This window comes from Funiculus sociatus GB2-C1, from assembly GCF_039962115.1.
Lineage (GTDB): Bacteria > Cyanobacteriota > Cyanobacteriia > Cyanobacteriales > FACHB-T130 > Funiculus > Funiculus sociatus.
Genome location: NZ_JAMPKJ010000011.1, coordinates 1 through 57,671 on the forward strand (window position 1 = coordinate 1; position 57,671 = coordinate 57,671).

At 45.4% G+C, this 57,671-nt stretch carries 56 protein-coding genes, 1 tRNA gene, 1 pseudogene and 1 CRISPR repeat array (1 of these 59 running past the window's edge); of the genes and pseudogenes, 41 read left to right on the forward strand and 17 right to left on the reverse strand.

All coding sequences use genetic code 11. The annotated features are described in order from the left end of the window. Positions 1-269 precede the first annotated feature (269 nt). A tRNA-Val gene (locus NDI42_RS07700) sits at positions 270-341 on the forward strand. A gap of 274 nt (positions 342-615) precedes the next feature. Continuing rightward, positions 616-1,231: direct repeats of the CRISPR family, unit length 37 nt; unit sequence CTTTCAACCCACTCCTAGTGGGGATGGTCGTTGAAAC. Between the two features lie 456 nt (positions 1,232-1,687). Here NDI42_RS07700 and cas12k read toward each other — a convergent pair. Further along, positions 1,688-3,601 (reverse strand): type V CRISPR-associated protein Cas12k, encoded by a 1,914-nt coding sequence (gene cas12k, locus NDI42_RS07705; RefSeq protein ID WP_190456710.1) that lies wholly within the window; start codon positions 3,599-3,601, stop codon positions 1,688-1,690. 71 nt (positions 3,602-3,672) lie between these two features. On the opposite strand from cas12k, the gene NDI42_RS07710 reads away from it, so the two are divergent. From NDI42_RS07710 to NDI42_RS07730, 5 genes are all read left to right on the forward strand, one after another. Next, on the forward strand, positions 3,673-4,101 hold the full coding sequence (locus NDI42_RS07710; RefSeq protein ID WP_190456712.1) for a MerR family transcriptional regulator: 429 nt from the start codon (positions 3,673-3,675) through the stop codon (positions 4,099-4,101). A gap of 67 nt (positions 4,102-4,168) precedes the next feature. Continuing rightward, positions 4,169-5,710 (forward strand): N-6 DNA methylase, encoded by a 1,542-nt coding sequence (locus NDI42_RS07715; RefSeq protein ID WP_190456876.1) that lies wholly within the window; start codon positions 4,169-4,171, stop codon positions 5,708-5,710. A 137-nt stretch (positions 5,711-5,847) separates the two neighbouring features. Beyond that, positions 5,848-6,975, forward strand: coding sequence for a hypothetical protein (locus NDI42_RS07720; protein WP_190456714.1), 1,128 nt, complete (start codon positions 5,848-5,850; stop codon positions 6,973-6,975). A 4-nt stretch (positions 6,976-6,979) separates the two neighbouring features. Continuing rightward, positions 6,980-7,345, forward strand: coding sequence for a hypothetical protein (locus NDI42_RS07725; protein WP_190456716.1), 366 nt, complete (start codon positions 6,980-6,982; stop codon positions 7,343-7,345). 7 nt (positions 7,346-7,352) lie between these two features. Then, positions 7,353-8,123: a hypothetical protein gene (locus NDI42_RS07730; protein WP_190456718.1), complete on the forward strand. Its 771-nt coding sequence runs from the start codon at positions 7,353-7,355 to the stop codon at positions 8,121-8,123. A 26-nt stretch (positions 8,124-8,149) separates the two neighbouring features. Here NDI42_RS07730 and NDI42_RS07735 read toward each other — a convergent pair whose 3' ends face one another. Beyond that, positions 8,150-8,311, reverse strand: coding sequence for a hypothetical protein (locus NDI42_RS07735; protein ID WP_190456720.1), 162 nt, complete (start codon positions 8,309-8,311; stop codon positions 8,150-8,152). 21 nt (positions 8,312-8,332) lie between these two features. Here NDI42_RS07735 and NDI42_RS07740 point away from each other — a divergent pair, with 21 nt between their 5' ends. The 11 genes and pseudogenes from NDI42_RS07740 (at position 8,333) to NDI42_RS07790 (ending at position 19,237) form a co-directional block, all read left to right on the forward strand. Next, on the forward strand, positions 8,333-8,608 hold the full coding sequence (locus NDI42_RS07740; protein ID WP_190456721.1) for a YARHG domain-containing protein: 276 nt from the start codon (positions 8,333-8,335) through the stop codon (positions 8,606-8,608). Between the two features lie 81 nt (positions 8,609-8,689). Further along, on the forward strand, positions 8,690-9,766 hold the full coding sequence (locus NDI42_RS07745; protein WP_190456723.1) for a coiled-coil domain-containing protein: 1,077 nt from the start codon (positions 8,690-8,692) through the stop codon (positions 9,764-9,766). Continuing rightward, positions 9,759-11,114 carry a restriction endonuclease subunit S gene (locus NDI42_RS07750; protein WP_190456726.1) on the forward strand — a complete coding sequence of 452 codons (1,356 nt, stop codon included), beginning with the start codon at positions 9,759-9,761 and terminating at the stop codon, positions 11,112-11,114. The genes NDI42_RS07745 and NDI42_RS07750 overlap by 8 nt, the downstream gene beginning before the upstream one ends. Next, positions 11,107-11,595: pseudogene (darG, locus tag NDI42_RS07755) on the forward strand (type II toxin-antitoxin system antitoxin DNA ADP-ribosyl glycohydrolase DarG); the annotation flags it as partial. The gene NDI42_RS07750 and the pseudogene darG, both read left to right, overlap by 8 nt. Positions 11,596-11,798: 203 nt before the next feature. Then, positions 11,799-12,101: a FitA-like ribbon-helix-helix domain-containing protein gene (locus tag NDI42_RS07760; RefSeq protein ID WP_190456727.1), complete on the forward strand. Its 303-nt coding sequence runs from the start codon at positions 11,799-11,801 to the stop codon at positions 12,099-12,101. Further along, the gene (locus tag NDI42_RS07765; RefSeq protein ID WP_190456729.1) at positions 12,098-12,550 is read left to right on the forward strand and encodes a type II toxin-antitoxin system VapC family toxin; all 453 of its coding nucleotides are present in this window, start codon (positions 12,098-12,100) and stop codon (positions 12,548-12,550) included. Before NDI42_RS07760 ends, NDI42_RS07765 begins: the two co-directional genes overlap by 4 nt. Positions 12,551-12,553: 3 nt before the next feature. Further along, positions 12,554-15,721, forward strand: a complete 3,168-nt coding sequence (locus tag NDI42_RS07770; protein ID WP_190456731.1) for a type I restriction endonuclease subunit R — start codon at positions 12,554-12,556, stop codon at positions 15,719-15,721. After that, positions 15,718-16,416 carry a M48 family metallopeptidase gene (locus NDI42_RS07775; RefSeq protein WP_190456733.1) on the forward strand — a complete coding sequence of 233 codons (699 nt, stop codon included), beginning with the start codon at positions 15,718-15,720 and terminating at the stop codon, positions 16,414-16,416. The genes NDI42_RS07770 and NDI42_RS07775 overlap by 4 nt, the downstream gene beginning before the upstream one ends. A gap of 255 nt (positions 16,417-16,671) precedes the next feature. Then, entirely contained in the window at positions 16,672-18,468 is a 1,797-nt protein-coding gene (locus NDI42_RS07780; protein ID WP_190456735.1) for a hypothetical protein, read from the forward strand. Positions 18,469-18,630: 162 nt separating this feature from the next. Continuing rightward, a complete protein-coding gene (locus tag NDI42_RS07785) occupies positions 18,631-19,002 on the forward strand; it encodes a DUF1304 domain-containing protein (protein WP_190456737.1) in 372 nt (123 codons plus the stop codon). Positions 19,003-19,024: 22 nt separating this feature from the next. Continuing rightward, positions 19,025-19,237 (forward strand): hypothetical protein, encoded by a 213-nt coding sequence (locus tag NDI42_RS07790; protein WP_190456739.1) that lies wholly within the window; start codon positions 19,025-19,027, stop codon positions 19,235-19,237. Here NDI42_RS07790 and NDI42_RS07795 read toward each other — a convergent pair. The 3 genes from NDI42_RS07795 to NDI42_RS07805 form a co-directional block, all read right to left on the reverse strand. Then, positions 19,210-19,407 carry a hypothetical protein gene (locus NDI42_RS07795; protein WP_190456742.1) on the reverse strand — a complete coding sequence of 66 codons (198 nt, stop codon included), beginning with the start codon at positions 19,405-19,407 and terminating at the stop codon, positions 19,210-19,212. The genes NDI42_RS07790 and NDI42_RS07795 overlap by 28 nt on opposite strands. 99 nt (positions 19,408-19,506) lie before the next feature. Next, positions 19,507-19,647, reverse strand: a complete 141-nt coding sequence (locus tag NDI42_RS07800; protein ID WP_190456743.1) for a hypothetical protein — start codon at positions 19,645-19,647, stop codon at positions 19,507-19,509. A 37-nt stretch (positions 19,648-19,684) separates the two neighbouring features. After that, entirely contained in the window at positions 19,685-19,876 is a 192-nt protein-coding gene (locus NDI42_RS07805; RefSeq protein ID WP_199311239.1) for a ribbon-helix-helix domain-containing protein, read from the reverse strand. 170 nt (positions 19,877-20,046) lie between these two features. Between NDI42_RS07805 and NDI42_RS07810 the strand changes: the two genes are divergently transcribed. The 3 genes from NDI42_RS07810 to NDI42_RS07820 all read left to right on the forward strand — a co-directional run bounded on the left by NDI42_RS07810 (position 20,047) and on the right by NDI42_RS07820 (position 21,113). Beyond that, positions 20,047-20,592 (forward strand): hypothetical protein, encoded by a 546-nt coding sequence (locus NDI42_RS07810; protein WP_190456745.1) that lies wholly within the window; start codon positions 20,047-20,049, stop codon positions 20,590-20,592. After that, positions 20,589-20,891, forward strand: a complete 303-nt coding sequence (locus tag NDI42_RS07815) for a helix-turn-helix domain-containing protein (RefSeq protein WP_190456746.1) — start codon at positions 20,589-20,591, stop codon at positions 20,889-20,891. Before NDI42_RS07810 ends, NDI42_RS07815 begins: the two co-directional genes overlap by 4 nt. A 96-nt stretch (positions 20,892-20,987) precedes the next feature. After that, positions 20,988-21,113, forward strand: coding sequence for a hypothetical protein (locus NDI42_RS07820; protein WP_348231390.1), 126 nt, complete (start codon positions 20,988-20,990; stop codon positions 21,111-21,113). 91 nt (positions 21,114-21,204) lie between these two features. On the opposite strand, the gene NDI42_RS07825 is transcribed toward NDI42_RS07820, so the two are convergent. The 6 genes from NDI42_RS07825 to NDI42_RS07850 all read right to left on the reverse strand — a co-directional run bounded on the left by NDI42_RS07825 (position 21,205) and on the right by NDI42_RS07850 (position 28,274). Then, positions 21,205-21,714, reverse strand: coding sequence for a TniQ family protein (locus NDI42_RS07825; protein ID WP_190456748.1), 510 nt, complete (start codon positions 21,712-21,714; stop codon positions 21,205-21,207). Beyond that, complete coding sequence (locus tag NDI42_RS07830; protein WP_190456750.1) at positions 21,714-22,550, reverse strand: TniB family NTP-binding protein; 837 nt, start codon at positions 22,548-22,550, stop codon at positions 21,714-21,716. The genes NDI42_RS07825 and NDI42_RS07830 overlap by 1 nt, the downstream gene beginning before the upstream one ends. A 3-nt stretch (positions 22,551-22,553) precedes the next feature. Continuing rightward, on the reverse strand, positions 22,554-24,263 hold the full coding sequence (locus NDI42_RS07835) for a Mu transposase C-terminal domain-containing protein (protein ID WP_242017691.1): 1,710 nt from the start codon (positions 24,261-24,263) through the stop codon (positions 22,554-22,556). Between the two features lie 525 nt (positions 24,264-24,788). Continuing rightward, complete coding sequence (locus tag NDI42_RS07840) at positions 24,789-25,232, reverse strand: hypothetical protein (RefSeq protein ID WP_190421518.1); 444 nt, start codon at positions 25,230-25,232, stop codon at positions 24,789-24,791. 262 nt (positions 25,233-25,494) lie between these two features. Beyond that, positions 25,495-26,709 carry a DUF790 family protein gene (locus NDI42_RS07845; protein ID WP_190456752.1) on the reverse strand — a complete coding sequence of 405 codons (1,215 nt, stop codon included), beginning with the start codon at positions 26,707-26,709 and terminating at the stop codon, positions 25,495-25,497. A 29-nt stretch (positions 26,710-26,738) separates the two neighbouring features. Beyond that, positions 26,739-28,274, reverse strand: a complete 1,536-nt coding sequence (locus NDI42_RS07850) for a DEAD/DEAH box helicase family protein (RefSeq protein ID WP_190456754.1) — start codon at positions 28,272-28,274, stop codon at positions 26,739-26,741. 50 nt (positions 28,275-28,324) lie between these two features. On the opposite strand from NDI42_RS07850, the gene NDI42_RS07855 reads away from it, so the two are divergent. Beyond that, complete coding sequence (locus tag NDI42_RS07855; RefSeq protein ID WP_348231391.1) at positions 28,325-28,447, forward strand: hypothetical protein; 123 nt, start codon at positions 28,325-28,327, stop codon at positions 28,445-28,447. A gap of 6 nt (positions 28,448-28,453) precedes the next feature. Continuing rightward, positions 28,454-32,509: a hybrid sensor histidine kinase/response regulator gene (locus NDI42_RS07860; protein WP_190456756.1), complete on the forward strand. Its 4,056-nt coding sequence runs from the start codon at positions 28,454-28,456 to the stop codon at positions 32,507-32,509. A gap of 61 nt (positions 32,510-32,570) precedes the next feature. Here NDI42_RS07860 and NDI42_RS07865 read toward each other — a convergent pair whose 3' ends face one another. Then, the gene (locus NDI42_RS07865; protein WP_190456758.1) at positions 32,571-33,293 is read right to left on the reverse strand and encodes a Uma2 family endonuclease; all 723 of its coding nucleotides are present in this window, start codon (positions 33,291-33,293) and stop codon (positions 32,571-32,573) included. 152 nt (positions 33,294-33,445) lie between these two features. Between NDI42_RS07865 and NDI42_RS07870 the strand changes: the two genes are divergently transcribed. Beyond that, a complete protein-coding gene (locus NDI42_RS07870; protein WP_190456879.1) occupies positions 33,446-35,245 on the forward strand; it encodes a gamma-glutamyltransferase in 1,800 nt (599 codons plus the stop codon). A gap of 1,153 nt (positions 35,246-36,398) precedes the next feature. After that, on the forward strand, positions 36,399-40,019 hold the full coding sequence (locus NDI42_RS07875; RefSeq protein WP_190456760.1) for a PAS domain S-box protein: 3,621 nt from the start codon (positions 36,399-36,401) through the stop codon (positions 40,017-40,019). A gap of 91 nt (positions 40,020-40,110) precedes the next feature. Here NDI42_RS07875 and NDI42_RS07880 read toward each other — a convergent pair whose 3' ends face one another. Continuing rightward, entirely contained in the window at positions 40,111-40,707 is a 597-nt protein-coding gene (locus NDI42_RS07880) for a DUF1802 family protein (RefSeq protein ID WP_190456762.1), read from the reverse strand. An 81-nt stretch (positions 40,708-40,788) separates the two neighbouring features. On the opposite strand from NDI42_RS07880, the gene NDI42_RS07885 reads away from it, so the two are divergent. Next, positions 40,789-41,748: an aldo/keto reductase gene (locus NDI42_RS07885; protein ID WP_190456763.1), complete on the forward strand. Its 960-nt coding sequence runs from the start codon at positions 40,789-40,791 to the stop codon at positions 41,746-41,748. A 357-nt stretch (positions 41,749-42,105) separates the two neighbouring features. After that, positions 42,106-42,972, forward strand: coding sequence for an Rpn family recombination-promoting nuclease/putative transposase (locus NDI42_RS07890; protein ID WP_190456765.1), 867 nt, complete (start codon positions 42,106-42,108; stop codon positions 42,970-42,972). Between the two features lie 88 nt (positions 42,973-43,060). Here the strand turns inward: NDI42_RS07890 and NDI42_RS07895 are convergent, their stop codons facing one another. Together NDI42_RS07895 and NDI42_RS07900 are read right to left on the reverse strand one after the other, a co-directional pair. Then, positions 43,061-43,507, reverse strand: coding sequence for a hypothetical protein (locus NDI42_RS07895; protein WP_190456767.1), 447 nt, complete (start codon positions 43,505-43,507; stop codon positions 43,061-43,063). A 194-nt stretch (positions 43,508-43,701) separates the two neighbouring features. Further along, on the reverse strand, positions 43,702-43,860 hold the full coding sequence (locus NDI42_RS07900; protein ID WP_190456769.1) for a hypothetical protein: 159 nt from the start codon (positions 43,858-43,860) through the stop codon (positions 43,702-43,704). 70 nt (positions 43,861-43,930) lie between these two features. Between NDI42_RS07900 and NDI42_RS07905 the strand changes: the two genes are divergently transcribed. Continuing rightward, positions 43,931-44,548 carry a DUF8692 domain-containing protein gene (locus NDI42_RS07905; protein WP_190456771.1) on the forward strand — a complete coding sequence of 206 codons (618 nt, stop codon included), beginning with the start codon at positions 43,931-43,933 and terminating at the stop codon, positions 44,546-44,548. A gap of 58 nt (positions 44,549-44,606) precedes the next feature. Here the strand turns inward: NDI42_RS07905 and NDI42_RS07910 are convergent, their stop codons facing one another. Then, on the reverse strand, positions 44,607-45,533 hold the full coding sequence (locus tag NDI42_RS07910; RefSeq protein WP_190456772.1) for an ABC transporter ATP-binding protein: 927 nt from the start codon (positions 45,531-45,533) through the stop codon (positions 44,607-44,609). A gap of 191 nt (positions 45,534-45,724) precedes the next feature. Continuing rightward, a complete protein-coding gene (locus NDI42_RS07915; RefSeq protein ID WP_190456880.1) occupies positions 45,725-46,498 on the reverse strand; it encodes an ABC transporter permease in 774 nt (257 codons plus the stop codon). Positions 46,499-46,526: 28 nt separating this feature from the next. Between NDI42_RS07915 and NDI42_RS07920 the strand changes: the two genes are divergently transcribed. The 14 genes from NDI42_RS07920 to NDI42_RS07985 form a co-directional block, all read left to right on the forward strand. Beyond that, on the forward strand, positions 46,527-48,476 hold the full coding sequence (locus tag NDI42_RS07920; RefSeq protein WP_190456774.1) for an FAD-dependent oxidoreductase: 1,950 nt from the start codon (positions 46,527-46,529) through the stop codon (positions 48,474-48,476). Between the two features lie 108 nt (positions 48,477-48,584). Then, on the forward strand, positions 48,585-49,655 hold the full coding sequence (locus NDI42_RS07925) for an aromatic ring-hydroxylating dioxygenase subunit alpha (protein WP_190456776.1): 1,071 nt from the start codon (positions 48,585-48,587) through the stop codon (positions 49,653-49,655). 105 nt (positions 49,656-49,760) lie between these two features. Then, positions 49,761-50,105 carry a type II toxin-antitoxin system RelE/ParE family toxin gene (locus NDI42_RS07930; RefSeq protein ID WP_190456778.1) on the forward strand — a complete coding sequence of 115 codons (345 nt, stop codon included), beginning with the start codon at positions 49,761-49,763 and terminating at the stop codon, positions 50,103-50,105. Next, a complete protein-coding gene (locus NDI42_RS07935) occupies positions 50,077-50,394 on the forward strand; it encodes a helix-turn-helix domain-containing transcriptional regulator (protein WP_190456780.1) in 318 nt (105 codons plus the stop codon). Before NDI42_RS07930 ends, NDI42_RS07935 begins: the two co-directional genes overlap by 29 nt. Before the next feature lie 150 nt (positions 50,395-50,544). Then, positions 50,545-51,087 carry a photosystem II reaction center PsbP gene (gene psbP / locus NDI42_RS07940; protein WP_190456781.1) on the forward strand — a complete coding sequence of 181 codons (543 nt, stop codon included), beginning with the start codon at positions 50,545-50,547 and terminating at the stop codon, positions 51,085-51,087. Between the two features lie 72 nt (positions 51,088-51,159). Beyond that, the gene (locus tag NDI42_RS07945; protein WP_190456783.1) at positions 51,160-51,756 is read left to right on the forward strand and encodes a Maf family protein; all 597 of its coding nucleotides are present in this window, start codon (positions 51,160-51,162) and stop codon (positions 51,754-51,756) included. A 97-nt stretch (positions 51,757-51,853) separates the two neighbouring features. Next, entirely contained in the window at positions 51,854-52,285 is a 432-nt protein-coding gene (locus NDI42_RS07950; RefSeq protein WP_190456785.1) for a hypothetical protein, read from the forward strand. 102 nt (positions 52,286-52,387) lie between these two features. Continuing rightward, positions 52,388-53,710 (forward strand): hypothetical protein, encoded by a 1,323-nt coding sequence (locus NDI42_RS07955; RefSeq protein WP_190456786.1) that lies wholly within the window; start codon positions 52,388-52,390, stop codon positions 53,708-53,710. 21 nt (positions 53,711-53,731) lie between these two features. Continuing rightward, on the forward strand, positions 53,732-54,535 hold the full coding sequence (locus tag NDI42_RS07960; protein WP_190456788.1) for a hypothetical protein: 804 nt from the start codon (positions 53,732-53,734) through the stop codon (positions 54,533-54,535). Positions 54,536-54,764: 229 nt separating this feature from the next. Further along, a complete protein-coding gene (locus NDI42_RS07965) occupies positions 54,765-55,487 on the forward strand; it encodes a hypothetical protein (protein WP_190456790.1) in 723 nt (240 codons plus the stop codon). Next, the gene (locus tag NDI42_RS07970) at positions 55,472-55,612 is read left to right on the forward strand and encodes a hypothetical protein (RefSeq protein WP_190456793.1); all 141 of its coding nucleotides are present in this window, start codon (positions 55,472-55,474) and stop codon (positions 55,610-55,612) included. The genes NDI42_RS07965 and NDI42_RS07970 overlap by 16 nt, the downstream gene beginning before the upstream one ends. A gap of 41 nt (positions 55,613-55,653) precedes the next feature. Further along, positions 55,654-56,454: a type II CAAX endopeptidase family protein gene (locus tag NDI42_RS07975; RefSeq protein WP_190456795.1), complete on the forward strand. Its 801-nt coding sequence runs from the start codon at positions 55,654-55,656 to the stop codon at positions 56,452-56,454. A gap of 166 nt (positions 56,455-56,620) precedes the next feature. Beyond that, the gene (locus NDI42_RS07980; protein WP_190456796.1) at positions 56,621-57,487 is read left to right on the forward strand and encodes an RnfABCDGE type electron transport complex subunit D; all 867 of its coding nucleotides are present in this window, start codon (positions 56,621-56,623) and stop codon (positions 57,485-57,487) included. A 27-nt stretch (positions 57,488-57,514) separates the two neighbouring features. After that, positions 57,515-57,671: the 5' portion of a DUF2330 domain-containing protein gene (locus NDI42_RS07985; protein WP_190456798.1), read on the forward strand. The gene runs 1,199 nt beyond the window's last position; only the first 157 of its 1,356 coding nucleotides appear in the window; its start codon is at positions 57,515-57,517; the stop codon falls past the right edge of the window.

Consider the following 57,671-nt stretch of genomic DNA (forward strand, 5'->3'; position numbering starts at 1 on the left):
CCTGACTTAGCCAAAGCCATAGAGGAAGCATTTAATAAGCTCTCCTTGAAGGACATCCAAAATTGGTTTACACACTGCTGTTACTGTACCTCAGCAGACTAGGAAACGCTATATCACCACTATTAATATTTATTCCACTATTTTCAGGCATTGCTTCTCCTTGATGTTCATATACCCCATGAAAACTAGGTTAATTGAACATTGCTCAGAGACTTCAAAATTAATAATGGTTGTTGGCTGTGAATGCCTGTGATATACTTGGAAAGATCGGGCGATTAGCACAGTGGTAGCGCACATCCTTCACACGGATGGGGTCACTGGTTCAAATCCAGTATCGCCCATATATTTGTACATTAACAAATTATTTGTCACTGATAACAAATTAGTGTCACTGATAACAAATTAGTGTCACTGTTGTACGATGACTGATTAATTGCCATTGCTACCAGATTGCTGTCGTGGTGACGAATTATGTGTCGTTGAGACACATAAAGGTTCCTGAAGTAGCAGTGACAAATTAATGTCATTGTTGCAGGAACTATCTATCTAGATAGTGTGAGGGATGTGCGCCTTTCAATCCACCCTAAAATTTTGAGCCTCAGACATGGAAGGGAGCTTTCAACCCACCCCTAGTGGGGATGGTCGTTGAAACCCACCAGGGGCGGCGATTCGCGATTCATCATACTTTCAACCCACCCCTAGTGGGGATGGTCGTTGAAACGAAAACGAACTTCAATGTTGCTATCGCTCGTAACTGACCTTTCAACCCACCCCTAGTGGGGATGGTCGTTGAAACGATTCATGGGACTCTCCTTATTCAGGGGATGGCGCTTTCAACCCACCCCTAGCGGGGATGGTCGTTGAAACGCAAATAACTTCAGCATCTTGACTGGCTTAATATCTTTCAACCCACCCCTAGTGGGGATGGTCGTTGAACTTTCTGTTTGTTGCCATTGCGGTAGGAGACATACTTTCAACCCACCCCTAGTGGGGATGGTCGTTGAAACCCAAACCGGAGTCCCTGTCTCGGTCTGGCTAACCTTCCTTTCAACCCACTCCTAGTGGGGATGGTCGTTGAAACTTTAAAACCTTGGAAAACACCTTTGAGGAAATGCAGAACTTTCAACCCACTCCTAGTGGGGATGGTCGTTGAAACCGGCAACGCCAGAAGAATAAAGCCTGTTAAGGAAAATTCTTTCAACCCACTCCTAGTGGGGATGGTCGTTGAAACTCTTCCCACCTAGACTCCTTATCCGTGCTGCCTTTTGGGAGCATTTTTGACGGCTCCCGAAAATTCCTGCTCAATCTCCCTAAAAATAGAAAATTGTTGGTTGCCGAAATTCCTGAAGTCAATACTAGACAAGGTTTTTAAGCTTTTGACGGCTCACTGGGATTTTTGCACCCGCTTTGACCCGTCAAAAAAAGAATTAAAGTGGATTCCTCCTTGCTCGGAGGTGATTCGATAGCCACCACTGCGGTAAACCCACACCCTTATTACTGGGAGCGCACCTGATTCCTATCCTCAAGGGATAGCAGCTTCGGGGTGGGCAGCTACCAGGGTCAGAAAGCAAGACTATCTTTCAATAGTCAAACTAACCCAAATTTTTCACAACTCAGCGGCTAATGAAAGCATGAGCTGCGGCGCTATTGCTCTATTCTATTATCAAGGTTCGGGTGGGGTTGTCAATCAAACATTGCGGCGGGCATGATAGGCAGCGATCGCTAATTCTTTTGCCTTGTCCTGGGGACTGCCTCGAATTGGCTGTTGTGCTGACTCGATCGCAATTCCAATCTTTGCGGCTTGATTATGAATGCACTCAATTAATCTGCCATAGCTCCATTGATGGACGCTAGTGCGGTATTGTTTGGCATATTTTTGCTGACCTTCCAAATATTCTGGGCATTTTTGTTCGGCTTTGGCTTGAATTTCGCTTTGAACCATTTCCCGCGTATTGTCTAATTTAGGTAGAACAATACTGCCTGCGTGGTAAGTTTGCGCGATCGCCACAATTGCTTTAGCCAACAATCTGTCAATATACTGCCCCAACTCAGATTCTCCGAATTGATTGAAAGCAGCAATTCTTTGGGCATTGCGGCGTTGATGAGATAAGACTTGTTTTTGTTGCCGCTGTCGGTTGAGTAGTTGGTAATTTTCACCGAGTAGCTGGCGAATGCTTCGGTAGGTGATAGCTTTTCCTGCTAGAGCATCCACTACGGCTACGGTTGCAGGCTTTTCCAGACCCAAGCTGACACCAACCAGTAGGTGAGGTTGACCCTGATATAAAGGTTGACTGGGACGAGGGAAGGGGTTATTAATTCGGGCGAGTGTGGAATTCTTACGCTTGATAAAAGCTTCTTGTTGCTCGTTTAGGTCGCCTTTTTCTTTGGTTTTGGTAAGGACCTTGGTAATTTCAGCAGCTTTCTCTTGCCGCACCTGTTCTGTGCCTTCAGCCGTCCACAAACGGGTATCAACAGAACAATAGAGGATTAGGTGGTGAATGTTCCAGGGGTCGCCTTTGCCCTCTCCCTCTTGCCAAGCAAGTTTGCCACTACGGAGAGTAAATAAGCTACTGGAGTGCTGATTTTTGCTGTCGTGCTTGATTTTTTGGTCTTCTAGGAAACGTTGGAACCAGTGTAGTTGTTGTCGATCGCAATATATTTGAAAGGTATGCTCGCCCAAACCGTTGAATTTTATGCACAGACGACCTTGGGAGTTTTTGAGCCAAGTGATGTCCTCGCTGGTTTCGTAGGTTACAGGAAATGGCACAGCAGAAGATTTTTTCAGGAGATGGTTTTGCCAGGACTTCGCTTGTGCTTCATCTTCAGGGACAGTGCTGGTGGCGATCTCTAATGTTTCTAACCAATTAGCATCGGTCAAATCCCGACCTTTGGGGACTTTAGCGCTTAGCTGTGCCTCTAAACGTTCAATCCGAATTTCAACTTGGCGACGGCGTTTAGCAAATTTTTCTGGGTTTTCTTCTCGATTGCTGACTTTGCAGCCGTTTTTGAGGAGGTAGGCGATCGCACACCGACTTAAGATGTCTTCTGTATTGCGGTAAGCATCGAATAGGCTTTGAGAAAGGCTACGGCTTTGTGCGGTTTTAGTTTTTTTAGTTTTCTTGCCTTGCTTGCTTTTTGGTGATTCCGGGTCAACAGTGTCGGACTGAGGAGCGAATTGAGTCAGAATTTCGGCGGCTTTGCTGCGGAGAGTATCTAAAGTAACACCGCTAGTTTCTAACAGGCCGGTATCGCTCTTGAGCATTTCTAGCCAGCGAGTTTTTCCTTCCAGTTGGTATTGCGATCGCTTCATTAGCGCCAGCCAGGATCGGTAAATATAGTCCACTAATGCGATCGCACTGGTGTAAAACCGCCCCGGCTGACCGATAAATCGAGGGTCAGTTTTGAGCGGGTTGCACAGTTGCTTAACAATACCAGCTTGCAGCTTGCCTTTTTGTCGCCACGCCTCAAAGTCAGGATGATTGCTTACCTGTTCCAGCAATTGGTTAACCAGGGGCGTATTTTTCTGTGCCATCAACTCCCAGAGTTGGCGGCGAGTAGTTTCACTGGTAACTAAACGACACTGAATCGTTATCTGACTCATGAGGTCTTAAAACATCCGTGTTTTAATAATAACGCAAATGTCTAATAAAAAGCTGTGTATAGAATCATGGAATGCAGGAGGCGTTTTTTACCAGCAAACAAGCGGCTGAAATTACAGGTTGTACGCTTCGCCAGTTGCAGTATTGGCGAGAGAAGGGGGTAGTTGTACCTGCAATTAGCGCCACGGGTACGGGACGGAGTGTTTATTACTCGCGTTCGGATTTGGTGGAGTTGGCGGCGATGGAGTATTGTCTGTCCGTGGGGTTGAGTTTTGAGGCAGCAGCAACAACCCTAAAAAAACTTAAGGAGAACGAACCAGAGTTTACGAACCCGGAAAGGCAAAGCAGGTTTATGTTGTGCTGGAATGCTAATGAGCGATCACTTGAACTGGTGGAGTTCGAGCTTTATGTTGCGATCGCATTAATAAAAGAAGGTGAGCTTGTGATTCCTGTGTGGCTGGATCGGATTCATCAGCGGGTAGCGAAGAGGTTAGCTGAGTAGAGCGATCGCGTTTATGGTGATAAAGCATCGCGTCCCAGGAAATTTTGAGGAAAAGCATACATTATCTATGGGCAAACTGACATTACCACAACTTGAACGTCACCTTTTTGCTGCTGCTGATATCCTGCGGGGGAAGATGGACGCTTCGGATTTCAAAGAGTATATCTTTGGGATGCTGTTTCTCAAACGCGCTTCGGATGTGTTCGAGCAGCGCTACGAGCAGATTGTGCAGGATAATCTGAAACGGGGACGCACACCGGAAGAGGCGAAGCAGAGGGCAGAAAACCCCATTAGTTACCGAGAGGCGTTTTTTGTACCAGAGAAGGCGCGGTGGGCGTATATTCGCGATGAGCTGCATCAAAATGTTGCGGATGGGCTGAATAAGGCTTTGGGCACACTTGGAGATAGTAACCAAGCTCTGGCGGGTGTATTGACTCACATTGATTTCAATCGTCAGGCGGGAAGAAGTCGCATTCCTGATGTGAAGCTGCGGGAACTGATTAAGCACTTCAGCAGGTATCGGCTGCAAAATGAGGATTTTGTGTTTCCTGACTTGTTGGGTGCGGCTTATGAGTACCTGATTGCTGAATTTGCCGATTCTGCGGGGAAGAAGGGCGGCGAGTTTTATACGCCGCGTGAGGTGGTGCAGTTGATGGTGCGGCTGTTGAAACCTCAACAAGGGATGTCGGTTTATGACCCCTGTTGTGGTTCTGGGGGGATGCTGATTCAGTCGAAGCAGTATGTGGAAGAGTGCGGCGGGGATGCCAGAAATCTGGCGCTGTACGGTCAGGATAATAATGGCGGGGTGTGGGCAATTTGCAAAATTAATATGCTCTTGCATGGGATTCGGGATGCGGATATTCATAATGACGATACGCTGTTCAATCCCTTACACGTCGAAGGCGGGGAACTAATGCGCTTTGACCGGGTAATTAGTAATCCGCCTTTCTCCCAAAACTATACCCGTGAAGGAATGCAGTTTCCAGGGCGGTTTATGTATGGATGGTGTCCGGAGACGGGGAAGAAGGCAGATTTGATGTTTGCCCAGCATATGCTGTCTGTTCTCAAGACGGATGGGATGATGGCGACAGTGATGCCGCATGGGGTGTTGTTTCGTGGCGGTGAGGAGAAGAAGATTCGTGAGAGTTTTATTGAAAATGACATCCTGGAAGCGGTGATTGGGTTGCCGCCGAATTTGTTTTATGGGACGGGGATTCCTGCCTGTATTTTGGTGATGCGTTCCAAGGGGGCGAAACCTGTGGAACGTCGGGGGCAGGTGTTGTTTATTAATGCGGATGCAGAGTATTATGGGGGTCGCGCTCAGAATTATCTGCGTCCTGAGCATATTGAAAAGATAGCGTTTGTGTTTGAACGGTTTGAGTCTTTCAATGGTTATTCGGCGGTGGTGAGTAAGGAGGAATTGGCAGAGAATGATTACAACTGCAATATCCGTCGCTACGCCGATAATGCACCACCTCCGGAACCCCAGGATGTGAGGGCGCATTTGTTGGGGGGGATTCCGAAAGCTGAGGTAGAGGCGAAGAGTCCTTTGTTAGAGGCGCATGGGTTTAACCCAACTAGGATTTTAGTGGAACTGAAGGTGACTTGAGCCATTGAAGGCAATCATCCTTCTCAAGTTTTACGGCCTGTGGTTTTAGCTTTCTATGATTAATAGGGCGGGTACTACCTACCAAAACCTACATAGCCTTCAAATACCACCCCTGGGACAAACTAGCAAGAAATCTTATGAGTCCTAATGCCTTCGTGGATAATGGCTTTCCTTCAGGCATCGACTTCTGTATCCAATTCCTTTCCAGCCCAGAATTCAATGTTGTAACTCTACGAAAGCTGGCTCCGTCAGCATCAAGTAAGGAAAAGAAGCAAGACCTTGCCTTGCGTGTCGCTCATGCTCTTGAACAAGGTCAACTTACATCGAACCAAGTTCTGCTTGAGTATGTAAAACAACCAAGGATGTGGTTGAGCCTAAAGCAAGGACAATGTGAAAAAACACCCAATCTCAAATCTCCTGCTCAATTACTTAGGGAATTTGGGAAACAGGGTTGGTATGGCCCAATTACAGACTCTACTACTCCTCGGAAATGGTACATTCACATCTCTAAAATCCCTGACTACGTTCGTAGGGGAAGTGGTGAAGCTAGCGAAGTAGACAAACGCTATATTCGGTGGCCTGTCATCGCTGAAGTCCGTCATAATTACGTTGCTCTACATTGGGAGGGATTTACATTCACCGAAATAACCGAAGCTCACACAGATCAAGCAGTGCAGTTTCCCTTCTGGCGTGATATTCATATTCCCAAACTCTTTGATGAACTGACCGAGCACTTGCAAGGTTATTGGGTTCATCCCAATCTTCATCGATTAGTTCTACATGAGATGTGGAACAAATATCTAGAAGATTTCCATTACATATGGCAGCACTTGCTAATTAGGGCAGAAGCAGACGGAGTGGCTTTGAACGCTCGTAGTTCTGGAGTGACTGAAGTTAATGTAAAGGGATTAAAGGCACTAGCACGAAAATTAGCTGAGTCGGCCTCAGAAAGGCTGGGACTTTCAGATAATTGTGAGCAAATAACCCATGTCGAAAATGCTCTCTTGCGTACTCTCATAAAAGAGTGGGGTACTAAGTCATATGAATTTAGCCTGGACAGGAAACCCGATTCGAGCGAAGCTAGCTCTCAAGATGCAGACAATAAGGCTGAATTAGAGAATCTCTTCAAAGCACACTGTTACTTTGGACTTAAGCAGGATTCTACTCAAGATTCTCTTCAGCACCTAAAGTGCCATTCAAGATACTATGGAGGTAGTACGGGTGTACTCAAATTTCTCCTCAGGGAACTTGGACTCCCAGGCTAAGGCAATGCCCAGCTTCATTTGTAAAGGACGGTTAGACTTCCTGTCTAGCGAACAGAAGGCTGAACTTAGTAGGCACTTCAGGAAGCAGGGTACACAAGCCATGCCACATCAGCTTGCTGTTCTTTTGGGGTTGAAATACGCTGACGCGCTTGCAATCTTAACTGTTCTTGAAACAGAAGGGCTTTGCGAAAATAAACTTCTCATTTATCACAGATGCGATCCGGAAGTGCCAGCAGGGGCAATTCCATACGGCAAAGGCTTTCCTGATTTACCGTGGGTTTGTCCTTTGTGTGAAAAGATAATCGAAGATTACAATGAGTTGTCTTTTGATGTCATGGCACAGTCCACTCAGCCAATCGAATTTGTTTAGTTGAACCATGCCTAGTCAAGAGGAACTCGTTCAATCCGTTATCGATGCTCTAGCACTTCTTGACAAAAATGATCCGGCATCAGATAAGCTAGCAACTTATTTGTACATTGCAGACAGAAGACTTTCAGATTATCTCGATCAGCTCAGGGAGTTCACACAACTGGAAAGTCCTACACTTTCGGAAAGTAAAAAAGGCGGTGAGCTGCTAGAACAAGTTGCCTTTCTGGCCTTTCAGGGATTCAAGGGAGTCACAAGTTTAAAGAGCTTTCAGTCAGCAGGCCCTCAATATGATCTTCTAGTTAGTGGAGACCAACCAGCTTGGTTACATGTTTGTAATCTGCTCTATCTTAAAGAAAACCAGAGAGGTATAGTAGTCGAGGCAAAAGCCACAAAGCAACGATTGCCGGACAAACAGTTTGCGCGACTGTGCAGCATCATGGAGCTAAATCTCTCAAGCATAGTTGGCCTTGGAGTGTTCTTCACACTGAAGGGAGCAGCTGGATTCCCTGAAAGAGGAAGCTCTAGACAGCGAATCATCAGAGATTGTCGGCTTCGTCAAGTGCTTTTTCATGCTAAGACCCAGAAATTAATTGTTGTCCTAGATAAAGATGATATTTTTGAGCTAGGTAAAAATGGCACTTTAATTCAGATACTCGTTAGGAAGATTAGAGATTTATGCGAACTAAGTGGTCTTCCAACTCCTCCAGTTGATGAACCCAAAGAGATGATAGATTTACCCAATCACCTGAAGCAACTATACGAGGCTTCTGACACTTAGAAAGATGAGTGAGTGCAATTGCTGAATTATCTTCCACTCTGCAATATCGCTTTGCTAAATCGCCACGTCAGAACACCTGCTGCCACAGTAAGACTGATCGCCAATCCCCACCATAGCCCAACGCCGCCAAATCCTAATACAATCCCCAAGGTGTAGCCGCCGGGCAAGCCAATTCCCCGATATGCCACAATGCCAATCCATAGGGGAATTTGGGCTATGGCTGGCTTTCTCAAAGGCGAATCACAGAGGCGGAGTTAGATGGTCGTAACGCTTTGTCCCTCGATTTGTTACGCAACGCAGTTTTTGCTCGTCACGGACGGCGATTTGTAAATTCAACCTTGCAGGATTATTTCAACAGCCAACCCTGGTACACGCCACGTTATAACCCTGAGCAATTCCCAGCGCGTTTGCTGACACCCATCGAGCGGCACAACGTTGATACGATTCTCCGGTATCAGGAGCGGACTGGACAAAGGTACTTTTGATGGACGTTCAACAAGGGTGCAGCAGTAGCTTGAGCAAAGTCGGCTATTGTGTCATAACGGATGAAAGTTACTCAAGTGTGAATGACCGATTACTTGGATTTTGCTCCTAGTGTTACGGAGCGCTCTCAAATCAAAGCCTTTATCGAATCTGATGTCGGAGTTCAAGCGACTGAAGCGAAGCTCTACGGCGTCTTTTCGGCTTGGTGGCAGTTGCACGCGCCAGGTTTGGGGGAGTTGCCGAAGACGAAGAAGGTGATGGAACTGAGGGCGGAGTTTTTGACTTCGTTTGTTGATAGCCTCGAACCTGTCGGTTTACTTGACCGCTTCAAGGTGGCGGGAGTGGTGGCGAGTTGGTGGGATGAGGTGAAGTATGAACTCAGAACGCTCTCAGAATCGGATTTTGGCGGGTTGGTGGATAGTTGGGTGGATACGATTCGGGATGCTCTAGAGCAAGATGATGAGACGCAGAAGAATCAGACGAAGTTCGACCCGCTCAATCATAAGCTGGTGGTGCGGTTGATGCCGGACTATCTGGAGGAAATTGCTGATGCTGAGGCGAGAATTGCCCAGTTAGAGCAGCAAAAGGAAGCCTTTGAACGGGGGGAAGAGGCGGAGGCGGAAGAGGGAGAAGCCAGCGAGGAGGAGTCGGAGGCGGTTAATTTTGCTAAGGAGTTGGAGACAAGGCTCAAGACTCTGAAAGGTTCGATTAAGGAGCCGAAGAAGGATATTAAGGATTTAAGGAAGAATTCGCCGTTGTTGAATGCGGCTAAAATCGCAGAACTTGAGGCGAGGGTTGAGCCGATGGAAGCGGAAATTGCCGAGATTGAGAAACAACTGGAACCCTATAAGGAAATTAAAAAGCAACTGGCTCAAGCGAAGGGGATACTGAGGACGCTCAAGAATGAATTGGTGAAGCGTTTGGACGCTAAACGTGCGGCGTTAACGGATGAGGACTGTCAGGGGTTGGTGTTGGCGATTTTCAAGGATGGCTTAACGGCTGAATTGGAGCGATATGTCTCGGCTCACCGTCAGCAGGTAATTGTGGCGGTTGAGAATTGGTGGGATAAGTATCGGGTGACGTTGCAGGATATTGAAGCTCAACGGGATGCGGCGCGTCAGCAGTTGAGTGAGTTTTTAAGTGGGTTGGGGTATGCGTGAGACTCTGGTTAAGACTGAGGAGCTTAAGGATTCGCCAGTAGAGAAGATTCCAAAAGATTGGGAAATTGTTTCTCTAAAAAATGAGATTAATATACTTCATGGCTACGCTTTCGAGGGTGAATATTTTTCTGATGAACCTCCCGGAGACGTACTTTTAGTTCCTGGTAATTTCCACAGAGACGGGGGACTTTATTTTGATGATAATAATACCAAGTATTATCGAGGGTTAATTCCTGATGGTACTGTCTTAGAAAACGGACAACTCCTTATTGTAATGACTGACCTCTCGCCCAGAACACTTATTTTGGGGCGAGTTGTCCTGCTAGAATTACCGTTTCGAGTTTTACATAACCAACGAATTGGGAAAATTGTCCCAAAGCTACCCAATACGTGGGACAAGCGCTTTTTGTTGCTTGTGATGAATAGCGACATGGTGCGGCGCAACATCATCAGCAATGCAACAGGTACAACAGTGCGACATACTTCGCCAGATCGGATTCTCGCGAATGTAGTTCCCAAGCCACCTATTGAAGAACAAAGCAAAATTGCCGAGATTCTCAACACGATAGATGAGACGATCGCACATACCTCCTCCCTCATCGCCAAGTTCAAGCAGATGAAGGCTGGACTGCTGCACGACTTGCTGACACGGGGGTTAGATGAGAATGGGGAATTGAGGGATGCGATCGCGCACCCTGAACAGTTCAAAGATTCACCACTGGGACAAATTCCAAGTGATTGGAAGTGTGAGAAGTTGCAACATTTATGTAAAACTCCAATCCGTGATTTTGGGAGTTTTTCAATGACTAACTTAATTCAATTCCTAAATTCAGGTATCCCTTTTTTGAAGTCAGAGATGGTTGAAGAAGAAAATCTAAATACAGAAAACTTAACTTTCATTTCTCTTAAAGTTCACAACTTACTAAAAAAATCATGGGTATATCCAGGCAATATTTTATACAGCAAGATTGGTTCTGCTCTTGGAAAAGCAGTTTTGTATGATGGTCATTTAGGTATTTGTAACAGCAATGCTGCTATTGCAAAAATTGATATTAATGAAACGATTGCCCTACCTATGTATGTTGTCCATATTTTGAACTCAATTGAAGGAAAAGGAAGAATAATGAAAAGTATTGTTAGCCTTCTTCCTAGAATTAATTTAACTGATATCTATAATTTTGAGCTTGCTCTACCACCTATTTCAGAGCAGCATAGAATTATTGAAATTCTTGAGTCAAATGAAAAAAGAATCAATGCAGAAGAAGCCTACTGCGAAAAGCTCAAACTCCAGAAACAAGGACTGATGCACGACTTATTAACTGGAAAAGTGCGAGTCAAAGATGCTTGAACTTAAGCAAGGCAACCTATTGGAAGAAGATGCTGAAGCCCTAGTAAATGCCGTTAATTGCGTCGGCGTTATGGGTAAGGGTATCGCCTTGCAGTTTAAACAGGCATTTCCTGAAAACTTCCAGCAATATAAAAAGGCTTGCGATGCCAAGGAAGTGCAGCCTGGGCAAATGTTTACCGTTCCCACAGGGAAGTTATTCAATCCCAAATACATTATCAACTTTCCCACCAAACGCCACTGGAGAGAAAAGTCAAAAATCGAAGATATTCAGAGTGGACTCAAGGCACTTGTGGCAGAAGTTCAGCGGTTAGGTATTACTTCGATTGCTATCCCTGCTTTAGGATGCGGTAACGGTGGATTAGATTGGTTAGAAGTCAAACCCCTGATTGAATCAGCGTTTGCCGAACTGCCAGAGGTAAAGGCAATTGTTTTCGAGCCTTCTCAGTCACATCTAAACAGAAAAAGACCCTCTAACCCGAAAAATGCGAGTCAAACTACCATAGACTCATATCTTGCATAGTCCCTCAGACTAGAAGTCTGGGGCTATACAACCTAAGTCCGCCTGCGCGGACTCGCTGGAATTCCAAGGGTTAAACCCGCGCAGGCGGGTTTTGTTTGTGTAGCCGCGATTTCTAATCGCCAGACGATGTGAGATAGACCTAACGCAACGCAAAGAGGCATATTATGGCAACACTCACCATCGACAACCTACCCGATGACTTAATGGCACAACTTCAACAACTTGCCACCCAAAATAATCAACCCCTTAACGAACAAGTCATCAGCCTGCTAAAACAAGCCTTACAAAAACCTCAACCTCCCCTAAAATTCCTCATTTCCCCTGAAACTGACCCCACCTGGGAAGAACGCCGAAAAGCAACCCCACAAATTCTTGCTGATATCGAACGCCGTCGAAAAGAACTGCCTTCAGATATTGAATGGCTAGATAGCACCGCCCTGATTCGAGAAGATAGAGACAGCCGATGACAACCCCGATTAAATGCGTCGTTGACGCCAGTGTGTGCATCAAACAATTTGTTCCCGATCCGCTATCTACCAAAGCACAGCAACTGTTTGCCCATCTTGCCAATCCCCTTCAGGAAATTTACATACCCGATCTGTTCTATATCGAGTCTGCTAATACCCTCTGGAGATATGTTCGTGCAGGGCAGTTGACGGCTACCCAAGTTCAAGCGAATTTAGCGACACTCAAAGCCTTATCGCTGCGAGTTGTTTCCACGGCTGAGTTGATGGAAGAAGCGGTTAATATCGCGATCGCTTACGGAATTTCTGCCTACGATGCCTCTTATGTCGCCCTTTCCCACCGAGTCAGTTCTCCTTTGCTAACTTTAGACCAGAGGTTGGTGAATACTTTAGCAACCGCACCCTATGACGTGCGTTTGTTTACCGACTTCTCTGTTCCTCCCTTGCCCTAACCGATGCCCCAACCAACGCCAGAATATATCTACGTTGAAAAGCCGACCATTGACCAACTTGTAAGTATGGGTTGGCAGTACATCGAAGGCAGTTGGGACGACCCCCAAGTTACCGATCGCGAGAACTTCAAGCAAGTCCTAATTAGCGATCGCCTAAAAGCCGCCATCAAGCGCATCAACCTCGACGACAACGGCAACCCTTGGCTCGATGATACCCAAGTGAATGCCGCTGTGAGTCAGCTAGAACGTCTGACATCACAAAGACTGATGGAAGCCAATCAAGCGGCTACAGAATTACTCCTCAAAGGCACCACCGTTTTAGGGCAAGACGGCAAACAGCACACCGTCCACTTCATCGACTTCGAGCATCCTGAAAATAACGGCTTCCTCGCCATCAATCAATACCGAGTAGACCCCCCTTGGGCAACAGGCAACCGAGGGTTTATCGTCCCGGACATCGTGCTACTCGTCAACGGCATCCCCCTCGTCGTCATCGAGTGCAAAAGCCCTAAACTCGATAACCCCATCACAGAAGCCATCCGCGACTTGTTGCAATATTCCAACCAACGGGGAAGCAGCCAACCGGAAGGCGCAGAAAAGCTATTCCACTACAACCAGTTAATGATAGCCGCCTCTGCGGGACGGGCAGCAGCAGGAACCATCGGCGCAAACTACGAGCATTATGTCGAGTGGAAAGATACCACTCCCCGCCCCAAAGCCGAAATTGCCGCAGAACTCGGCGTTACCGAACTCAACTCCCGCCAAATGCTCATTGCCGGGATGCTACACCCCGCAAACCTCCTCGACATCCTGCGAAACTTCACCTTGTTCAAAACCAGCGGCGGACGCACGATTAAACTCGTCCCCCGTCACCAACAATATCGGGCAGTCCACGAAGCAATCGGGCGACTCCTGCACAACCCAACCCGCACCCAACACGGCACCGATGACCAACGCGGCGGTATCATCTGGCATACTCAAGGTTCCGGCAAAAGCCTGACAATGGTGTACCTGATACGGAAAATCCGCACTATCCCCGCCTTGCGCCGCTTTAAGATAGTCGTCGTTACCGATCGCACGGACTTAGAAAAGCAACTCTCCGATACAGCCGTCCTGACAGGCGAACCCTTACAAAGAGCGAAAAACGTCAAAAAGCTAGAAGAGTACCTCAAACAACCCGGTGCTGGCTTAGTCTTCGGGATGATTCAGAAATTCAAAGGCGGCGAAGATTCCGAGGAAGAAGAAGAAATTGAGCCAATCAAGAAAAACCTCAATCCTTCCGAAGATATCCTAGTCCTAATTGACGAAGCCCACCGTTCCCACGCCAGCACCCTCCATGCCAATCTCTTGGAAGCCTTACCCAACTGCGCCCGCATCGGCTTCACTGGCACTCCCATCGAAACGAGTGCCAAAACAAACACTAGGCGCATCTTTGGTTCCTTTATCGACCAGTACAACATCCGCCAATCCCAAGCAGACGGTGTTACCTTGCCTATCCTCTACGAAGGCTTAGAAGCCAGAGGTGCCGTTACTTCTGGCGATGACCTCGACCAACTGTTTGAAATCATCTTTCAGGATAAAACCCCAGAAGAACGGGCGCAAATTAAAGCCAAATACGCTACTAAAACCCAAGTCTCCGAAGCACGGGAACTGATTAAAGCCAAAGCCCGGAATATGCTGCGCCACTATATCGAGCGTATCCTACCCGGAGGCTTCAAAGCTCAAGTCGTTGCCTCTACCCGTCTCGCCGCCGTGCGCTACCAGGAGGCATTTGCCGAAGCGCAACAGGCACTGGTGCAACAACTCCAATCTCGCGCCGCCATCTTAGCAAGTCTAAACCCCGAAACCTTAGAATCCCTGGATGCAGAAACTGGCTTTCTCGCCTTAGCCTTCCCGCACCTAGACACCATCCGCCGCTTAGAATTTGCCACCGTCATCTCCTCGGACAAAAACGACGACCCAAGCTGGAAAAAGTGGACAGATAAGAGTCAACAAGAAACCCATATCGAGCGATTCAAAAAGCCGTTAGAGCAAGATAGTTTGGCGATTTTAACGGTGAAAAGTATGCTCCTGACAGGCTTTGATGCCCCACTGGAGCAAGTTTTATATTTAGACCGGGGCATGAAAGAATATGAATTGCTGCAAGCCATTGCCCGTGTCAACCGCGTCTATGACGATACCAAGAAATATGGGCTAGTCGTCGATTACTACGGTGTTGATATCGCGGCTGCCCTCTCTGTTTACGAGAATGTGGATATCGAAAATGCTTGGTTTGATATTCGCCAAGAATTGCCCAAACTGCGCGACAAACACCAGCGAGTGATTGCCTTATTCACCCAAAACGGCTGCATGATTGATGACGTAGAAAGCTGTGTAGACTTACTCCGAGACGAACGCCTGCGCGTCGAATTCAACGACACATTCAAAGATTTCCTCGACACCCTCGACACCATCCTCCCCCGCCCGGAAGCCTTGCCCTATGTCAAAGATGCCAAGAAACTCGGTTTAATTAAAAAATCCGTTGCTGACCTTTACCGGGATGAAAAACTCAACCTTGTCAGCGCCAAAGAGAAAGTTCGGGCATTAATTGACCAATACATTGAATCCCAAGGAATTGACCCGAAAGTACCGCCGATTGATATCCTGTCCTTGGACTTCAAAACCCACGTCCAGCGCCATCGCTCAATTAAAGCACAAGCGGCAGAAATGGAATTCGCTGCCCGTCACCACATCAGCATCCACTATGATGAAGACCCGGTTTATTACAAAAACCTGAGCGAAAAACTGACAGAAATTCTTGACTCTCTTGCCGACAACTGGGACGAAAAAGTTGAAGCGTTACGCCAGTATATCGAACAAATCCAAGCAGGTCGCCCCACCAATGAAACGGGACTCGACCCGAAAACTCAGCTTCCCTTCCTCAACATCTTGGGCGAACATTCACAGATAGAACTGCCCAAACTCGCCCAAGCTACTGTAGAAATTGTCGATCGCATCCGCCAAGAAGTGCGGCGGGTAAATTGGGCAAGTCCCATTGTCCAAGAAGACTTGAGACGCTGGATAGCCGACTACTTGGATACTAACGATTTAGTGGACTACGACCAACTCGAAGAAGTGGCGGATAAACTGGTGCAACTTGCCCGCAAGAATCGTGATAGTTTGATGGCATGACCACCATCACCTTTGGCGACCTCAGTTTTGAACTGCGCCACAGTGCCAAACGTCGCACCATCGGCATCACCGTCGAACGGGACGGTCAATTAATCCTGGCATCTCCTCCAGAAGTGCCGATGGAAACGCTGGAGAAAGTGGTTCGGGACAAACGCCTCTGGATTTACAGCAAACTCCTCAAAAAAGAATCCCTCAATCCCCCCACTACTGTCAAAGAATACGTTTCAGGAGAAGGGTTTTATTACCTGGGACGCAGCTATCGCCTCAAGTTGGTGGATGGTGTGAAGCAACAGCCACCCCTGAGACTCTACCAAAGCCGCTTTGAATTGCAGCGCGACGCACAGGCACGGGGGAGAGAAGAGTTTATTCGATGGTATTGCGATCGCCTACGCCTGATTTTAGATGCACAGATTGCCGCTTTTGTCAATCGTGTTGGGGCTTCTCCCCGTTCGGTGCAGGTACGCGAGTTAGGCTACCGTTGGGGTTCATGCGGACATAAAGGAGATTTATATTTTCACTGGCGAGTGGCGATGCTGCCGCGAACCATGATTGAGTATGTGGTGGTTCACGAGTTGGTGCATCTGATTGAACCGCACCATACTACTGGGTTCTGGGATAGGGTGGAGCGGGTTGTGAGTGATTGGTGCGATCGTAAACAGTGGTTAGCCCAAAATGGGGCAAGTTATGACCTTTAGGGATGGGTGAAAAGCCCTGAGTCAGTTTGTAGACACACTGATTGGTTCTGGCTGATCTAAGGATCTGACTTTCTTACGACTTTTCTGTGACTTTTTCCGACTGCCAAGGCGTATGCCGAAAAGTTAGGTTATGCTGGATTCTGTTTTGAAACAATTTCTGGATGCGTCTAGATGTGGAGCAGCTTTATGTGTATGCTCCTTTAACTACAGTTCCTAACTGTTGTTAGAACAAATCTAATTGAAGAGGAAATAAATATGAGTGGTTTCTCAATTGCTACAGAGGTTTTTGCATTTATCCCTAATTACGAAAACAGAAAAATTGACATCTACAAAGATGCAAAAGCATCAGGTGATATTTCAGGGCAAATGTTCTACTACACTCCTCTGTTTTCCTTGGTGGCTAATGAAGAGGGGAAGCCAACAGTAACAGTTGACGAAAAAAATGTCGAAATCCTTTTTCAATGCTTCACAGAAGAACTACACGATGTCGTTTTGACTGAGGTAAGGGCACGACTTGGAAGTAATGAGCTTAAAAGTACGCAAATTGGCTTAATTCCTCTAACTCAAATTGAAATAGAGCCTGAATCTTTTGGTGTGGCTTCTTCTGTTGATCCTAAGACTGCTGGGTTGAGCGCAATTTCAGTAAGCGAAAAGTATACAGCTAGCTTTCAGTTTTCTGATGAAGAGTTAGCAGGGAAATTTGCAAAACGGGTAGAGGAAAAACGTGAAGACTTCAATGTGAAGTTAACTGTTCCATCCGCAGGCACAATTGTTGACATGATTGAAATTAGTGCTAGTGACTTCAAAAAAGTCGATTGGAAAAATTTTGTTAATGACAAAAATGCCGAAAAAAATATTGATAATGAAAATCAATATTTTACTATCGATGAGCTTTCAAATAGCTTCTCAAGCATTTTAAGACGGATTAACATTACAGTTGTTACTGAGAAACCAGATGCTAGACAGTTAACTCTTGATGACAAAAACAAGCTTCTTGAATTGTTTATTCAAAATCTAACAAAGTCTGTAGTACAAGATTTTGATAGTTTTCCGCCTCCTGGTGTCACTGACATTTTTATCAACAATGGATCATTTAAACCTAATGTAATCACAAAGGCAAGGGAATCTACATCTAAGGCAATGACTAGCGCATTTGAAAGCTTGATAGATGCAGCTGAAGAAGATATGAAAGGTGGGACCGAGTGGAGCGAGCGCAAATCACTACTAGAGCAATTGGATAAAGCGTACAGAAACAAAAAAGGTGATGGTAGCTTTGCAGCAGGCGTTAATGTACTTAAGGTCGTTGGTGTTTCCAGCAAAGGCACAGCAAGCTTTGACTTTACTGATGATACTCTCAAGGCGATGCGACAAGAGTCAGAGGCAACTGATTTCAATCAGTTTAGCTCTGAGACAAGAAATAAAATGAAATCTGAACTCAAAAACTTATTACAGGAACACTCAAATTTTGAATGGGAAAAAGAAGGCGAAGAAATTATTCCTAAAAAGGTTAAATTAAGTCGGATTATTAGTGGTGAGTTTAAAGCCGAGACTAAGCTTCTACAAACGACTCGAACAATTGAGCGTTCAGTCACTAGAATCGGATTCGCAATCAACAGCAACATCAACCTGATTAACTTAGAGAACAAAATGCAGAAAGAACTTGAGGCGTTAAAAGCAGAAATTGAATCTTTGAAAGGGCAGCTATCTGGCAAGGCTGATAATTCAGCGCTCCAAACTGTAGAAACTAATCTCTCCAACACAATTGGAACTGTTCAGGCTATAGCTAATAATGCTCAAGCTACTGCTAATGATGCAGTTAACAGAGCCAATACCGCCCAGAGTATTGCTAACAATGCCCAGAGTATTGCTGATCAAGAAAAGGTGGTGATTAAAACGGATTTTGTACCTGGGACGGGCGAAGATACTAAAAAGAACTGGTTTGATTCGCAGACCGCTGCTCATCGTTATTGTAAAGACAATGGCTTTCAGACTGGATTTTTGATAGGGGAATCACCTGATGGCAAAACTTACTATGTTGCCTGTCTCAAGTAATTATCTTGCGGCTGAATAGCAGCCTAACAATTTGCTTAGAACAGACTGTTGAAAGATCCGGATGCCAAGTTCACGGTTGTTCGCAGCCGCTCCGTTAGCTAATCAAAAACTGAAGCTTTTCCACAAGAAAAGTAATCAATCTCTAAACAACGAGGAGTACAGATGCCAGTATTGATCGCTCAAGTGTCTGTGATTATAGTCGCTTTGATTCATGCACTAATCAGCATTAGTGAGATATTTCTATGGAAAAATCCTCTGGTGCATGAACGAATTGGTTTTAATCAAGTTGACGCAGACAAAGCCGCGCCAATTGTTGCTAATGCTGGTTTGTATAACGGGTTTATTGCAGTAGGTCTAATTTGGGGACTTTTAACAAGCACTAATGCCGTAACTATTCAGTTATTTTTTCTAAGCTGCGTCTTTGTCGCTGGAGTATTTGGTGCTGTGACGTTAAGGTGGACAACCCTCATCCTACAAATGCTACCTAGTCTAGTTGCTCTCGTTGCTGTTTGGTATGTGAACTATTTGATGTGACGTTGATATCAAGGAGAAGTTGATGATAACCGTTAAACTTCAGGTTGCCTACGGCAATCCTAAAATAATAGCTATGGTAAACGGTCTAGCTGCGTATCACGCTAAAGCCGAAGAAGATAGCTATGATCAAGTGCTACTGTCTTTTGAATTTGATTCAGAAGAAAAAGCTAACAACTTTCTTGGTGATCTTAAGCAGTATTTGAAAGGCTATGTTAAGCCTTCAAACGATTCATGATCTAACAGTTTGCCGCAGACTGCAAGCATTGTAGAATCGTGCAGTAAGTTATTGCCAATGGTTTTAAAAGCATTAGGGTTGTCAGCGTAGCATCGCAGTATTTGCTTAAACTGCCACTCCATCCGATGATAAGGTGACTTGGCATTAGGAAAAGTGGATCGCTTATTCATTCCCTGCCAACTTTTCCAGCAACGCTTGCCACGTCTCAATCTGCTGCTGTAATTGCTGTTTGGGCGATCGCGCTTGGCAAGATGAGGAAAAGCGATCGCTCATTCATTCGCTCCCAACTTCTCCAGCAACGCTTGCCACGCCTCAATCTGCTGCTGCAATTGCTGGATGCGATCGCCTTTTGCCTGATGAGTGCGATCGCTCATTCCTTCCCTTCCAACTTTTCCAGCAATGCTTGCCACACTCAATCTGCTGCTGTAACTGCTGGATGCGATCGCCTCATTTATCTCGCTTACTCTGACTCGGCAGAATTTTCCCTTCCTCCTGAGCTTGCCTAATTGCTCTTTTAAGAATTAACACCGCCATTTGAGATAAAGAGCGCTCCTCCGCGTCTGCCAATTGTTGCAGCGCTTCCTTGTCTTCTTCATCCATATAGAGGGTCACAGTCACTTTCGCCATGTCATAAATCATAGGCGTTCCTGTGTGTTTTCCTCTCCAATAAATAGAAACACACAGAAACACATAATGATTGTGTTATTCTGTGTGTCATTCATCCTGTCCTACAAAGTCAAAAGCCAGCGCTCAAACCTTCCACAGTCCAGCGCTGGCTTTTAGCTCCCCAATAAAAGGAGACTCTAACAATGGTAAAACCAAGCTATCGAAGTGACAGCCTCTGTCTGTATCAGCAAGCCTTAGACGATTTTGCGATCGCGCCTCTTCTTACCCGCCTAAAAACCTACTCCGACGCTGACTTCGATGCAGCGTGGATGAACCTAACCCAACTCGAACTCGAAAGCCTAACCGCCATCCTCATCCAAGACTTTACCGCGAACCTAAAAGGAAAAGCGATCGCCGGATACTTAAACGCCATCCGTCACGGCAGCACCAACATACCCCCCAGCTTAATTCAGCGAGCATTCACGCCCCCATCCATTGACCTGCCTGCAAACTTCCCCAATGTTCAGACCCCTCGCTACTTGTACGGCGACAAACTGCGTTGGATTCCTGACAGAGACAAGACAGACTGGGGTGTTGCAACTGGAAGATTTTACAGCTTTGCTCCCCACCACTGCGCTTGGGCGTGGTGCTACCTGATCTGGCTCGATAAACTTTCCCCCAGCGCCGCTATTACAGTTGCCGATATCGCCTGGGAAAACGACCTCAAACCCTTGGAGGACGCTGCATGAAACCCCGTCCTCTCACCGAACAAGAGCAAACCCTAATCGACCTCTACGGATACTGCCAGCTGGGAATGACACCGCAGCAATTCTACGCCAAATGGCAAGTGAATCACGAAGCGATCGCCTTCATCTGCTCTCGTTCCATGTCTACCGTTCAGCGTTGGTTTAGAAGGGGTAAAAACTACCGCCGTCCGCAACCTGCCGATTTACGCCATCTCGCTTTGATGGATTTCCTATTGGAGCATTATCAGGACATTCCCGAACAACTCTTCAAGGCGCTGTGCTGTCCTAAGCACAACCCTTAACAATCCCATCACCTAATGTAAATACCCATTTGAAATTATCTCGCTAGCCATCCTATGAGTAGGGTAGCTTTAGTTGTTTAGAGCGATCTACAAAGCTTGAGAACAATCAAAGCGAACCAGAGCAAAGTCAACAACCGCAGGGCTTCAGGACGGCGTATCGCCCAAGAAATTGAAGTTATCCACGCTGCACTCAAACGACGCGGCTACCGCAATCATTTTTGAACTAGGACTGGAACAGCAAGACTTATGTACACCAAGGAATAGTTTTAATCCTTCTCAAAGACGCGATCGCTTTTCCGAGAAATGATGGAATTTACTGTAAAACAGGCTTCTGATACTTTGCCATCTCAGCAAACGTCATAAAACACCGCTGACAATGGCCGCCCACCCACAAAGCTGGAACTTTAAACCTTGCTTTGCAATTTGGGCATTCAGATAGCAAGCGTAACTGGTGCCTCCCACACCTATTTGCCGTCTTAAACTGCCATTCAATCCGGTGACAAGCAAATTCAGCATAACAAGCCCCACACAACCGAATTGGCTCGTGCTTCATTCCTACTCCAGCAGGAGGCAACATATTTGCCAATTTATCTGCTTCAATTCCAACTACTGTAGTTAGAGCTTCTAACTGTTGCCGAGCAGGAAAGGGGTTGTGATAAAACTTTTCCCAACGAGCGATCGCACCTCCAAGTCCCGCCACCTTCCCTAAACCAGTTGGCGTTAGATTGTTTGCCCGTCGAAACCGTCCCAAGAAGTGGCTCAGACTTTCCCCCTCAAAGAGTTCCACTCGAAATAGCCAAGGCTGAATATCCGAAGCTTCCATTATCTGTACTGAGCAGCTACTTCCTTTAACGTCTCCAAATCAATCTTTTGCAAGCCTTTCTTTAAAGACTCAATAGCTGCTTCCCTGAGAATCATATCCATCAAACCGATATAACCCGCCGTCGCTTCCCCCAATGTTTTCAACATCGTCTTACTAGACAAATTAGAAGCCACAGGCAACTGCAAAACTTTCTTTTCCCAAACCTCTACCGTCTGCTTAAACTCTCCTCCTGACAACTTGCCGAAGCGATGACAAGCACGAAAGCGGTTGTAAACTTGTTCATCTCGCTTAATTACCGTATCCAAGCGGTCAGTACCTACCAAAATGACGGAAATCTCCAACTTGTCAAAGATATCCCGCACCTCAGCAAATGTTTTAGGCTTCAGGCGGTCAGCTTCATCAATAATCAGCATTTCCACACTACAGCCCTTGAGGACTCGTAAAGTGCGATCGCGAATTTCTGCTACCGTCCCCTTGACCATTTGGTATTTCAAATGTTCAAGAATCACCCCAAACAATTCCTTAGCACCACACTCTTGAGGAATTTGAATATAAACAACAGGTACAGTTGGTGGTTTACCAACTTCTTGAATCGGTTTATGACGCAATCTATAAGCATCACAGGCGATTGTTTTACCCGTTCTTGACTCTCCCACAACCCTGCCGGACTGTCGCGATTGGCGCTTTCCTTCCAACCAATCATTAAGAACTTTCACTTGTTCTAGATCCACAAAAGGCTTACGGTTCAATCGTTGAATTTCCGCCTGTACTTTCTCGCTATTAAGTGGGATCTCACCTAATTCTTGGGCAACCGCTTTAGCTTCATTTTTAGTCATCGCTTACCAGCCATAATCCTCACGCATTTGTTCGTAATCAAATACTTCTGGCATCTCTGGTTCTGCTTCACTTTGAATAGATGTCACTTCTATTTCTTCAGGTTCAACAGATAAGGGTTGTTTCGCTCTTTTGACTTCAACCTGTTCTGCTTTTTGACGTTCCTTTTTGGTTTTCTTTTGAGTTAAGAAAGTATCGCGATCGCGCACTTCTGTCAAAATCGAGCGGTTACTGACAGTTTTCCCTTCTTCCCGAATCTTCCGACTGCTGGCTTTCGCCTCATCTAAAGATAATTGCTCTGTCTCTAAATCCTGAGCATAAGCACGCGCTAGAAAAACCTCTTTGTTGCCTTCTTGGTGATAGACCAAAACAGTTGTGATATCTCTGGGGTCATATCGCAGCACCACGCTTTCTCCGGCATAGCCTGCCAAATGCTCACCTCGGTACATCAGGTTTTCAAATTGCAGGTAGCCCCCTCTTTGGATACTGCGTCTTGCTTGCTTCATTAAGCAGATATCTAACTCCCTTTCCGAAAAGACATCAGGAGCAGAAACCCTTAATCCAGCATCCCATCGTTGAAACCGCGTTTGATCTCCCATCCGGGCATCAATCCGCTGGTTGTAGTTATCAACGATGTATCGCACCAATCTTTGCTCTAATTGCCTGAGTGTAAGGCTTGCATCTTTTTCAGCCTCTTTAGGTCGCTCTTGTACGTTCGACCCCGTATACCCTGGCAACGTTGAGAAAAGTTCACTGTTGAGAGTCTTGAAAGGACGCTCAACGATACCACCTTCACTGGGGCGATCGCGTAAATGACAAACAAACCCTAACTGCACTGCAATCTGCTGCAAGTGGTTAGAACGAAAATCCTTACCCCCATCTGTATAGAAGTGTTCGGGTTTGCCATAAGTCCCCCACTCGCAATGCAGTTTGTATTCAGAACCATACTGCTTGGGCAAAATCCCATGACGTAAAGCTAACGCTACCACCTGAGAACTTGGAGCATCGTAGCCCAAATTAATGCCCATAATGCAGCGAGAATAGGTATCAATAACTGTTGTCAGCCAAGGACGGCTGAGAAGTTGACCATGTTGATCTACCAGCAATACATCTACGCGGGTGTGGTCGCATTGCCAGACGTGGTTGCTATACTCTACTGATAAGTCCTTACTATCGCGGGTTTTGACTGATAAACGGGATCCTCGCCAACCAGGGGTACGAATACTTTTAGCTTTCTCCTGCTTCTCAATTACTGGTTCTAGAATGCGGTATACCGTCATGTGACTAGGAGATTTGAGGCCTAGCTGCAAAGCTCTTACCTGTACTCGCAGGAAAACCTGCTTAGGAGTCATTCTTTTACTCCCTTTATTTCCCTCGCGATAAGTTTTAAGAATAAACTCCTGCCAGTCTTCCTCAATCCGGTGCTTACCTTTATCTGCGCGTTCTGTCTTATTTACTCCAAGCAGTCCTTCCTGTTCCCATTTGTCAAGCAGCCGTCTTACTGTACGCACTGACTTCCCCAATTTGGCGGCTGCTTCCTGAATCCTTTCACCAACGGGGCGATCGCTTGGTTCCAAAAGACTTTGAATTACTTCCATCTTCAGAAGAGCTTCATCCGAAAGTTCACTCACTATTACGGAAGCTTCCGTGAGATTAGCTCCCTCGTCTGCGATATTTGCCGAGACCCTTGTTTCAGAAAAGCCTGCGTCTGGCATAAACAAAATTGTTTTATAGCAACATATTTGTATTTTAGGAACATATTAAGTGACAGTCAATATGTTAATTCTGCCAAAAGTCAGAAAATAACCATTTCTGACAAGTGACACTTAAATTGTTAATTTTCTGGGATTTGACACTTAAATTGTTAATCTGGTTTTATTAAAGTAAAAGGGCATCACATAAATAAAACCCCTCTATAACTATTGGTACAGAAGGGCTTCAGACACTTTGAAGCTGTGTGACACTATTTTGTTAATGTGACAAATAATTTGTTAATGTACATTAGTTGTAGAGTGACTAATTGTTTGTCTAGACAGATTATTGTCAATTAAGACGAATTATAATATGTCTTCGTGCCAAATTGATGTCGTTGAACTATTAGTGACCCCTCACGTTTGGAAAAAACAGCTTTCCTTACCGTTAGTTAGCAGAAAGCGAAAGCCCCCAAATATAGGGGCTTCTTGGTTATGTCAATGGCGTGCGATCGCTACCTTCCCACGCCATACACGCAAAGAGTTTAACTATCTTCTGGGATTCATACAGACTGGATTTGGATTATGTAAACAATCCCAACTTCCTGGCCGAAGATTGCTATCTCCAGTAGTGCTTTGTGGTGTATTAGTGGTGGGTGTGCGTGCAGGCGTAGTGCCGGGGGGTATTGTGGCGGGTGTGGCGTCGTTGTTGGTGCCAGCGCCAGGTGCGGGTGCGCTGTCGTTGGTGGTGCCAGCTCCAGGTGCGGGTGCGCTGTCGTCGGTGCTGCCAGCGCCAGGTGCGGTGCCGGGTGTTTGGGTTTGAGCGAATAATTGTTGGCTGCTTGCGGAGGAGTCAATACGAGCATTGCCATTAATAGAATTAACGCTATTAACTTGTGCTAATGCTGGAAAAGCCAGAAAAATTCCAGCAGTTGTAACCACCGACATCATACCAACGCCTTTTTTAATTTGAGTTTTCAGAGATGTATTCATCAGTTTCTATTTGGCTCTTACCAGTATCAGGTCGCACTTGATTAAATCTCATCCTCAACATCATAGTCGTCATACTATAGATAGAAGTAGTGCTTCCTAAGTGATGGAATGATGGGTAATGTCACAAATTTAGGCGCGACTGCACCTGACAAAATTATTCTTTTATCCTGCTATAGCGCCGTATCTAAGCTGGAAAGACGAAAGCCAAGTACGAGTGCGAAAAATATTTAAAAGTAGATTAATCGGATTCATATAGCGATGCTTAATCAAGCGCAGCTAATACCGCCTTGGGTATTAATTTATCTTTAAACCAAATAATTCTTGCTGGCACATCCTTCAAGTTTACCCCTGCTTTTTCTAGATTCAGCCGTTCCGAAATCGCTAAAATTAAGTTGTCGCATTCAGCACGACGTACCTGAGAAAATTTCTTTTGCAAATATTCCGGTCGCCAGTAGCCGACAATTTCTAGTAAGAAGGTGCGACCATCAGGATGTACTAAGCGAAAGTCGGGAATCATCACACTACCAGGAATTGGAATCAGGTCTACTTCTCGTTCTAATACCCAATCTGATTTCAACGAGTCCCAGCGGTCAGCAAAAGATGCTTCCAGCATACTATCGTAAGGCTTACCAGGGGGATAGTGGGAAACTAAGCCACAGTCAGAATTGAGGGTAAAGCGTCCCGTTTTCCAGGTTCCGGTGTAGGTGTCGCGGTTTTGGAGGATGGCGGATAGACTCCATTTTGTAACGTGGAGTAAAGCGGGGAGGAGTTTAGCGATCGCTAACCCATACCTTGTACTAGGCTTAAATAAACTCGTCGGGCCATCAACTGTAATCGTAAACCCATGATCCGCATCGCCCTCAATATACGCCATCAATTGAAACAGTTTTAGATAGCGAAATAACAGTTTATACTCTCCTGGGACGTTGCGGTGAGCATTCAAAGTAATTTGACTAGCGCGATAGAAAACGCCTTGTACTTGAGATAAATTGTAGCGGTGTAGCAAATCTTCTGGGGTAATCCCATCAAACTGAGTTAAGATGCGATTCTCAGCTAAATCTGCGTAAAGTCCAGCCTGAATTTGACTTGGTAAAACTTCTCTTTCTAGTTCCTGACTGAGTTTGTCAGCTAATATATTAAGTGTTGCACCAGAAGCTTGCGGACTCGGAATTGATTGTGCAGAAAGGGCAAAAACTCGCTCTCGTAATTCTGGCGGTTCCAGAGGACTAACTACTTCAAAAGTAGACAAGCTGCTTTTGAGAATATGAGCTAATCCTCGCTTTAAGCGATAATCTGGACTATCACCTTCTAATTCTGATAATTGACGGTCTAGTTCTCCTTGAGTGTTGCCTAATGCCTCTTGGAAGCAAATAATCAACTCATTGGCAACGGCTAAATTTTTGGCATCAATATTTAGGCGTTTTGGGACTATCGTTTCGCCATTTTGTCGGTGGATTAAAAGGTCAGTTGGTAGCATGATGAATGAACCGCAAAAAAGAGAAATAACTAAGAATCAGGAAGATTTTCATCATCATCTACCCACTTTGCTGATGATTCCGCTGCTTTCTTCGTAACACTAGAATTTGCCCCATAAAAAATCTCCAACTGCCCTTTCCTCTCTCCTCCTTCGCGTCCTTCGCTTCGCTTCACCTTCGGCTGACGCGGTTCATTCCTCTTCTCTCCCCTTCTCCTATTAGAAGTACCTTCTTCACTCGTATCTTCCGCCACAACCTCATAAAGCATAGCGCGTTTATTAGCATCATTTCCCTTACGCAAAACTCGCCCTAATCGCTGAATAAACTCGCGCTGCGAACCCGTACCAGATAATATTATTGCTACACTTGCAGCAGGAACATCAACCCCTTCATTCAGAACGTGAGAAGCAATCAAATTTTTGTATTCTCCCTCCCGAAATTTAGTTAATATCTCGTGCCGTTCTTTGATAGGCGTTTGATGGGTAATTGCTGGAATTAAAAACTCGTGAGAAATGCGGTAAACTGTAGCATTATCGGTAGTAAAAATCAACGTGCGTTCCGGATAATGTTGGGCTAAAATATTAGATAATATTCGCAGTTTACCATCAGTACCAAGAGCAATATCTTTAGCTTCGCGGTGAGCTAACATGGCACGTCGTCCAGCTTGCGATCGCGCACTTACCATGACAAACTGCTGCCACCCTTGAATACTGCCTAAAGAAATATTTGATTCTCGCAAAAAATTGTTGCGTAGTTGAATCAGCTCGTTGTAGCGATCGCGTTCTAGTTGCGACAACTTTACCTTAATCTGCACCACTTCATGATTGGCTAAAGCCGCACCTGCTAATTCCTCAGCAGTTTTGCGATAAACTTCCGCACCGATTAACATATTAAGATCAGTGTGCTTGCCATCAGAACGCTCAGGAGTAGCGCTGAGTCCGAGACGATAAGGCGCGATCGCATACTCAGCAATTACCCGACTAAAATCTGTAGGTAAGTGGTGACACTCATCAAACACTAACAAAGCATACCTGTTTCCCAAAGTCTCCGCGTGAATAGCCGCACTGTCGTAAGTAGCAACCAGTATCGGCGTTTTATCTCGCGAACCGCCACCCAACAACCCCACCTCCGCATCCGGAAAAGCCGCCGTTAAGTGAGCATACCACTGGTGCATCAAATCCAGAGTCGGCACCACAATCAACGTACTGCGCGGTGTCGATTGTATCGCCATTTGCGCTAGATAAGTCTTTCCCGCCGCCGTTGGCAACACCACAACCCCTTGCCTACCGGCTTGCTTCCAAGCCAACAGAGCCTCCCTCTGATGCGGATAAGGTTCCATCTCCATACTCGCCACCAGGGAGAGAGACTCAAAACCCTTCGCCTCATCGATAAAATTAGTCCCTTCCGCTTGCAGCACTTCCACCAATTGGCGATAATATATCGCCTGGATGCGGAACTTTTCCACTCTGTCATCCCAAGTAGCGTATTCTACCCAAGATTTCCCCCTTGGCGGTGGATGCAAAATTAAAGTTCCTCGATCAAAAGATAATGTAGGGGTACGAGCCATTGGTTTTTTGAATTCTCTGTCCCCGATAATTTTAGAAGAGTCAAGGCATAATGCAGAATGGTAGTTCGCCTGACATCTTGCACTTGATGATTTTTAATCGCCAGCTAGATTTTTTTAATGGGAATGCTTCCTTAACAAACAGCGTGTTTACGGTAGCGACAGAGGAGAACTGAACAAAGATGTGGAGAGTAACGCATCCCCGACTGCGGCGCTACGGTGTTGCTGTAATTAGTACAGGTATGGCGCTACAACTGACATTACTGCTAAAGCCACTAATCGCGCCTACCATTTTGCCACTGTTTTATGCCGCCGTGACGGTTAGTGCTTGGTATGGCGGGATGAAACCGGGGTTGCTGGCTACAATTTTGTCTACTTTAGTCATCAACTACTTCTTTGTAGCTCCAGTTTACTCGCTGGCGATCGCTAGTTTGAACGATATCTTGCGGCTAGGCGTGTTCGTGCTGGTAACGCTACTGATTAGCACACTCAACTCGGAACTTTGCACTGCTAAACAGCGGCTGGAGACGAGTATGCTAAAACTGCAAGCCAGTGAAGAGCAATATCGTCGCATTGTCGATACCGCTTACGAAGGTATTTGGACAACTAATGCTGAGTTTAAAACCGAGTATGTCAACCAGCGGATGGCGCACCTTCTTGGCTACAGCGTAGAGGAAATGCTGGGACACTCGATTTTTGACTTTATGGATGACGAAGCTCAAATCGAAGCTCAAGCGAGGATTAAGCGACGCAAGCAGCCAAATAAAGATCAGTTTGACTTTCGTTACCGTCGCAAAGATGGTTCAACGCTTTGGACGATTGTCTCCACTAGCCAAATTTTAGACGAACGCGGTCAATTTATGGGCGCGATCGCTATGATTACCGATATTACCCTCCGCAAGCAAGCTGAAGAAGAACGCATTCAACTACTCAATAAAGAACAAGCGGCTAAAGAACAAATTACTAACACTTTAGAAAGCATTTCCGATGCTTTTGTTGCCTTAGACAGCGAATGGCGGTACACCTACGTAAACACTCACGCAGAGCATTTTTTCCAGAAACCCCGCGAAGAGTTAATCGGCAAAATCGTGTGGGAAGTATTTCCCCCACTCCCTAACTCGCAATTTTATATTCATGCTCATCATGCACTCTCCGAGCAGGTAACTGTCGAGTATGAAGAGTTTAATCAGCGCTTTCAAAAATGGATATTAGCCCGCATTTATCCATCCAAATATGGTTTAGCTGTTTACTTTCGTGACATCACTCTCCGCAAGCAAACTCAACAGTCCCTACAGGATAGTGAAGAACAAATTAGTCTGATAATAGACTCGGTGCCGATATACATTTCTTACGTTGATTCAGAACAGCGTTATCGCTTTAATAATCGGGCATACGAAGAATGGTTTGGATATTCGCGCACCCAAATTACCGGAAAGCACCTGAAGGAAGTTATGGGTGAGTCGATTTATCAGTCAGTTGAAAAGTTTATAGAAGCGGTATTGTCTGGACAAAAAGTAAGTTATGAAAGCGCCTTTACACGCAGCAATGGAGAGCAGCGTTATGTTCAGGGTACTTACGTTCCCCATTTTGGAGAAGGGGGAGAAGTTAAAGGATTTTTTGTTCTCGTCAATGACATTACTGAACGCAAGCAAGCAGAAGAAGCATTACGGCAAAGCGAGGAACGCTACCGAGCTTTTGTAGAACAAAGTTCAGAAGGAATTTGGCGGTTTGAACTTGAGCAGCCAATTTATATAGAGTCTCCAGAAGATGAGCAAATCGAGCAGCTTTATCAATATGGATACTTGGGGGAATGTAACAATGTTATGGCACAAATGTATGGCTATGACAGTGCCGAAGAAATTGTAGGAGCAAGACTAGGAAACTTTCTTGTTCGTGAAGATATAAATAATATTGAATATTTACAAGCATTTATTCGTTCTGGCTACCGACTACACCAAGCAGAATCTTATGAAATTGATAAGCAAGGTAATTTCAAATACTTTGTGAATAACTTGGTGGGAATTGTGGAAAATGGTCTATTAGTAAGAGCATGGGGAACTCAAAACGACATCACTCTGGACAAGCAAGCAGAAGCCACATTGATCGAGAGCGAAAAACGGTTTAAAATAGCGGCACAATGCGCTACAGATGTGATTTATGAATGGGATATCAAGAGCGATCGCATGGAGTGGTTCGGTAAAATAGACGAACACCTGGGATACGAACCGGGAGAGTTTCCCCGGACGCTACAAGCTTGGGAAAATATGCTGCATCCGGACGATCGCGATCGCGTCATAGCGGCGGTAGACCAACATCTGCAAACAGGCGAACCATTTTTCCAAGAATACCGCGTCCAGCGAAAAGATGGCACCTACCTGTATTGGACAGATAGCGCCACAGCTATCAAAAACGAAAATGGTAAACCGATAAAATGGATCGGCGTAAATACTAATATTACAGAACGCAAGCGGGCAGAAAAGCAAATCCTTCGCTATGCCAATCGCTTACAAGTTCTAGCCGAGGCTTCACGAACTTTTGCTGAAGCAATCCTAGATTATCAAACTGCCTTGGATACAATCTGTCAGCGCACAGTCGAGTTAGTTGGCGATACTTGCACTATTCGCCTAGTGTCGGACGATGGACAGTGGTTGAATACAGTTGCCGTTTATCACCCTAACCCAGAAGCGATCGCCTTTGTCCGCGAGTTGTCAGCTGCTGCACCCCAGCGCATCGATGAAGGATTAACGGCTCGCGTGTTTGAAACAGGAGAGTCGCTGCTCATCCCAGTTGTATCACAAGAGCAGCTACGCGCCTCAATCAAAGCAGAGTATTTACCGTGTTTGGAACGCTTTAGTGTATACAGCCTTCTGGTCGCACCACTGCGGGTGCGGGGTCGGATCATTGGCACAATCGCTCTTTCCCGCGACAAGAGCGACAACTCGTATACTATTAATGACCAGGTATTTCTGCAAGATTTGGCAGATCGAGCCGCCTTAGCAATTGACAACGCCCGCCTCTACAACGAGTCTGTGCAGGCGAACCGGATGAAAGACGAGTTCCTAGCCACACTGTCCCACGAACTGCGAACGCCGCTTAACGCCATGCTTGGTTGGACTCAGCTACTCCGTAACCGCCAGTTCGACCCCACTACCACCGCCAAAGCGCTAGAGACAATTGACCGGAACACGCGATCGCTTTCTCAACTCATCGAGGATGTTCTAGATGTCTCCCGCATCATTACAGGTAAACTGCGTCTGAATGTTTATCCAGTAGAACTTCTACCAGTTATTGAGGCAGCAATTGATATTGTCCTACCAGCAGCTAACGCCAAGGAAATTTACATTGAATCCATATTAGACCGCTCAGTGGTATCAGTCTTGGGAGATTCCACTCGTTTACAGCAAATTGTCTGGAACTTACTTTCTAACGCCGTCAAGTTCACACCCAGCAAAGGTCGGGTGACAATTAAACTGTCAGTAGTCAGGGAACAATTGTCAAGTCGTCAAATTGAAACGTTGTCAACAGACAACTATGCTCAAATTCAGATAAGCGACACAGGCGCGGGAATTAGTCCCGATTTTCTCCCCTACGTTTTTGAACGCTTCCGACAAGCTGATGGAACAACAACGCGATCGCATGGTGGACTCGGACTCGGTTTAGCCATTGTCCGCCATCTAGTAGAACTGCAAGGCGGCACAGTCCACGCCGAAAGCCTAGGAGAAGGACAAGGAGCAACATTTACAGTCCGGTTGCCACTCATCGATAAGGGACAGGCGACTAGGGACAAGGGACTAGGGACACAGAAAGATTCACACCCTACCCCCATTCCCGATCCCCAATCCCCCATCCCTCTAAATGGTTTGCGCGTGCTAATCGTAGATGATGAGGCAGATGCACGCGATTTACTCTCTACAATGCTTGCAGAGTATGGAGCCGAAGTCACCGCTGTTCCGTCTGTGAGCGTTGCACTTGAAACACTACAACGTTTAAAGCCTGATGTACTCGTCAGCGATATTGGGATGCCGGAAGAAAATGGCTACAGCCTGATTCGCAAAATTAGAGCGCTCGATACCGCGTCGAAAAATATTCCCGCTGTGGCGCTGACAGCTTATGCTAGAGCAGAAGACCGGACGCAGGCTCTTTTGTCAGGCTTCCAGCTACACGTCCCCAAGCCAGTCGATCCAGCCGAGTTAGCTGCCGTAATTGCCAACCTCGCCGGACGCACTGGACAAGTTTGAATAATTTTAGAGCGCGATGGCTTCGCCTCGGACTCCGTCCTACGCATCTTCTCCCCCTGCATCACAATTGATCTGGGTCAACCCCCATCTGACGCAGCCTTTCTGCTAATCTTTCAGCGCGAAGACGTTCTTGTTCAGCCCGTTCTTCTGACCACAGCAACAACTCCCCTTGGGCATTCCACCACCGCAGCCAATAGCCGTTTCTACCTTCATGGCTTCCTTGCCAAACTCCCAGAAATAAATCTAATCCGGGAATCCAATAACGTCCCGCCTCATCGGGTGTTTGCAGTTGGTAACGCTGCGACTCTAGCCCATAAACTTCGACGCGCCCCGTATCTGGTCGAAAGATAACATAGCGAGGCACTTGAACTACTCTTTCATAAAAAAACCACTTACCCACACCTTCGGTAAATTCCACCGAATATTCTTCGCCATAAGTAGCAGAAAGAAACTCCATCACCACTTGGGGTATTGTTCCCTCAGTATGTGGCGTGTAGCTGCGACGCGGATAAGGACGAGTCCAAGGTTGCACCGGACGCACATACATCCAGTCTGGTGCTTTGCAGATGATTCGCCCCTCAATGGCGGCACACAAGGCAAAGTTAGACACGATGAGGGCATCTTGTATTAAGTTCGGAAAAGCGGTCAAAGGCTGGCGCAAAGCAGCAGCTAATGGTGGTTGATCTGTATTCTCCACAGGATCGTCTGGTAGGGTAAAATCTTCTGGCAGCAGAGGCCAGGTAATTGATAGTTGCGGTAGGGGGGTTTGAGTGATGGGAGACACTTTTCTTTTGGTGAAGATAAAGTAGACTTTTGCTTCTATTGTGGTCTAATTACAAGATTTATCAACGACTGGCACGCCCACAAGCGATCGCGTTTATTTACGTGGTAATTTGGTGGCCAGGAGTGCGATCGCTCTCACCTCCAAAACACACCATGCCAAGTTTTCTCCCCTCTAAACAAATTGCCTTTATCACAATTGCTGTCTCTGTAACTGTTTCTTGGTGCCATACAGCACCAGCCGCATTTATCGAACCCCTCAGAAGCAAGCAGGGTATGGTTGTCTCCGCCCATCCATTAGGTAGTGAAGCGGGAGTTTCCATGCTACGCAAAGGCGGTAACGCGGTTGATGCAGCAGTGGCTACAGCTTTCGCTATCTCTGTGGTAGAACCTTTTTCCGCAGGTATCGGTGGCGGTGGGTTTTTGTTGCTGCGCTTGGAGAAAACTGGCGAAATCAAAGCCCTCGACTTTCGGGAACGCGCACCCTTGAAAGCTACCCGCGATATGTACCTGGATGCGGCGGGAAAAGTGCGTCCCAATGTCAGTGTAGATGGACATCTGTCGGTGGCGGTGCCGGGAACCGTAGCAGGACTGTATGAAATTCATCGCCAGTACGGTAAGTTATCTTGGCAGGAAGTTGTGGCACCGTCAGTTAAGTTGGCGCAAGATGGTTTTATTGTTAGCCGCCGCTTTGTCGCCGCTGCTGAACGGAGAAAGGAACCGTTATTAAAAAATCCGGCGGCGCGTCAAGTTTTTACGCGCAATGGGGCAATGTATCAGCCGGGAGAAAGACTGATACAAACAGATTTAGCCAAAACATTACAAGCGATCGCGCAAAATCCCCAAAGCTTCTACACTGGCAACATTGCCAGGGCTATAGCCAACGACATGGCAAAAAACGGTGGTTTAATTACACTCGAAGACCTCAGAACCTACAAAACCACTTGGCGTACCCCAGTCTGCGGCAATTTCCGCCAATCTCGTATTTGTTCAATGCCGCCACCTTCCTCCGGAGGCGTTCACCTACTAGAAATATTAAATATTATTGGGGGAACCCCATCTCCCAACCCCCGGTTAATTGAGGGGTCTGGCGACGTGAAGGCTAGGTTAGTTGACGGGGAGGCTAACGACCTGAAATCTAAAGGATGGCATCATCCCGACACGCTACATCTAATGATCGAAGCGATGCGAATTGCCTATGCAGATCGTGCCGAACATCTAGGCGATCCTGATTTTGTGAAAGTCCCAGTCTCATCACTAATTAATCCTGCCTATGCCGCTGAAAGACGACAGGAAATTAGTATGAATAGGGCTAGATTATCCAGCGAGGTGAAACCAGCAGATAAGGAAACTCTACAACGCCTTGCTCGCGAATCAAACGATACCACCCATCTAACGGTGGTAGATGAGAATCGCAACACAGTCAGCCTTACCTTTACAGTTAACTACGGCTTTGGTTCCGGGGTAGTTGTACCCGGTACCGGGATTCTCTTAAACGACGAGATGGACGACTTTGCTGCTGCGCCTGGAGTGCCTAACGCCTATGGTTTGGTGGGCGGTGAGGCGAATGCGATCGCACCTCGCAAAATTCCCCTCTCCAGCATGACACCCACCATTGTCACCGAAAATGGTAAACTCCGCATGGCTGTTGGTGCGCCCGGAGGCAGCACCATTATTACCACCGTCCTGCAAGTCGTTCTCAACGTCTTAGAATACGGCATGGATGCCGGACAAGCTGTGTCCGCCCCTCGCATCCATCATCAATGGCTTCCCGACCAGGTGAATGTAGAACCTTTTGGTTTAGATGTCGCTACCATAGCAGAACTGCGTCGTCGCGGTCACAAAATCGAAGAGCGATCGCCTTGGGGTAATGCTAACGCGATCGTAGTAACACCGGACGGATTTTTAGAAGGTGCAGCAGATCCTCGCGGTGAAGGTGCGCCTAGCGGTTATTAGATAAATTAAAAATGTAGAATTTAAAATAAATCTTTTTAAAATTTTAAATTCTTTGCGATCGCTTGTCCTATTAATTATCAAATTCCCACACGATTGCATTAGCTTCCCGTAATTTGTCCCAGCCATTTATTTAATCAATAGTGCTGAACCCTTAATAAACCTTTGTTTTAAATAAATGGTTAAAATAAGCAACTTTGGATTAACAACTATCTATCCAAACCAGTCAAAAGTTACTGATCTTTCTCAAGTTTATAAGTTTAATTTGGTCTACAAAAGCTCTTAAATTAAACTTTTACAGTATTTATTTTTTTTTACTTGTTGCCATAAATTAAAATAAATTAGTGCATCAATCTGGTTGTCCAAATTGGGAATTTTACAATCAGTTATTTTGTAGATTTGAATCCTAATTCCCTATACGAGTAAGCATCGACCCGTTAGAACCGAGTGAAACTAATTCTTCACTCCCACAACTAAATGCCTTTCACCTCTAGATATAATTGTTCACAATCTAAGGTTGTTAGCAGTCGCTTGTGGTAAAACATGATTTCGGTCGGTAGGGAAGTGGAGTTTCACCTAGTCGGGTAAGCCTCCCTACACTTCACCGGGCGTACAATCTCTCGCCTCCAAGGCACGTAAATCAGTAATAATACTGCCTAATCCACATTAATTCAGTATAAATCCCCAGAAAGTGTGATGCTTTTGATAAAATTTAAGTTGTAAGATTACTGGAAAAAGATGTCGCACAGTAAGATGAGAATTACGCAAAGCGAGAAGGTGTAAGTATACCAAAGCTTTAGAGGAGCTAATAAATTGATGATGCACAAAGCTGAATCTACCAAATAGTGCGGAATTATCCAGCTACCTAGAGTATCCCAGAGGACTCATAACGATATCAATATTAAGTAGGTGTATCTGTTGCCAAGTGCAATCCGAGTAGCGCTTCTCAGCGAAAAGACAGCCTAGTAGCGTCTACAGCAAGCCTTTGGCATCGCAGCCCCCACAAACCGTCCGAGGAAGCTAGAAAAGATTAATTATCAAAAGTTTCCCGACAATCCCTTACATTTAAAGAAATTGAAATCGATGGGTTCGCGTACCACACAAAACTAATAGTTCACTAATCGCGGCACTCTAGTTGGCAACGCGGCTAGTCAAAATGAGCAGATTTAAGCGCAAAAAGTTAGAATTACACCTTAATCGGCGCACTGTCCAGCTTCTCAAAGCTCGTAAGGCGTTGCCGACGGAAGCGACATTGCCAATGACTTATGAAGAATTAGAAAGACTGGTGAGGGAGCGGACAGCCGAACTAGCGCTAGCTAATGAAGAACTGAATCAAGAAATCAATAAGCGCCAGCAAGCAGAAGCAGCGCTGCGGGAAAGAGAACAGCTTTATCTTCGCCTACTAGACACTACCAGCGAAAGCATTTGGCTAGTCGATGCCGAAGGGCGGACGACTTACGTTAACCAGCAAACAGCCGATATACTTGGCTACACTACAGCCGAGATGATTGGTCGTTCTGCCTTTGATTTTCTTTTTGAAGAAGATTTGCCAGAAGCTCAGTGGTATTACCCGCGGATGCTACAGGGAATCAAAGAGCAGTACGAATGGCGTTGGCGTTGCCGAAATGGTCAAGAAGCGTGGGTACTCGCTAGCACTAATCCAATTTTCGATGAGAACGGTCAATTTCAGGGCGTTCTCGGTATGTTTACAGATATTACTAGCCGCAAGCAGGCACAAGAGGCTCTAAAAGAGAGCGACAGGCTATTCCAAGGTCTATTCCAAGCAACATTTGAGCAGGTGGCTGTTGGCATCGCGCACGTAGGAATAAACGGACAGTGGCTACTGGTTAACCAAAAACTCTGCGACATTGTGGGTTATACGCAAGAGGAATTGCTAACGCGAACTTTTCAGGATATTACCCACCCCGATGACCTAAATACAGATATTGAATATGTCCGCCGAGTGTTGGCATCAGAGCTTCAGACATATTCAATGGAGAAACGCTACATTCGCAAAGATGGTTCCCACATCTGGATTAATTTAACCGTTTCTTTGGTACGAGAACCTGACGGTAAGCCTAAATATTTCTTTTCTGTTGTTGAAGACATTAATGAACGCAAGCAAGCTGAGAGTGCATTACAAAAATCCCTTAAGGAATTGTCAGACATCAAGTTGGCGATAGATCGAGCCGCGATTGTCGTCGTGACAGACGAGAAAGGAATTATTAACTATGTAAACGATAAGTTTTGTCAAATCTCTCAATATTCCAGAGAAGAACTGATAGGACAAAACCATCGCCTGATTAATTCCGGTTTTCATACAAAAGAATTCTTTCAAAACCTGTGGCAGACAATTTCTAACGGAAGAACTTGGCAAGGAGAGATTAAAAACCAAGCCAAAGATGGCACTTATTACTGGGTAAATACCACGATTGTTCCTTTTCTAAATAGCCAAGGAAGACCGTTTCAATATTTAGCAATTCGATTCGACATCACTGAACGCAAGCAGACAGAACAAGCATTGCAGCAGAGTGAACAAAAGCTGAAAATAGCTCTAAAAGCTGCCGAAATGGGTACTTGGGACTGGAATATTCTAACTAATGAAGTTACCTGGTCGGATAAGAACGAGCAGCTATTTGGTCTGGCTCCGGGTACTTTCCGGGGAACCTATGAAGCCTTCCAAGAATGCGTTCATCCTGAAGACCGCGAAGCTACACATCAAGCTGTAAGTCGTGCCGTTGAGGAAAAGAAGGACTACGAGAAGGAATATCGTATTATCAGACCGGATGGTAGTATCCGCTGGATGATCGGAAAAAGCCAGTTGTTTTGTGATGAAACTGGTTTGGTGGCAGTGCGGATGATTGGCACAACCAGGGATATCACCGAACAGAAGCTCTCTGAAGCAGCGCTAAGGCAACAAACTGAGCGGGAGCGGTTGATAGGAGCGATCGCGCAACGCATCCGCCAATCTTTAAATCTGGACGAAATTCTCAATATTACAGTTACTGAAGTACGGAATTTTCTCGCCTGTGACCGAGTGGTAATTTACCGATTTTCCCCAGATGGAAATGGTCTGGTAGTTGTAGAATCCGTCTCTCCTGGTTGGATATCTATGCAGGGAGTAGTAATCCAAAGTACCCTGGTAGAAACCTATTTTGAACGCTATAAACAAGGAAACATTATCGCAATAGAAGATATTTATACAGCAGGTTTAGATCAAGATTACATCGATATAATGGCTCAGTTCCAAATCAGGGCTAACTTAAAAGTACCAATTTTGCAAGGGGAACAGGAGAGCAGACAAGCAGACAAGCAGACAAGCAGAAAAACAGACTTGGGAGAAAAAGCTTTGTCCCCAATCCCCAATCCCCAATCCCCGATCCAAAATCGATTCTGGGGACTGTTGATTGCCCATAATTGTTCGGAACCCCGACAATGGCAGCAGTGGGAAATTGATTTGCTCTCTTCATTGGCAACACAGGTAGCGATCGCTATTGAACAATCTGCACTATTCAAACAGGTGCAGGAACTTAACGTTAACCTGGAACGCCAAGTCCAAAAACGTACCACCCAACTACAACAATCTCTCGGCTTTGAAGCAGTGCTGAAACGCATCACTGACAAAGTTCGCGATAGTCTTGACGAAAGCCAGATTTGCCTTGCTGCTGTAAGAGAATTAGCTCTCTCATTCTACGTCGGCAGCTGCCATGCCTCTTTATACAACTTGGAGCAAGAGACCGCTACTATCTGCTATGAATACACCATTTCAATGCCTTCCTCTAAAGGTCGCGTGTTGTCGATGGCTTCCTTCCCGGAAATTTACCAACCCCTCCGCCAAGGTAAGTGTTTCCAATTTTGTTCGCTCAATGCGAACTCTAATGATGGTCAAGCGGCTATGCTGGCGTGTCCGATTTTTGATAATCAAGGAGTGTTGGGGGATTTGTGGTTACTCCATCGCCCAGATTACACTTTCAACAATTTAGAGATTCGGCTGGTGCAGCAGGTGGCAAATCAATGCGCGATCGCTATTCGTCAAGCCCGACTTTATCAAACTTCACAAGCGCAAGTTCAGGAACTCGAAAAACTAAATCAACTCAAAGATGACTTTTTGAGTACAGTTTCTCACGAGTTGCGGACTCCGATTTCTAATATGAAAATGGCGATCCAAATGCTCAAAATTGCTCCTACGGCCGAACGAAGTCAGCGCTATTTGCAGATATTGCAAGCTGAGTGTAATCGAGAAACTGAGCTTATCAACGATCTCCTAGATTTGCAGCGCCTAGCCGCTGCGTCTTATCCCAGCTTTCTTGCCACTGCAATAAATATACCCGAATGGCTGCCTAGCATCCTTGAACCATTTCGTTCGCGCGTTCAGGAACGTCAGCAAATCTTACAGCTTCACATCCCGCCAGAATTGCCTCCCCTCGTCTCCGATTTAACGAGTGTGGAGAGGATCGTGAGCGAGTTGGTTAATAATGCCTGCAAGTACACCCCACCGGAAGAACAAATTACTGTGACTGTGTATGCAAAGGAGAAAACGCTGCAATTGAGCGTCAGCAATTCTGGTGTTGAGATTCCCCAGAAGGAGCTAAGCCGCATTTTTGAAAAGTTCTACCGCATTCCCAGTAGCGATCGCTGGAAGCAGGGCGGAACTGGTTTAGGATTGGCACTGGTGCAGAAACTCACAGAGCATTTGGGAGGTACTTTGCGAGTGGAAAGTGCTAATAATCAAACAACTTTTATCGTCGAGTTACCTTTAATATTTCGTGAACAGTAGGGATTGGGGATTGGGGATTGGGGATTGGGGATTGGGGAAAAAGTCTTACCTAGTCCCTAGTCCCTAGTCCCCAGCCCCTAGTCCCCAGCCCCTAGTCCCCAGCCTCCCTATTCACAATCTGGCGGATTTGGGCTGTTTTTTCGGCATACTCCGCATCATCCAAGACTGGTTTTGCGCCTTCAATTGTTAGCGGTTGGGCAAGATCGATCCATGACTTGCAGCCGCCGTATTCCGGACTATAGGTAATTATCTCTGGTTGGGGAAGTTTGTAAGTGCGTAGCAGCAGCACATAAAGGGGAGTTCGCGGCTTCCATTTCAGGCGATCGCTTACAAATTGCTCGTTCCAGATATGGTAAGGTAGCAGCGCCTTAACAGCCGCTTCGTCACTTACCTGGAAAATATCGGTAATTTTAGCCCAAGCGCCAATTCTGATAGTCTCAGGATGCCAGCCTGACGGCACTGTTTTCACCAGGTGGGAATATTCAGCTTTTAGCAAATTCGGCTGTTGATGTTCAAATGTTGGGTAAAGCAAAACTTCTTTTTGGGCAACTTGAAAGCGGTTTCCCTCCTCGCGGATGCCGCCTTTGCGTAGCAGCATAATCGTTTTGCCTTGTTCTAAAGCATCAACAGCAGTTGCCCATTCTTTGAAGGCGTGAGTAGTATTTGTAGTGGTTGTAGTGGATTGCATAAGTTATCGGGTAGAGTCCTGATTCAAGACTAGCGCCAACATTTAGGATGAAGGCATAACCCTATTAGTCAGGACTAACAAATGCAAACGCGATCGCTTGGCACTTCCGAAATCCAAATCACGCCTATCATCATGGGTACATGGCAAGCTGGCAAAAAGATGTGGGTGGGAATTGAAGATGCCGACACTATAAAAGCAATACGGGCGGCGTTTGATGCTGGTATTACAACAGTTGATACCGCTGAAGTCTACGGAGAAGGACACTCTGAACAGATTGTCGCCCAAGCCCTCTCAGATGTGCGCGACAAAGCAGTGTATGCCACAAAGGTGTTTGCCAACCATCTCAAGTATGACCAAGTGATAGAGGCGTGCGATCGCTCTCTCAAAAACCTAAACACCGATTACATCGATTTATACCAAATTCACTGGCCTGCTGGCACATTTAAAAGTGAAATTGTCCCCATTGAGGAGACAATGAACGCTTTAAACCATCTGAAAGAACAAGGTAAAATTCGCGCAATCGGCGTTTCTAATTTCAACCGCGCTCAATTAGAAGAAGCCGCCCAATATGGACGCATTGATAGTTTGCAACCGCCTTATTCTCTATTTTGGCGTTGGGTAGAAAAAGATTTAACTCCTTACTGCGTCGAAAACAATATTTCCATCGTTGCCTATTCTCCTCTTGCTCAAGGATTATTAACTGGTAAATTTGAACCAGGACATAAATTCGACCCCCAAGATAACCGCGCTAAAAATAAACTCTTTCAAGGAGAGAATTACGATCGCGCTCAGTCAGCTTTAGACAAACTGCGTCCGATTGCTGAACGCCATGAGTGTAGCCTAGCTCAGTTAGCGTTAGCTTGGTTAATTGCCCAACCACAGGCGAATGCGATCGCAGGCGCAAGAAACGAGCAACAAGCCGTAGACAACGCCAAAGCCGGTGATATTAATTTATCTGCTGATGAGGCGCAACAAATTGACGCAATTGGGCGAATTGTCACCGACCATTTGGATGATAATCCTGTCATGTGGAATTGGTAAGTAGGACACCAAATAAACGTAAAATACTCTGTGTATATAGCGTTTCTTAGTTAGGTAGAATATATTGCGGTTCTAAGAGGGTGTCTGAGAAGTGTCACAAGTTTCGATCCCCCCAGCCCCCCTTAAAAAGGGGGGAGAATCAAGTCTTAGTCCCCCTTTTTAAGGGGGATGCAAGGGGGATCTCCACCCTTTTAGCGTCTCGATTATGACTATTTCAGGCATCCTCTAACATTGGTAGTGGCTTTTTGATTGCCATGCCCCTACAGATGTATCGCGCCCAACCCTTGAGTTGCTATAGAAACACGGTTGTTATATACAGAGTATTTTACGTCTACCTAGTTAATTAAATTGCAATCTATGGCAAAAGCCGCAGATATTGGCAGCAAACGTTTAATCAGTTTGGCAAAGACTGGCTGGGTGCAATGGGTGACACAAAACCCCGATATCGTAGCTGGAGAATTTCTTGATTCACAATTCCAGTGGCTCAGCCGTGAAAGTGATGTCTTAGTAAAAGCCAACAGCCCGGAACACGGCGATTTTTTAGTGCTTAACGAGATACAATTAAACTATCAAGTTCGGATGCCGAAGCGGATGCGGGCTTATGCAGCACTAGCAGAAGAAAAGTACAACTTGCCAGTTTATCCGGTGCTGATTAACATTAGGCAACCCTCAGAAACAATTGTAGTGGCACGCTACGACTCTGAATTTATGGGGTTGCGATCGCGTCAAGATTATCGAGTAATTAATCTCTGGGAAGTAGACGCTGAAATTGCTTTTCAACCATCACTACCATCTTTACTACCTTTTGTGCCAATGTTGAGGGGCGGAGGTGAGGAGTATGTAGTCAGACGCGCCGTACAGCGTCTAAGAGAAGATGAACAGTTAAACGAGCTAGAACCCCTGTTAGCGTTCTTTGCTGGTTTCGTCTTAGAAACTCGTTTAGTACAACAGATTATGAGGTGGGATATGGCTGTGTTAAGGGAATCTCCTTGGTATCAAGAGATTTTAAGAGAAGGACAACAACTAGGGATGCAGCAGGGAATGCAGCAAGGGCTGCTGTCAGGTATTGAACTGGCTTTAGAGTTAAAATTCGGCACTGAGGGCTTACAGCTAATGCCGGAAATCTCTAATATTCAGGATGTGGAACGATTGAAAGCGATCGCGCAAGCAATCAAAACGGTAAATTCTTTGGATGAACTGCGATCGCGTATAACGGCAAGCTAATTGTTCAATGTACATTGCTTCTTCAGGTACAAGTAAATGCGATGAATGAAACAATGTACATTAACCTTTTTTTCCTATTATCTATTCTCTAGTCGCTAAAAGCATCCTTGATGCTATCAATGGTGCGTTCCACAACATTCTTTGCGTCGTCTACTGCTTTCTCAGTCCGAGCCGCATCTTCATCTGCTCTTTTCTCAATTCGATTCCTATCTCTTTTTGCTTTGCCCTCAACGGCGCTATCATCCGTTGATTGCTCAACTCGGCTGGCATTTTTATTTGCAGCTTCCTTAACCTTATCTTTCGTATCTTCGATGAAATTCTTGGATGGTTCAGCCACGTCGTCACGGTATTTCTCTTTAACTTGATCGCCCACGTCTGCTGCGGCGATCAAGTTTACAGCAGGAGAAGCCATTGCTGCGGTGTTCGAGAAAAACGCACCCTGCCAAACGAAGGCGATCGCTGACACGCAAAACAGAGTTGTAGCCAGCCAGCGTCCTACAGTCGAAAGCCGTTTTGTAAAATAATTCAGTTTCATAGAATACCATGAGGTTTAGCATCCTATATTTACTTCATTTAGCGCATCAGCCAAACCGCTCTGTAGATAGATGTTCTCCCGTTAAAAGTTGTTAGACAAATTCACTCTTTCGATAGATTGAGTGAACGAACGTCATGTAAGCTGCACAGTTTAAGTTTGATGTGGAAATATCTTATATCGACGATGTGGAGCAATTAAGAGCGATCGCGCAAGCAATCAAAACAGATCGCACTACCAGCCTGCTTAGGAACGTGGATTAAATAATTTACAAAATTTGCGATCTGTAGTGGCATGGCAATGCCATGCCCTGGAGCAGGAAATTTGGGGTTAATAAATTCATGTTCCTTATCCATCTGGTAATAATTCGTAACTGCTAACTCGAATGGTGTATCCCTATTGAGGCGATGGCGTTTCTGGTTAGTTATGAAAAATTACCGCTCTGCTTTTTGGGTCAATAGTTTATCCCTACTGGTAGTTGTTGCTTTAATTGTCTATACCAAAGTGTTTGGTGCCTCAGCAGGAATATTATTTGAGCCGCCAGTGACCCCACAAAATCCAAGTGCGGGTTTGTTAACTCATACATTTCAATTATTATGCACTGTGCCGCCCATTATTTGTACTTTTACTTTTGCATTGCTCCGAGCCATTCAATCACCCAAAAAAATAAATTTATTTATTCTATATTCGGCGCTGATAACTGGAGGTTTTCTGATTAATGAAATTTTTCGGATTCACATTATTCTGTTAAGGGCGGGTATTCCCAAGCTGGTGACTATAGTGGTCTATGCCGCAGTTGCCTTAGGATACGGATTAGCCTTCCGACGGAAACTAAAATCAACGCCCTACATTCTGCTACTCAGTGGCATCGGTCTATTATTCAGCGCGATCGCGGTGGACTCGCTGAGGTTGAGCGGTGATGGATTTCCCAGCTTGCTAGAGGGGGTTCCGAAGTTGTTCAGCGAAATCAATATTGCCCTTTATTTTTGCTATGTCTGCTATGGGGAGATATTGCGATCGCTCAATTCTTCCCCTGTTGAATGATTATGTGGTAATCGTTGGCAGCGATCGCGGTTATTTCTCTTCAACCCAGCCGCGATCGCTACTCTTCCCCTCCTCTCTCTGCGTCTTCTGGGCCTGGGCGGTTCGTCACCTCAACATAAATATGCTCTAGCCGTACAGCTTGACGCGAAATTGAATCCAGAGGAATACCATCAAAACGCGCAATAATCTCCTTCAATTCTAAAGGCTCCGGCAACCAGAAAGCCAAATCATCACCATAACGCCGGACAGCGAAATTATATTCTTTAGCACGCGCGATCGCTCTCTCTTCCTCCGACGTTTGCACCACCACAACCTCCACCGCTGGAATTAATTGCCGAAGTTGTGATAAACTCCCCTCAGCCAAAATAGAACCATTTTTTAGAATACCAACTCTTTGACAAAGACGCTCAGCCTCATCTAACAAATGCGTCGTCAACAAAACCGTAATTCCCTTATCTTTGAGACTCCGAATTAACTCCCAAACTTCATAACGCGACTCAACATCTAAACCCGTCGTCGGTTCATCCAAAATTACCAACTTTGGCAGATGAACCAACGCCACAGCAATATTCAACCGCCGCTGCATCCCACCGCTAAGAGTTTCCACCGGACTTTTAGCGCGACTTGCTAAATTGACAGCCTCCAAACAAGCTTTTACCTGTTGACGACGCTGCTCACTATTTAAACCGTAAATTCGCGCAAAGAAATTAAGATTTTCCTCACAGCTTAGAGTTTTATAAAGCAAATTTTCTTGCGGCGCTACACCAACTAACCTCTTTGTTGCTTCCGAGACAGGCTGGTTATTAATCCTAATCTCACCACTATCAGCCTTACTCAAATTACAAACTATATTAATAGTCGTCGTTTTCCCTGCGCCATTTGGCCCCAGTAACCCGTAAATTTCTCCAGGTGAGATATGTAGCGATAAATCTTGTAAAACCGGGCGCTTTCCGTAAGACTTACTTAGCTTATTGATGTGGAGCATCGAGACAATTGCTAAGGGATTAAAAAAGTTAGAGGGTAGGCATCATGCCTACCCTGTCAATCCTCTTATATTAAACTATAAATTCCACAACTTGTCAAGGTTTTTTTAACGTAAAATACCGCAAAAATAAGGGGATTAGGCAGGATATTATCTTTTACTTTGCGTACCTTTGCACCCTTTGCGTTGAAAATTCAAAGTCTTCTTTCAACGCTCAACATTCGACGATAAGACAGCCATCCACCTGCAACCATGAAAACAGCAAACACGCATAAAAACCAAAAATGCGGGGCAATTTTATCCAGGCTATAGCCGTTAGCAGATACACCGACTAACGCTACATTCATATGATAAATTGGGTTATATTTAGCTATGTCTAGGAGCGTCTGGGGAAATAGCGAAGTAGGCAAAAACGCACCTCCCAAAATTAATAAAGGCACTCCAAACGCAGCTACCAAAGCATTGACATCCTCAGTGCGACGGGCGAACTGCGTACCGAGAATAAATCCTACACCTACATAGGAAATAATACTTAGTAAGATAATCAGACTTCCCAACAGCAAAGAACCTTGAAACCTGGCATTCCAAAAGGCAGCGATAGTATAAACTAAAAGCGCTTGACCGATGCCGATGCAGCTATGGGCGAGGAAAATTCCTAAAAAATAGGACGTACCGCTCAAAGGCGAGATGAAAAGGCGTTTGAGCGTTTGCTGTTCTCTTTCTGACACCACGGTTGCCACACTACCGCCTAAACAACTGAAAAACAGCGCCGCACCTACTAAAGTAGAAGGAGCGGCGAACTCAAAAGCTTGAGCTATTGACAGCTTGGCACGTTCTGCCAGAATAAAGCCACTGAGGAATAAGACCGAAAATGGGAAAATACACCAAAAAATCAGGCTGCGCCGCCGCCGCAACAGTTCAATCAAGATGCGTTGGCAAACTGCCAGCGTTTCGCGCCCGTATTTCATAGTGTGAGGATAAAAGCTGAGTAGCATAATGAGTCAATTATCCACTTCCCCACAATTGCCGTCCATCTCCCGCCGCACGCTGATCAAAATGTTCGGTGTCGGTGCTGCTGCTGGATTACTGGGATATTCTCGCTTCTCCAAACCCCAGCCAACTGTTTTTCGGCAAGATAACATTTTGTTGCCACCAATGCTGAACCAGCCAAAGAGCGTTGTGGTAGTGGGGGCTGGCTTGGCTGGGTTAGCCTGTGCCTATGAACTGAGCCAGCGTGGTTTTACTGTAACGCTTTTAGAGCGATCGCCTCAACTTGGAGGCAAAATCGCCAGCTGGCCAATCCAGGTGGGGAACGAAACTTTTATGATGGAGCATGGCTTCCACGGGTTTTTTCCTCAGTATTACAACCTCAAGAGCATAGTAGAAGAACTCGACATCGCTGAGAATTTCATCGATTTAAAGTTCTACTCGGTTGTTTATCGGGATGGCAATTACAAGCCAGAAGTCTTCCGCCCCAGCAATTCAGCTTTTCCCTGGAATATTGTAGATTTAGCTGTAGCATCCCCCAACCGACTGCGCTGGGGGATTAATTTAACCAAAGTTGGACATTGGGAAGTTTTCCGGGCAATTACGGGATTTCAAACTCAAAAAAGTTTCCAACGTTTAGATCATTTATCTGTTGCCCAATGGGTGCAAAAAGATTTCCCAGATGGGTTGTATGACTTATATTTTCTCCCCTTTGCGAAATCAAGCTTAAATGCACCAGATAAAATGAGTGTGGGAGAATTAATGCAGTTTTTCCACTTCTACTTTTTTGGCAATCCAGAAGGTTTAGCTTTCAACGGCACCAAACAGGATATGGGAACTTCGCTAGTACAACCAATTGCTAAGGCAATTGAACGCAACGGTAGCAAGATTATTAAAGGTGCAACAGTTAGCGAAATTCAGGCACAAGAAGGCAAAATAAATTCCCTCAGCTATCAACAGGGAGATGCTGGAAATGAGGTGCCATTTTGGGTAAAGCGAAATTCTACTATTGCCAACGAGCAACTAGAATATTTTGGTGCAGGAGATACTGTTTTTGCGGCGACACCACAGGGGAATGAAGCAATTTCCCTTAGTTGTACTCACCAAGGCTGTACAGTAGGACTGGCAGATGATGGTAAATTTCACTGCCCTTGTCACGGCGCAGTTTTTGACAGTGAAGGTAGAGTAATAAAAGGGCCTGCAACTAGAGATTTATCACGCTTTAAAGTAGTGCAACGTCAGGAAGATCAGCTGCAACTCGTAGGAGCAAATAATAACTCGCCCCTACAGGAATCAGTGGAGACAGTAAAGGCGGATTACTACGTATTTGCTACCGATGTACCGGGCGTGCAACAATTGTTTAATAGAATGAATGGGGATGTCGAGGAAAGAGTGCGATCGCAAGTTGAAAAATTAGCGGTAGCAGATCCCTTTGCCGTTTGTCGCTTCTGGTTTGACCGCGATTTTGAATGGGAACACAGCAACTTTGCTTCTCTCTCCGGCTATCAACTAACTGACAGCATTTGCCTTTACCACCGGATTCAGGATCAATTTATTGAGTGGACAAAAGAAACTGGCGGTAGTGTTGTTGAATTACACGCTTACGCCTACAAAGAAAAAGATTTTCCTACTCAACAAGTGTTACTTACGACTTTTGAACAGGAACTCTATGAAATTGTCCCAGAACTCAAAGCGGCCAATATGTTACACCGGGAACTGGTGAACCAAAAGAACTTCTCAGGGTACCCACCCAATAGTTACGCAGATAGACCAGAGACTAGCACAGCTATTCCTAACTTATTATTTGCTGGTGACTGGGTGAAAATGCCGTTCCCGTCTGGCTTAATGGAACGGGCAATTAGTAGCGGTTTGTTGGCAGCAAATGAAATTTTACACCGCGAAGGATTGCAAAGGCGACCATTGCTGACGGTGAATCCAGAAGGCGTGTTGCAGATATGAACCTTACCCAGAACCGCGCTGAATTTAGGACAATTAAAGTCGGCTTGATCCGATAGCTATTAGCCTGCGAATTAAATTCGCAGGCGATATTTGTTGATTGGTGAAACTATGCAATCTTCTTCTATAACTACCCAACATCAGAACATTCGCCAGATAGGAATCAACCTTAATTACTGGTATGTAGTTGCACGCAGCACCGAAGTAAAAAACCAGCCGCTGAGTGTCGTTCTCTGGAATCAACCAACCGTAATTTATAGAGATAGCACAGGCAAAATTCACGCCTTAGAAGACCGCTGCCCTCATCGTCAAGTTAAACTTAGTCATGGTAAAGTTATTGGCGACGAATTGGAATGTGCTTATCACGGCTGGCGTTTTAATGAGGCGGGTGAATGTGCAGCAGTTCCCTATTTAGCAGCTAATCAAAAATTACCAAGTTGCCAAATTCGCCGCTATCCTGTGCAAGAATTGGACGGTTTTATCTGGCTTTTTCCTGGGGATCGCACCGATGTAGAAACGCAAAGTTTCACGTCTATAAAACCTCTTTGCGTTCCTGAATGGGATCATCTCAACTATATTGCTACTGTTTCAGTTATTAAGTGTAATGCCCATTACTCGTATTTAATTGAAAACCTGATGGATATGTACCACGGACATTTACATCAGGATTGGCAAGCTTGGACTGATGCAGTGCTTGAAGATATTAACGAAGAAGTTAATCGTGTAGATGCTCATTATCAAGCTCAGAGTTATTACAAAATAGACAAGATTTGGTCTATTTCTCAGTTGTTTTTCCCAGCATTGCGTCGCTTACACCCAGAACCGTTGGATGTAAGTTATATCTATCCGCACTGGGTTTCAACATTAGGCAAGGATTTCAAAATTTACTGTCTACTTTGCCCGGTGAATGAAACGACAACTCGTGCTTATCTCATTCATTTTACATCATTAAATGCCTTTTGGCGGTTGCATAAATTGCCAGTAGCATTTCGCCGTTTTGTGAAAAATAGTTTGTTTGGTTCTGCTCAAAAATTACTCGATGGATTAGTCCTTGAAGATGTACAAATGATTGAGGAAGAACAACAGGCGTATTTAAATAATCCAGAACGACGGGGTTATGAATTAAATCGAGCATTGGTAAGCGTACAACGACTAATGAAAAATCAAGCAGAACAAGAGTAAGCGATCGCTTACTCTTGTTCTGTGTACCTTGATTGTTAAAAGCCCTTCAAGGTAAAATGCTCGATCGCGCCTGCATAAAGAGCCGCGCTCAGCTACGATAAAATCATGGAAGTCACACCAAGAGAAATTCGACTTTACATTACCTCAGACGGCAGAATTCCTTTCAAGGAGTGGTTTGATTCCCTACGAGATAGGAAAGCCAGAGTTAGGATTAAGTTGAGGCTTGATAGAGTTGAGCAAGGCAATCTGGGAGACTGTCGGTCAGTTGGAGCAGGAATCTTTGAACTCAGGATTGACTATGGGCCAGGCTACCGAGTCTACTTTGGACAAATCGGGTCAACAATTGTGCTTCTCTTCTATGGCGGAGATAAAAGCACTCAAGAGCAAGATATAAGCAAGGCTAGGGACTATTGGAGAGAATATGAAGAACGTGAAAACGCCGACCAGTGATAGCTATCACGATTATCTAATTTCATCACTAAAAGACCCCGAAGAATCTGCTGCCTATATTGAAGCGATATTGGAAGAAAAAGACCCTGAACCTGAATTGTTCAGGCGGGTACTTAGTAATGTAGCCGAGGCTCTTGGTGAACTAAATATGTCACCAGAAGAAGCAAAGCTGCACCAAGAGAAATTAGAAGAATTGATCGCAAAACCAGGAATTTACGCAATTTATAGCTTGGGAGATTGGCTTCAGGCTTTGGGATTAAAGCTAAGTGTTACTGTTAAAGCAGATTAATCCTTGATAGTACGCAAAGCGATCGCTTAGTCTTGTTCTGTGTACCTAGGTCAAATGAAGTTCGTCCAAAATGCGCGATCGTCCTGTTTCCCCGAAGTGGGAAAATGAAACAGAGTAATGCTTAGTGACACAGGGAAAGGAAGAAGGAAGATGCTGAAACGAATTGCCGCAATACTGTTTGTAGTATTAATGAGTTTACAAAGTTGCACTGCTGTCACCGCCACCAGTGGGCTAAGAAGCTATGTCGATAGCACCGACGGCTATCAGTTCCTATATCCTCATGGCTGGGTTGAAGTCAACGTGGGCAATGCAGCAGATATCGTCATGCACGATATCATTGAGCCAAGCGAAAATGTATCAGTCGTAATTAGCCCAGTTCCTGAAGGTAAAACCCTGGCTGACTTAGGGACACCTAGTGAAGTAGGTTACAAATTATCAAAAAGCGCGATCGCACCCCCCGGATCGGGACGCGAAGCGGAATTGGTGAACGCCGAAAAAGCCGAGTCTGGCGCTAAAACTTATTACTTCTTAGAATACGCCGTCAAACTCCCAAATCAGGAACGCCATAATTTCGCCTCAGTCGCCATCAGTCGAGGCAAACTCTTCACCTTCAACGCCTCCACTACAGAGAAACGCTGGGCAAAAATGCAGCCGATGTTGAAACAAGTCGTCAGTTCATTCTCAGTTTATTAATAGCTAATGGCTAATGGCTTTTGAACAAGCGAGCAATTTGCCATCCTTCAACTGATAACTTGACTAATGACTATGAATATTCCTTCCTTTGTCTTAGCCTCCGCGTCCCCAGCCCGCCGCCGCTTGTTGCAAACTGCTGGAATTGATCCGGTAGTTGCAGTCAGCGATTTTGATGAATCGCAAGTCCAGTTGAACGATCCAGCCGAACTGGTGCAAACCCTAGCACTGCGTAAAGCCGAAACAGTGGCTAGTCAATTTCCAGATGGTTTGGTGTTGGGGTGCGATTCCGTTTTAGCCGTCAACGGCGAAATTCATGGGAAACCAGTGGATGAGAAAGAAGCGATCGCACGTTGGCAAAAAATGCGCTCCTCTGTAGGCAACCTCTATACTGGTCATGCTTTAATTGACCAACGGCAGGGTAAAACTCTAGTAGAATGCGGCATCACGCGAGTCTACTTTGCCAATATAAGCGATCGCGAAATAAACGCCTACGTCGCCACTGGCGAACCTCTCAAATGCGCTGGCTGCTTTGCTCTCGAAGGCAGAGGCGGACTATTTGTAGAAAAACTTGAAGGCTGCCACACCAACGTCATCGGTCTTAGTTTGCCCCTGCTGCGCCAAATGCTCGGTGAACTGGGATACGATGTCACAGACTTCTGGCAACAATGAAAGTTATCCTTAGTCATTAGTCCTTTGTCTTCGGCGCTAATGACAAATGGCTTAATGACCAATGACCAATGACTAAGACATTAAGAGAGGGGATATTGTGGGAGTAAGTAAAGAGTTCAAAGAACAACTCAAAGCTGGCAAAGTTGTTGAAGCACTCACCTTAGCACTAAGCGAAGCCATAGAATTAGAAATCACCACCTGGGTTTCATCCGCTAATTCAGACACTCCGGCAGGAGGAGAGCAACCCCTACCCGGCCATTCTATGCGAACCCGCATTAACATCGTAGATGGTGACATCGAAAATGAAGTAGGCAGCGAATTTCTTGGCAATGGTTCCTACACCGAATTGCGAGAATTTCACTTAGAGCAAGTTCAGGAAGGTCGTGAAATTATCCAAGAAAACCTGGCAAACTTACAACAGCTATTTACAGTCTTAACTAACACATTGTCTCAAATGCAAACATCGCGGTTGTCTTCAAATAGTCAACCCCTTTTTCCTCCTTCCACGCCAAACAACCCATCTGAGTAAAAAGGCACTCCTGCAAAGGTAAAAGGTAAAAAAAGTTATTTACTTTAATTTTACCTTTTGCCGGATTGATTAATAACTAAAAAATTAGCTAAAAATATCTTTATGGCGGCAAGCGACGACTTCAAGCAAAAACTCAAAGCTGGCAAAATTGTTGAGGCACTTTCTACCGCACTCAGCGAGGCAATTGAGTTAGAAATTACCACCTGGGTTGCCAAAGCGGACTCAGATCGAGAGCAGCCCGAACCAGGCTCTCGGATGCAGACTCGGATTAATATTGTCGATGGCGACATCACCAACGAAATTGGCAACCAATTTCTCGATACTGGCCCCTATAGCGAACTGCGGCAATTTCATTTAGAACAGGTTCAGCAAAGCCGCGAAATTATCCAAGACAACCTCAAAAGTTTGCAAAAATTATTTGGAATTTGGGCGCAAATGCGACCTTCAAATTCTCCAAAATTGTCTGGTGTAGAGAGTCCTAAACTACCTCCAGACGATGCTGATCCTTTAGTTATGGAGCCTGAAGTTTCTGTGGTAGAGGTTGCGATCGCTTCTGAGTCCGTTATTGAGGTTGACACTGTTAGCGAAGCCCCGTCTGACCCCTCCCCAACCCCTCCCCAAATCGGGGAGGGGCTTCTAGATTCCGCATCCCAGAACAAAAGTTCTTCTTTTCCTTCCCCCCTTGCAGGGGCTGAATCATTAGGTTTTCCGACTTCGCCTTTAGCAGCATCCGTTCCCGCACAAACCCCACCAGTTGCGCCCACCCCGTCCCCACAGACATCGGAAACAACTGTAGAGCCTGTGTTGAGTTCCGAGGAATGGGAACAAGAGGAATGGGAGGAAGTTGCGCCCACCCCGTCCCCACAGACATCGGAAACAATTGTAGAGCCTGTGTTGAGTGCTGAGGAATGGGAACAAGAGGAATGGGAGGAAGTTGCGCCCGCCCCGTCCCCACAGACATCGGAAATAATTGTAGAGCCTGTGTTGAGTGCCGAGGAATGGGAACAAGCCCTCTTAGAGGAACCGCCATCAGAGCCAGCGTGGACGGCTACTCAGGAGACTGTAGTGAACTGGGGAAGCGATGAAGAGTGGGAAGATGTCGAGGTAGAGGAACCAGAACAACGCTTCACCGGATGGTCGCAGACTGGTTTACAGGATGACGAATGGGAAGGGTTCGACAACTGGGAAGAAGAGGAACAAAGCCAACCGAATCAGCCACAAAGAAACTTTACTTCAAGCGATCGCCTTTCAAATCCGATGGCAGTTTTGTTCGGAGATATACCACCCGAAGAAAAGCCCCAATCTAACTCGGAAATGCCAGACGAGGAAACACCCGTCACCTTTGAAGACCCTTTCTTTTCAGATATACCCGTCGAGCCTGGGGATAACAATCCTACTGATGAAAAAAGCAAAAAACCAAAGTAATAGCACCGGAGGCTAACAATTGTGGTGAATAGACCTGACACAAATAGTAGAGATATTATCCCTAATTTGCGACCTAAGTTTCACAACTTTTTACAGTCTTTAAGCGATGTACTCATCGACATCACGGCTCTAGAAGTTAATACAATGGTTGTCGATCAAATTACCGGAACAAAGTTCATTCCTTGGCAAGCTTATCGAGATATTTATCCCATTTGCAAGCCATATTTGGAAAGAATGGGAATTCATCCGTCCCTGCACGCGCGTTACCTGAGTCTTCGTAAGCAAATCGAAATAGAGTATTGTTTATACCGCGTTGAAGATGTTGCAGAAGATGCTTCCCAGCTAAGGGAATTTGTCCGAGTTCTCAGCGATCCCACAGCCGAACTGGATTTGCAAAAGACGAAACTACCTAACCCACTCAACCCATCTGCTAATCCGGCTGTTGAAATTAAAAGGATTCAAACTCTGCTCGACGATGGTAGATTTTTACGCAGTTTGCGGAAGGTAGATGAACTAAAGGCGGCGCTTGACAATCGTAACGAAGCACTCAAGAATAGCGAAATTGCTGCATCAGAAAATCCGGAAGAGGCAGTGACAACCGACATTATTTATGCTCAGTCGGTTATTCAGTTAGATGGAGATATCATCAACCGCTACCATGAAAAACTTTTTCAACACGAGCATAAAGACATAATTTTAGATATTCATAGACAAGGAGTAACTGCTGGGGAAAAACAGTGGCACGGACTGTTAGAGTTTATGGTAAACATGGTAGAATCTTTGGTGAATCGACGCTCGATAAAAGACATATTTAACCGGAATTGATATTGCGTAACAGCCTAACAACTAAAGCCCGCAGACTGGAAGTCTCGATGCTCCGCAAACCAAGTCCGCCTGCGCGGACTCAATTTAGCCTGGGTTGGCAGGCTTTGTTTGTGCGGTTGCGATTTCCAATCACTAGGTATTTTTGCAAAACTGGGATGCACCCAAGCAGGCTTAAGAGAAGTGAGCCTCCCAAACTGATGTCAATTAAACCGAATATTGCTAAAAATGAGTGGGAAATAATTCTCCAATATCATCCAGAAAATGCCTTGATTTAACTGCATACATTCAAGTCGAGGAAGTCAAAGACGAAAAGGGACAAGTAGTGTTTCGCTTCGTGCGATTTAACTTAGATCAGAACGTCATAGATAGAATTCTGCAAGCTAGAACAAAGGGAAAAGATTTGTGTATTTCCCCAAAGAGACTTGGGGAATTGCGCTCTTATGCTTTATTAGATGCGGAAAATCGATTACAATCTGGGCTAACTTTCTGCACTTACTACTATCATGTAACTACAGAGAAAGTGGCTGATAACATTGTTATGCGGAGTGTGATTTCTCTGGATGGAGACATCATTCACCAAATTCGCCATGATTGTCTCGTTGACTCAACTTGGTGTTTAGCGATCTCAACCGCACACCACTGGCTTGTCGCTCAACTTTTAAACAATCTGCATCTCAAAACAGCTTTGCTGTTAAAGTGGATATCTTGGGGGCTATCTTTATTAATTGTCCTTCCTACAGTTATTGTTTATATACAGCAGCTTAATCCATTGAAACTGTTAGTATCGCTGCTAACATCGTGGCTATTGCAAATTGGATTTAAGCGTCTATTATATTTATTTTTCCCATTGCTAAATCGCTGGCTTTTGCGTCAGTTATTATTGCGATTGCTCTCTTCTAATCCGATGGAACAGAAAATTGCCAAGGGCATTTTAGAGTGGTTTGGAGTATAAATGCCAGGGGTCAAGGCATTCTGCTTTACTTGTTGATGTGGACGATAGTACCTCAAAAAAAATATCTAGAGATAGATAAAGTCAAAGACGCATCTTCTGTAGAAGAAGGGACGGGTGAGGTATAACTGGAAATCCCATCTAAGGGAGAGTCAGGAGAATAAAGTAGATGTCATTTATTAGAAAATACCCGCTTGCTACCTTCTTTATCTTGGCTTATGCGATCGCGTGGTTAGTTTGGGGTAGCGAAATCGCCGCAACCTTCGGCTGGATTTCCTTCCAACTCCCCGAAAACTTAGCCTTCTTTGGCATTAGCATATCAGCAGTGATGATTAGTGCGATCGCAGACGGAAAAGCTGGAATTAACAGATTCTTTAGCCAACTGGTGAGGTGGCGTGTCGGCGGGAAATGGTACGCGATCGCTTTCCTCATACCAGCTGGCATTAGTCTAGCAGCAATTGGTCTTCACATCCTGCTAGGCGGGAATCATCAAATCGCCACCATAATTCCATTGGAAGGAATATTACCCTTATTCATTGAACAAATCATCATCCATCTGTTAACTGAGGAACCAGGGTGGAGAGGATTTGCTTTACCAAGACTTCAGGAAAATTTTAGCGCCTTATGGGCCAGTTTCATCCTGGGTTTAAGCTGGGGAATGTGGCACTTTCCCTTATTTCTCCTCCCAGGAACACCTCAAGCTAATATCCCCTTTGTAGGTTTCCTCCTTTCCACGATAGCGATCGCGATTCTGATGACGTGGATCTACAACCATACAAAAGGCAGCGTATTACTCGCCGCATTCTTCCACGCTGCCTATAATACTACACTTGTCTTCTTTGGCACATTGTGGGGAGATTTGCGAGTCTTCTGGTTCTACGTCGCCATCACCTGGATAGCAGCGATTTTCGTTGTCATCATAGAAGGCGCAGCACATCTCGATCGTAAAAAGACACTCACAGCTACCTGAAATTATCCCCTCTCTGCGCCCTCAGCGCCTCGGCGGTTCGTTTCCCACAAGCAACCGTGTCTCCCCTGCTACCTTTTTGTAACAATTTCTGTAACAGGACAACTACCAGCATCCTATCGCGTCTAAATTCAGACAAAGACATGGCTAATCCTGCCATCAACAGGCAATGCTACTAAAAGATATCCGAGACTACCAAATTCTCTTTCTAACCTCATTTCTTGTCTTAGGAATTTCGACAAGAGACTGGACGCTACGACCAGATTTAATTTTAGTTGTAATAGTGACTTGCCTAGTTACTCAGTGGCTAGCAACATCCATCAAACAAAACCTACTCCAAGGAACTGAATTAACAACCAATACTCCCATCAAACCTTCATTTCGCAGCGCTTTAATTACAGCTTTAGGTTTAAGTTTGCTGCTAAGAGCTGATAATTACACCACAATGGTTTTAGCAGGTTCCTTAGCAATTTCAAGTAAATTTATTTTTCAAATTCATAACAAACATTTTTTCAATCCTGCCAATTTTGGTATTATTTCAGTTCTCATTTTGACACCCGATGCCTGGGTTTCCCCTGGACAGTGGGGGGATGATTGGTGGTATGCCTTGTTATTTGCAGGAACCGGAGGCATGATATTAAAACGAGTCGGGCGATGGGACACAACCGCTGCTTTTTTATGTTCCTATGCCCTTTTAGAAGCGATTCGCAATATCTGGCTTGGCTGGACGTGGGACGTATTTTTCCATCGTTTAACCAGCGGTTCTTTACTGCTGTTTGCCTTGTTTATGATTACAGATCCTCGGTCAATTCCCAACGCCAGAATCAGCCGCTTAATATGGGCTATTTCCATCGCCGTATTAACTTTTATCCTGCGGAATCAATTTTTTGTTTCTACCGCAGTTTTCTGGGCTTTATTTGCCCTAGCACCCTTAACTGTAATTTGGGATTTAGTTTGGAAAGCGCCCAGATTCTCGTGGTGGGATTCAGCAAATAAACCTGAAAATGCTGAAGATGAGCAGTATATACAAGCGTAAACACTTACTAAAATCAAAGAGGTGACAATGAAGTTATTTCGGATTTTCCAAACCTTACTTATAACTTGTCTAGCGGTTATTTGCTTTGCGCCTACAGCCTGGGCATTTTGTGGATTTTATGTCGCTAAAGCAGATACCAAATTATACAACAAAGCTTCTCAAGTAGTGATTGCGCGGAGTGGCG

What these genes read in the sequence shown, in the direction of transcription:
- NDI42_RS07870 (WP_190456879.1), top strand. Translation starts at nt 33,446, where the DNA reads ATGCCAAGTTTTCTCCCCTCTAAACAAATTGCCTTTATCACAATTGCT.
- NDI42_RS07845 (WP_190456752.1), bottom strand. Translation starts at nt 26,709, where the DNA reads ATGCTACCAACTGACCTTTTAATCCACCGACAAAATGGCGAAACGATA.
- NDI42_RS07850 (WP_190456754.1), bottom strand. Translation starts at nt 28,274, where the DNA reads ATGGCTCGTACCCCTACATTATCTTTTGATCGAGGAACTTTAATTTTG.
- NDI42_RS07730 (WP_190456718.1), top strand. Translation starts at nt 7,353, where the DNA reads ATGCCTAGTCAAGAGGAACTCGTTCAATCCGTTATCGATGCTCTAGCA.
- psbP (WP_190456781.1), top strand. Translation starts at nt 50,545, where the DNA reads ATGCTGAAACGAATTGCCGCAATACTGTTTGTAGTATTAATGAGTTTA.
- NDI42_RS07980 (WP_190456796.1), top strand. Translation starts at nt 56,621, where the DNA reads ATGCTACTAAAAGATATCCGAGACTACCAAATTCTCTTTCTAACCTCA.
- NDI42_RS07855 (WP_348231391.1), top strand. Translation starts at nt 28,325, where the DNA reads ATGCAGAATGGTAGTTCGCCTGACATCTTGCACTTGATGATTTTTAAT.
- NDI42_RS07915 (WP_190456880.1), bottom strand. Translation starts at nt 46,498, where the DNA reads ATGAAATACGGGCGCGAAACGCTGGCAGTTTGCCAACGCATCTTGATT.
- NDI42_RS07760 (WP_190456727.1), top strand. Translation starts at nt 11,799, where the DNA reads ATGGCAACACTCACCATCGACAACCTACCCGATGACTTAATGGCACAA.
- NDI42_RS07930 (WP_190456778.1), top strand. Translation starts at nt 49,761, where the DNA reads ATGGAAGTCACACCAAGAGAAATTCGACTTTACATTACCTCAGACGGC.
- NDI42_RS07880 (WP_190456762.1), bottom strand. Translation starts at nt 40,707, where the DNA reads ATGCAATCCACTACAACCACTACAAATACTACTCACGCCTTCAAAGAA.
- NDI42_RS07885 (WP_190456763.1), top strand. Translation starts at nt 40,789, where the DNA reads ATGCAAACGCGATCGCTTGGCACTTCCGAAATCCAAATCACGCCTATC.
- NDI42_RS07935 (WP_190456780.1), top strand. Translation starts at nt 50,077, where the DNA reads ATGAAGAACGTGAAAACGCCGACCAGTGATAGCTATCACGATTATCTA.
- NDI42_RS07710 (WP_190456712.1), top strand. Translation starts at nt 3,673, where the DNA reads ATGCAGGAGGCGTTTTTTACCAGCAAACAAGCGGCTGAAATTACAGGT.
- NDI42_RS07900 (WP_190456769.1), bottom strand. Translation starts at nt 43,860, where the DNA reads ATGGATAAGGAACATGAATTTATTAACCCCAAATTTCCTGCTCCAGGG.
- NDI42_RS07745 (WP_190456723.1), top strand. Translation starts at nt 8,690, where the DNA reads ATGACCGATTACTTGGATTTTGCTCCTAGTGTTACGGAGCGCTCTCAA.
- NDI42_RS07780 (WP_190456735.1), top strand. Translation starts at nt 16,672, where the DNA reads ATGAGTGGTTTCTCAATTGCTACAGAGGTTTTTGCATTTATCCCTAAT.
- NDI42_RS07910 (WP_190456772.1), bottom strand. Translation starts at nt 45,533, where the DNA reads ATGCTCCACATCAATAAGCTAAGTAAGTCTTACGGAAAGCGCCCGGTT.
- NDI42_RS07715 (WP_190456876.1), top strand. Translation starts at nt 4,169, where the DNA reads ATGGGCAAACTGACATTACCACAACTTGAACGTCACCTTTTTGCTGCT.
- NDI42_RS07860 (WP_190456756.1), top strand. Translation starts at nt 28,454, where the DNA reads ATGTGGAGAGTAACGCATCCCCGACTGCGGCGCTACGGTGTTGCTGTA.
- NDI42_RS07810 (WP_190456745.1), top strand. Translation starts at nt 20,047, where the DNA reads ATGGTAAAACCAAGCTATCGAAGTGACAGCCTCTGTCTGTATCAGCAA.
- NDI42_RS07925 (WP_190456776.1), top strand. Translation starts at nt 48,585, where the DNA reads ATGCAATCTTCTTCTATAACTACCCAACATCAGAACATTCGCCAGATA.
- NDI42_RS07920 (WP_190456774.1), top strand. Translation starts at nt 46,527, where the DNA reads ATGAGTCAATTATCCACTTCCCCACAATTGCCGTCCATCTCCCGCCGC.
- NDI42_RS07875 (WP_190456760.1), top strand. Translation starts at nt 36,399, where the DNA reads ATGAGCAGATTTAAGCGCAAAAAGTTAGAATTACACCTTAATCGGCGC.
- NDI42_RS07765 (WP_190456729.1), top strand. Translation starts at nt 12,098, where the DNA reads ATGACAACCCCGATTAAATGCGTCGTTGACGCCAGTGTGTGCATCAAA.
- NDI42_RS07890 (WP_190456765.1), top strand. Translation starts at nt 42,106, where the DNA reads ATGGCAAAAGCCGCAGATATTGGCAGCAAACGTTTAATCAGTTTGGCA.
- NDI42_RS07835 (WP_242017691.1), bottom strand. Translation starts at nt 24,263, where the DNA reads ATGCCAGACGCAGGCTTTTCTGAAACAAGGGTCTCGGCAAATATCGCA.
- NDI42_RS07840 (WP_190421518.1), bottom strand. Translation starts at nt 25,232, where the DNA reads ATGAATACATCTCTGAAAACTCAAATTAAAAAAGGCGTTGGTATGATG.
- NDI42_RS07750 (WP_190456726.1), top strand. Translation starts at nt 9,759, where the DNA reads ATGCGTGAGACTCTGGTTAAGACTGAGGAGCTTAAGGATTCGCCAGTA.
- NDI42_RS07775 (WP_190456733.1), top strand. Translation starts at nt 15,718, where the DNA reads ATGACCACCATCACCTTTGGCGACCTCAGTTTTGAACTGCGCCACAGT.
- NDI42_RS07955 (WP_190456786.1), top strand. Translation starts at nt 52,388, where the DNA reads ATGGCGGCAAGCGACGACTTCAAGCAAAAACTCAAAGCTGGCAAAATT.
- NDI42_RS07785 (WP_190456737.1), top strand. Translation starts at nt 18,631, where the DNA reads ATGCCAGTATTGATCGCTCAAGTGTCTGTGATTATAGTCGCTTTGATT.
- cas12k (WP_190456710.1), bottom strand. Translation starts at nt 3,601, where the DNA reads ATGAGTCAGATAACGATTCAGTGTCGTTTAGTTACCAGTGAAACTACT.
- NDI42_RS07725 (WP_190456716.1), top strand. Translation starts at nt 6,980, where the DNA reads ATGCCCAGCTTCATTTGTAAAGGACGGTTAGACTTCCTGTCTAGCGAA.
- NDI42_RS07975 (WP_190456795.1), top strand. Translation starts at nt 55,654, where the DNA reads ATGTCATTTATTAGAAAATACCCGCTTGCTACCTTCTTTATCTTGGCT.
- NDI42_RS07905 (WP_190456771.1), top strand. Translation starts at nt 43,931, where the DNA reads ATGAAAAATTACCGCTCTGCTTTTTGGGTCAATAGTTTATCCCTACTG.
- NDI42_RS07815 (WP_190456746.1), top strand. Translation starts at nt 20,589, where the DNA reads ATGAAACCCCGTCCTCTCACCGAACAAGAGCAAACCCTAATCGACCTC.
- NDI42_RS07830 (WP_190456750.1), bottom strand. Translation starts at nt 22,550, where the DNA reads ATGACTAAAAATGAAGCTAAAGCGGTTGCCCAAGAATTAGGTGAGATC.
- NDI42_RS07805 (WP_199311239.1), bottom strand. Translation starts at nt 19,876, where the DNA reads ATGATTTATGACATGGCGAAAGTGACTGTGACCCTCTATATGGATGAA.
- NDI42_RS07790 (WP_190456739.1), top strand. Translation starts at nt 19,025, where the DNA reads ATGATAACCGTTAAACTTCAGGTTGCCTACGGCAATCCTAAAATAATA.
- NDI42_RS07795 (WP_190456742.1), bottom strand. Translation starts at nt 19,407, where the DNA reads ATGAATAAGCGATCCACTTTTCCTAATGCCAAGTCACCTTATCATCGG.
- NDI42_RS07895 (WP_190456767.1), bottom strand. Translation starts at nt 43,507, where the DNA reads ATGAAACTGAATTATTTTACAAAACGGCTTTCGACTGTAGGACGCTGG.
- NDI42_RS07770 (WP_190456731.1), top strand. Translation starts at nt 12,554, where the DNA reads ATGCCCCAACCAACGCCAGAATATATCTACGTTGAAAAGCCGACCATT.
- NDI42_RS07945 (WP_190456783.1), top strand. Translation starts at nt 51,160, where the DNA reads ATGAATATTCCTTCCTTTGTCTTAGCCTCCGCGTCCCCAGCCCGCCGC.
- NDI42_RS07720 (WP_190456714.1), top strand. Translation starts at nt 5,848, where the DNA reads ATGAGTCCTAATGCCTTCGTGGATAATGGCTTTCCTTCAGGCATCGAC.
- NDI42_RS07825 (WP_190456748.1), bottom strand. Translation starts at nt 21,714, where the DNA reads ATGGAAGCTTCGGATATTCAGCCTTGGCTATTTCGAGTGGAACTCTTT.